The 55524-nt window shown below is 60.3% G+C and carries 56 protein-coding genes and 1 pseudogene (2 of these 57 cut by a window edge); 24 read left to right on the top strand and 33 right to left on the bottom strand.

Going from position 1 to position 55524, the window contains the following annotated elements; genetic code table 11:
• Together M5G18_RS15835 and M5G18_RS15830 are read right to left on the bottom strand one after the other, a co-directional pair.
• Positions 1 to 273, bottom strand: the 5' portion of a protein-coding gene (locus tag M5G18_RS15835) for a nucleobase:cation symporter-2 family protein (RefSeq protein WP_273900207.1). 1194 nt of this gene lie to the left of the window's left edge; only the first 273 of its 1467 coding nucleotides appear in the window; it begins with the start codon at positions 271 to 273; the stop codon falls past the left edge of the window.
• Between the two features lie 99 nt (positions 274 to 372).
• A complete protein-coding gene (locus M5G18_RS15830; RefSeq protein WP_273900208.1) occupies positions 373 to 1272 on the bottom strand; it encodes a LysR family transcriptional regulator in 900 nt (299 codons plus the stop codon).
• A gap of 99 nt (positions 1273 to 1371) precedes the next feature.
• Between M5G18_RS15830 and M5G18_RS15825 the strand changes: the two genes are divergently transcribed.
• The 6 genes from M5G18_RS15825 to M5G18_RS15800 all read left to right on the top strand — a co-directional run bounded on the left by M5G18_RS15825 (position 1372) and on the right by M5G18_RS15800 (position 6387).
• Positions 1372 to 2463, top strand: a complete 1092-nt coding sequence (locus M5G18_RS15825) for a polyamine ABC transporter substrate-binding protein (protein ID WP_273900209.1) — start codon at positions 1372 to 1374, stop codon at positions 2461 to 2463.
• Between the two features lie 26 nt (positions 2464 to 2489).
• Complete coding sequence (speB, locus tag M5G18_RS15820) at positions 2490 to 3449, top strand: agmatinase (protein WP_273900210.1); 960 nt, start codon at positions 2490 to 2492, stop codon at positions 3447 to 3449.
• Between the two features lie 88 nt (positions 3450 to 3537).
• On the top strand, positions 3538 to 4254 hold the full coding sequence (locus M5G18_RS15815; RefSeq protein ID WP_085603962.1) for a helix-turn-helix transcriptional regulator: 717 nt from the start codon (positions 3538 to 3540) through the stop codon (positions 4252 to 4254).
• Positions 4255 to 4305: 51 nt separating this feature from the next.
• Entirely contained in the window at positions 4306 to 4647 is a 342-nt protein-coding gene (locus tag M5G18_RS15810; RefSeq protein WP_007957516.1) for a nuclear transport factor 2 family protein, read from the top strand.
• A gap of 22 nt (positions 4648 to 4669) precedes the next feature.
• Positions 4670 to 5788, top strand: coding sequence for a cell division protein ZapE (gene zapE, locus M5G18_RS15805; protein ID WP_273900211.1), 1119 nt, complete (start codon positions 4670 to 4672; stop codon positions 5786 to 5788).
• A gap of 17 nt (positions 5789 to 5805) precedes the next feature.
• Complete coding sequence (locus M5G18_RS15800; RefSeq protein ID WP_085745792.1) at positions 5806 to 6387, top strand: DinB family protein; 582 nt, start codon at positions 5806 to 5808, stop codon at positions 6385 to 6387.
• A 122-nt stretch (positions 6388 to 6509) separates the two neighbouring features.
• Here M5G18_RS15800 and M5G18_RS15795 read toward each other — a convergent pair whose 3' ends face one another.
• The 4 genes from M5G18_RS15795 to M5G18_RS15780 all read right to left on the bottom strand — a co-directional run bounded on the left by M5G18_RS15795 (position 6510) and on the right by M5G18_RS15780 (position 11437).
• A complete protein-coding gene (locus tag M5G18_RS15795) occupies positions 6510 to 6716 on the bottom strand; it encodes a hypothetical protein (protein WP_273900212.1) in 207 nt (68 codons plus the stop codon).
• Between the two features lie 185 nt (positions 6717 to 6901).
• Positions 6902 to 9148, bottom strand: coding sequence for a TonB-dependent siderophore receptor (locus M5G18_RS15790; RefSeq protein ID WP_273900213.1), 2247 nt, complete (start codon positions 9146 to 9148; stop codon positions 6902 to 6904).
• 143 nt (positions 9149 to 9291) lie between these two features.
• Positions 9292 to 11043, bottom strand: coding sequence for a phosphoethanolamine transferase CptA (locus M5G18_RS15785; RefSeq protein ID WP_273900214.1), 1752 nt, complete (start codon positions 11041 to 11043; stop codon positions 9292 to 9294).
• 211 nt (positions 11044 to 11254) lie between these two features.
• Complete coding sequence (locus M5G18_RS15780) at positions 11255 to 11437, bottom strand: DUF6026 family protein (protein WP_273900215.1); 183 nt, start codon at positions 11435 to 11437, stop codon at positions 11255 to 11257.
• Positions 11438 to 11709: 272 nt separating this feature from the next.
• On the opposite strand from M5G18_RS15780, the gene gnd reads away from it, so the two are divergent.
• Genes gnd through M5G18_RS15765 form a run of 3 tightly spaced genes read left to right on the top strand, consistent with a single transcriptional unit; the run spans position 11710 to position 15016 of the window.
• Positions 11710 to 12690, top strand: coding sequence for a phosphogluconate dehydrogenase (NAD(+)-dependent, decarboxylating) (gnd, locus tag M5G18_RS15775; protein WP_273900216.1), 981 nt, complete (start codon positions 11710 to 11712; stop codon positions 12688 to 12690).
• Complete coding sequence (gene zwf, locus M5G18_RS15770; protein WP_273900217.1) at positions 12687 to 14210, top strand: glucose-6-phosphate dehydrogenase; 1524 nt, start codon at positions 12687 to 12689, stop codon at positions 14208 to 14210. Before gnd ends, zwf begins: the two co-directional genes overlap by 4 nt.
• A complete protein-coding gene (locus tag M5G18_RS15765; RefSeq protein ID WP_273900218.1) occupies positions 14207 to 15016 on the top strand; it encodes an HAD family hydrolase in 810 nt (269 codons plus the stop codon). Before zwf ends, M5G18_RS15765 begins: the two co-directional genes overlap by 4 nt.
• 45 nt (positions 15017 to 15061) lie before the next feature.
• On the opposite strand, the gene nhaB is transcribed toward M5G18_RS15765, so the two are convergent.
• The 3 genes from nhaB to M5G18_RS15750 form a co-directional block, all read right to left on the bottom strand.
• Positions 15062 to 16564 carry a sodium/proton antiporter NhaB gene (gene nhaB / locus M5G18_RS15760; RefSeq protein WP_273900219.1) on the bottom strand — a complete coding sequence of 501 codons (1503 nt, stop codon included), beginning with the start codon at positions 16562 to 16564 and terminating at the stop codon, positions 15062 to 15064.
• 74 nt (positions 16565 to 16638) lie between these two features.
• Positions 16639 to 17928: an NHL repeat-containing protein gene (locus tag M5G18_RS15755; protein ID WP_273900220.1), complete on the bottom strand. Its 1290-nt coding sequence runs from the start codon at positions 17926 to 17928 to the stop codon at positions 16639 to 16641.
• 283 nt (positions 17929 to 18211) lie between these two features.
• On the bottom strand, positions 18212 to 18478 hold the full coding sequence (locus M5G18_RS15750) for a hypothetical protein (protein WP_230730800.1): 267 nt from the start codon (positions 18476 to 18478) through the stop codon (positions 18212 to 18214).
• Between the two features lie 344 nt (positions 18479 to 18822).
• Here M5G18_RS15750 and M5G18_RS15745 point away from each other — a divergent pair, with 344 nt between their 5' ends.
• The gene (locus tag M5G18_RS15745; RefSeq protein WP_007957480.1) at positions 18823 to 20148 is read left to right on the top strand and encodes a sigma-54 dependent transcriptional regulator; all 1326 of its coding nucleotides are present in this window, start codon (positions 18823 to 18825) and stop codon (positions 20146 to 20148) included.
• A gap of 82 nt (positions 20149 to 20230) precedes the next feature.
• Here M5G18_RS15745 and M5G18_RS15740 read toward each other — a convergent pair whose 3' ends face one another.
• From M5G18_RS15740 to M5G18_RS15700, 9 genes are all read right to left on the bottom strand, one after another.
• Positions 20231 to 21535 carry a hypothetical protein gene (locus tag M5G18_RS15740; protein ID WP_273900222.1) on the bottom strand — a complete coding sequence of 435 codons (1305 nt, stop codon included), beginning with the start codon at positions 21533 to 21535 and terminating at the stop codon, positions 20231 to 20233.
• Positions 21536 to 21580: 45 nt separating this feature from the next.
• Positions 21581 to 22327, bottom strand: a complete 747-nt coding sequence (locus tag M5G18_RS15735; RefSeq protein ID WP_085603925.1) for a hypothetical protein — start codon at positions 22325 to 22327, stop codon at positions 21581 to 21583.
• 43 nt (positions 22328 to 22370) lie between these two features.
• Positions 22371 to 23051 (bottom strand): C39 family peptidase, encoded by a 681-nt coding sequence (locus tag M5G18_RS15730; protein ID WP_007957477.1) that lies wholly within the window; start codon positions 23049 to 23051, stop codon positions 22371 to 22373.
• Between the two features lie 63 nt (positions 23052 to 23114).
• Positions 23115 to 24131, bottom strand: coding sequence for a heme utilization protein (locus tag M5G18_RS15725; RefSeq protein WP_273900223.1), 1017 nt, complete (start codon positions 24129 to 24131; stop codon positions 23115 to 23117).
• 68 nt (positions 24132 to 24199) lie between these two features.
• A complete protein-coding gene (locus M5G18_RS15720; RefSeq protein WP_273900224.1) occupies positions 24200 to 24772 on the bottom strand; it encodes an adhesin in 573 nt (190 codons plus the stop codon).
• Position 24773: 1 nt separating this feature from the next.
• A complete protein-coding gene (locus M5G18_RS15715; RefSeq protein WP_273900225.1) occupies positions 24774 to 25223 on the bottom strand; it encodes a hypothetical protein in 450 nt (149 codons plus the stop codon).
• A gap of 357 nt (positions 25224 to 25580) precedes the next feature.
• Positions 25581 to 26105, bottom strand: coding sequence for an AAA family ATPase (locus tag M5G18_RS15710; RefSeq protein ID WP_273900226.1), 525 nt, complete (start codon positions 26103 to 26105; stop codon positions 25581 to 25583).
• Complete coding sequence (gene pnuC, locus M5G18_RS15705; RefSeq protein ID WP_273900227.1) at positions 26102 to 26665, bottom strand: nicotinamide riboside transporter PnuC; 564 nt, start codon at positions 26663 to 26665, stop codon at positions 26102 to 26104. The genes M5G18_RS15710 and pnuC overlap by 4 nt, the downstream gene beginning before the upstream one ends.
• Positions 26666 to 26746: 81 nt before the next feature.
• Entirely contained in the window at positions 26747 to 28381 is a 1635-nt protein-coding gene (locus M5G18_RS15700) for a methyl-accepting chemotaxis protein (protein WP_273900228.1), read from the bottom strand.
• A 304-nt stretch (positions 28382 to 28685) separates the two neighbouring features.
• Between M5G18_RS15700 and M5G18_RS15695 the strand changes: the two genes are divergently transcribed.
• Both M5G18_RS15695 and M5G18_RS15690 read left to right on the top strand, forming a co-directional pair.
• Positions 28686 to 29516 (top strand): undecaprenyl-diphosphate phosphatase, encoded by an 831-nt coding sequence (locus tag M5G18_RS15695; protein ID WP_273900229.1) that lies wholly within the window; start codon positions 28686 to 28688, stop codon positions 29514 to 29516.
• Positions 29513 to 29941: a DUF1294 domain-containing protein gene (locus M5G18_RS15690; protein ID WP_039768201.1), complete on the top strand. Its 429-nt coding sequence runs from the start codon at positions 29513 to 29515 to the stop codon at positions 29939 to 29941. Before M5G18_RS15695 ends, M5G18_RS15690 begins: the two co-directional genes overlap by 4 nt.
• Here the strand turns inward: M5G18_RS15690 and M5G18_RS15685 are convergent.
• The gene (locus M5G18_RS15685) at positions 29938 to 30297 is read right to left on the bottom strand and encodes an MmcQ/YjbR family DNA-binding protein (RefSeq protein WP_273900230.1); all 360 of its coding nucleotides are present in this window, start codon (positions 30295 to 30297) and stop codon (positions 29938 to 29940) included. The genes M5G18_RS15690 and M5G18_RS15685 overlap by 4 nt on opposite strands.
• A complete protein-coding gene (locus M5G18_RS15680; RefSeq protein WP_102686231.1) occupies positions 30294 to 31202 on the bottom strand; it encodes a LysR substrate-binding domain-containing protein in 909 nt (302 codons plus the stop codon). The genes M5G18_RS15685 and M5G18_RS15680 overlap by 4 nt, the downstream gene beginning before the upstream one ends.
• A 127-nt stretch (positions 31203 to 31329) precedes the next feature.
• Here M5G18_RS15680 and M5G18_RS15675 point away from each other — a divergent pair, with 127 nt between their 5' ends.
• A complete protein-coding gene (locus M5G18_RS15675) occupies positions 31330 to 31941 on the top strand; it encodes an FMN-dependent NADH-azoreductase (RefSeq protein ID WP_085745771.1) in 612 nt (203 codons plus the stop codon).
• Between the two features lie 235 nt (positions 31942 to 32176).
• Complete coding sequence (locus tag M5G18_RS15670) at positions 32177 to 33214, top strand: alpha/beta hydrolase family protein (RefSeq protein ID WP_007957461.1); 1038 nt, start codon at positions 32177 to 32179, stop codon at positions 33212 to 33214.
• A 4-nt stretch (positions 33215 to 33218) separates the two neighbouring features.
• On the opposite strand, the gene M5G18_RS15665 is transcribed toward M5G18_RS15670, so the two are convergent.
• Positions 33219 to 34406 (bottom strand): MFS transporter, encoded by a 1188-nt coding sequence (locus M5G18_RS15665; protein ID WP_230730819.1) that lies wholly within the window; start codon positions 34404 to 34406, stop codon positions 33219 to 33221.
• 144 nt (positions 34407 to 34550) lie between these two features.
• On the bottom strand, positions 34551 to 36137 hold the full coding sequence (locus tag M5G18_RS15660) for an ABC-F family ATPase (RefSeq protein WP_045121838.1): 1587 nt from the start codon (positions 36135 to 36137) through the stop codon (positions 34551 to 34553).
• 390 nt (positions 36138 to 36527) lie between these two features.
• Between M5G18_RS15660 and lpxO the strand changes: the two genes are divergently transcribed.
• On the top strand, positions 36528 to 37427 hold the full coding sequence (lpxO, locus tag M5G18_RS15655) for a lipid A hydroxylase LpxO (RefSeq protein WP_127798055.1): 900 nt from the start codon (positions 36528 to 36530) through the stop codon (positions 37425 to 37427).
• Between the two features lie 42 nt (positions 37428 to 37469).
• Here the strand turns inward: lpxO and ku are convergent, their stop codons facing one another.
• A complete protein-coding gene (gene ku, locus M5G18_RS15650) occupies positions 37470 to 38330 on the bottom strand; it encodes a non-homologous end joining protein Ku (protein WP_273900232.1) in 861 nt (286 codons plus the stop codon).
• 193 nt (positions 38331 to 38523) lie between these two features.
• On the opposite strand from ku, the gene M5G18_RS15645 reads away from it, so the two are divergent.
• Complete coding sequence (locus tag M5G18_RS15645; RefSeq protein WP_273900233.1) at positions 38524 to 38865, top strand: hypothetical protein; 342 nt, start codon at positions 38524 to 38526, stop codon at positions 38863 to 38865.
• 50 nt (positions 38866 to 38915) lie between these two features.
• Positions 38916 to 40061: a PQQ-dependent sugar dehydrogenase gene (locus tag M5G18_RS15640; RefSeq protein ID WP_258713553.1), complete on the top strand. Its 1146-nt coding sequence runs from the start codon at positions 38916 to 38918 to the stop codon at positions 40059 to 40061.
• Between the two features lie 4 nt (positions 40062 to 40065).
• Here M5G18_RS15640 and rimI read toward each other — a convergent pair whose 3' ends face one another.
• On the bottom strand, positions 40066 to 41169 hold the full coding sequence (gene rimI, locus M5G18_RS15635) for a ribosomal protein S18-alanine N-acetyltransferase (protein ID WP_273900234.1): 1104 nt from the start codon (positions 41167 to 41169) through the stop codon (positions 40066 to 40068).
• Positions 41170 to 41261: 92 nt separating this feature from the next.
• On the opposite strand from rimI, the gene M5G18_RS15630 reads away from it, so the two are divergent.
• The 3 genes and pseudogenes from M5G18_RS15630 to ilvA form a co-directional block, all read left to right on the top strand.
• Positions 41262 to 42836 (top strand): RimK family protein, encoded by a 1575-nt coding sequence (locus tag M5G18_RS15630; RefSeq protein ID WP_273900235.1) that lies wholly within the window; start codon positions 41262 to 41264, stop codon positions 42834 to 42836.
• Positions 42837 to 42843: 7 nt separating this feature from the next.
• Entirely contained in the window at positions 42844 to 43767 is a 924-nt protein-coding gene (locus tag M5G18_RS15625) for a magnesium transporter CorA family protein (RefSeq protein ID WP_273900236.1), read from the top strand.
• 204 nt (positions 43768 to 43971) lie between these two features.
• Positions 43972 to 44961: pseudogene (gene ilvA, locus M5G18_RS15620) on the top strand (threonine ammonia-lyase, biosynthetic); the annotation flags it as partial.
• Between the two features lie 26 nt (positions 44962 to 44987).
• Here the strand turns inward: ilvA and eco are convergent.
• On the bottom strand, positions 44988 to 45473 hold the full coding sequence (gene eco, locus M5G18_RS15615) for a serine protease inhibitor ecotin (RefSeq protein WP_273900237.1): 486 nt from the start codon (positions 45471 to 45473) through the stop codon (positions 44988 to 44990).
• 371 nt (positions 45474 to 45844) lie between these two features.
• Between eco and M5G18_RS15610 the strand changes: the two genes are divergently transcribed.
• Positions 45845 to 46111 (top strand): DUF1652 domain-containing protein, encoded by a 267-nt coding sequence (locus M5G18_RS15610; RefSeq protein ID WP_273900238.1) that lies wholly within the window; start codon positions 45845 to 45847, stop codon positions 46109 to 46111.
• On the opposite strand, the gene M5G18_RS15605 is transcribed toward M5G18_RS15610, so the two are convergent.
• Entirely contained in the window at positions 46108 to 46506 is a 399-nt protein-coding gene (locus M5G18_RS15605) for a hypothetical protein (protein WP_236192918.1), read from the bottom strand. The two genes, M5G18_RS15610 and M5G18_RS15605, sit on opposite strands and share 4 nt — an antisense overlap.
• Before the next feature lie 90 nt (positions 46507 to 46596).
• On the bottom strand, positions 46597 to 46866 hold the full coding sequence (locus M5G18_RS15600; protein ID WP_273900240.1) for a DUF2790 domain-containing protein: 270 nt from the start codon (positions 46864 to 46866) through the stop codon (positions 46597 to 46599).
• Here M5G18_RS15600 and M5G18_RS15595 point away from each other — a divergent pair.
• Together M5G18_RS15595 and M5G18_RS15590 are read left to right on the top strand one after the other, a co-directional pair.
• A complete protein-coding gene (locus M5G18_RS15595; RefSeq protein ID WP_273900241.1) occupies positions 46859 to 46996 on the top strand; it encodes a hypothetical protein in 138 nt (45 codons plus the stop codon). The genes M5G18_RS15600 and M5G18_RS15595 overlap by 8 nt on opposite strands.
• Positions 46997 to 47351: 355 nt before the next feature.
• A complete protein-coding gene (locus M5G18_RS15590) occupies positions 47352 to 47648 on the top strand; it encodes a hypothetical protein (RefSeq protein ID WP_085745757.1) in 297 nt (98 codons plus the stop codon).
• A gap of 61 nt (positions 47649 to 47709) precedes the next feature.
• On the opposite strand, the gene M5G18_RS15585 is transcribed toward M5G18_RS15590, so the two are convergent.
• Together M5G18_RS15585 and M5G18_RS15580 are read right to left on the bottom strand one after the other, a co-directional pair.
• Complete coding sequence (locus tag M5G18_RS15585; RefSeq protein WP_273900242.1) at positions 47710 to 48258, bottom strand: hypothetical protein; 549 nt, start codon at positions 48256 to 48258, stop codon at positions 47710 to 47712.
• The gene (locus tag M5G18_RS15580) at positions 48258 to 50243 is read right to left on the bottom strand and encodes a type VI secretion system Vgr family protein (RefSeq protein ID WP_273926141.1); all 1986 of its coding nucleotides are present in this window, start codon (positions 50241 to 50243) and stop codon (positions 48258 to 48260) included. The genes M5G18_RS15585 and M5G18_RS15580 overlap by 1 nt, the downstream gene beginning before the upstream one ends.
• Before the next feature lie 361 nt (positions 50244 to 50604).
• Here M5G18_RS15580 and M5G18_RS15575 point away from each other — a divergent pair, with 361 nt between their 5' ends.
• Positions 50605 to 51906 carry an OprD family porin gene (locus M5G18_RS15575; protein WP_064381736.1) on the top strand — a complete coding sequence of 434 codons (1302 nt, stop codon included), beginning with the start codon at positions 50605 to 50607 and terminating at the stop codon, positions 51904 to 51906.
• A gap of 152 nt (positions 51907 to 52058) precedes the next feature.
• On the opposite strand, the gene M5G18_RS15570 is transcribed toward M5G18_RS15575, so the two are convergent.
• From M5G18_RS15570 to M5G18_RS15555, 4 genes are all read right to left on the bottom strand, one after another.
• A complete protein-coding gene (locus M5G18_RS15570) occupies positions 52059 to 52679 on the bottom strand; it encodes a transglycosylase SLT domain-containing protein (RefSeq protein ID WP_039768240.1) in 621 nt (206 codons plus the stop codon).
• Positions 52680 to 52723: 44 nt separating this feature from the next.
• Positions 52724 to 53662, bottom strand: coding sequence for a carbohydrate kinase family protein (locus tag M5G18_RS15565; protein ID WP_273899419.1), 939 nt, complete (start codon positions 53660 to 53662; stop codon positions 52724 to 52726).
• A 13-nt stretch (positions 53663 to 53675) separates the two neighbouring features.
• Positions 53676 to 55172 carry a xylulokinase gene (gene xylB, locus M5G18_RS15560; RefSeq protein WP_273899422.1) on the bottom strand — a complete coding sequence of 499 codons (1497 nt, stop codon included), beginning with the start codon at positions 55170 to 55172 and terminating at the stop codon, positions 53676 to 53678.
• Positions 55173 to 55378: 206 nt separating this feature from the next.
• Positions 55379 to 55524: the end of a mannitol dehydrogenase family protein gene (locus M5G18_RS15555; RefSeq protein ID WP_273899423.1), read on the bottom strand. Its footprint extends 1327 nt past the window's final position; the window shows 146 of its 1473 coding nt (coding positions 1328–1473); its start codon lies off the right edge, out of view; it ends in the stop codon at positions 55379 to 55381.

Genomic DNA, 55524 nt, shown 5'->3' with positions numbered 1-55524 from the left:
TTGCAGGCACAGCAGCCCCGAACCGACCGGGCCGAAGCGCTTGGCCTGAACGAAGGTGCCGAGACCCGAGACGAACAGCGCCATGCTGATCAGGTACGGGATTTCACTTTGCAGGCCTAGGGCGCCGCCCATGATCAGGGTCGGGGTGATGATGCCGACGAAGCTGGCCAACACGTGTTGCAGGGCGGCAAACACCGTTGCGGTGAAGTGGGGACGGTCGTTGAGGCCGTAGATCAGATCGTTGTTGCGCGGGGCTTTTTCAGAGACGGTCATGGTGGTTTGCGTGCCGCAATGCGGGGCCGGGTCGGAAAATGGGTGCGCAGGATGCCGTAAGAGGGGAGCGAGGGCAACGCATTAAAACTGCCCAAAAGGTCAGGTTCGACCAAAGGCTGACAGCAGATCTTCTTCAAACGCCTTTTGCGCGTCTCCCGGTACTTGCGCCCGATGGCGAGCAAGATGGAACGCCACGTCAAAGCTCAACTCGCCTTCGCGCACCGGTCGCAGCAGGCCCTTGTCCTGCCATTGGCGCGCGTAATGGTTGGGCAGATAACCGACGTGTTTGCCGGACAGAATGAAGGCGAGGGTGCCTTCGACCTGTTCCGAGCGCGCCGAGCAGACCTTGCCCTGGAACGGCTCGTCACTGCGCAGGAACCGGTAGGGGTGATCGACCCGGTCGCAGGCCTGCAACGCGGCGTCATCGGGAGCATCGTTGGTGAACAGAGGATGGCCGGGCGCGCAGTACAAATGCTGGGTTTCGCTGAACAGTTCGCGGTAGTCGAACGCGCTCTGCACTTGGGAGAAGTAACCGATGGCCAGGTCCAGCCGTTGTTGCAGCAACAGACGCTCCATTTCGCCGGGCATGGCGCTGATCAGCTCGATACGCACCGATTCGTCCCGCTCGCGAAACCGCCGGATTGCATCCGCCACCCGTTGCAGCACCGACTGATCGACCGCTTCCGATAGACCCAAGCGCACTTCACCGATCAAGCGTCCGGCGACGCCGTTGGATTGATGGCGGAAGGTTTCGATCGAATCGAACAGCGCCCGCGCGGCAATCAACAGTTGCTCGCCCTTGGGCGTCAGGCTGAAACCGCCCTTGCCACGGTTGCACACCCGATAGCCGAGGCGCGTCTCAAGCTTGGCCATTTGCTGGCTGATGCTCGACTGGCTCAGGCCCAATTCACCCTGCGCAGCGCTGAAACCATTGGATTCGACCACGCCGAGAAACAGCCGCAGAAGCTGAAGATCGACATCGTGGAGCTGACCGAGCATCACATTACTCCGGGATAAAGTCAGGTTAACAAACTTGATATTTCTCGAATGTATCCGACGGCGCATCCTGCCACCACTTCCTTCGGTCAGGTGTTCGTCATGGCTCCCGTCTTCAAGCTGTGTTTGCCCGCTTTGTTGCTTACCGTCTCCATCGCTGCCCAGGCCGAAGAGAAAACCCTCAATCTCTACAGCTGGGCCGATTACGTGGCGCCTGAAACCTTGCAGCGCTTCGAAAAGGAAACCGGCATCCACGTGCGCTACGACACCTTCGATACGTCCGAGGTGCTGGAAACCAAACTGCTCACCGGCGGCAGCGGTTATGACGTGGTGGTGCCGTCGTCCAGCGTGCTGGCCCGTGGGTTGGCCGCCGGCGCGTTGAAGGAAATCCCTCACGAAGGGCTCAAGGGTTACGCCAATCTCGATCCGGATCTGCTGGAAAAACTGGCGGCGGTCGATCCCGGCAACCGCTACGGCGTGCCATACACCTGGGGCACGCTGGGGTTGGGCATGAACGTCGAGGCAGTCAAACAGCGGCTGCCGGACGTGCCGCTCAACAGCCTCGATCTGCTGTTCAAGCCTGAATACGCCAGCAAACTCAAGGATTGCGGGATTGCGATTCTCGACTCGCCGCAGGAAGTGATCGGCCTAGCGCTGCACTATCTCGGTAAAGATCCCTACAGCACCGACAAGACCGATCTGGCGGCCGCCGAAGCCTTGTTGCAGAAGTTGCAGCCTTCGGTGCTGTACGTCGCCACCGGCCGGCAGATCAGCGATCTGGCCAACGGCAGCGTCTGCCTGGCGCTGACCTACAACGGTGACGCGAGCATGGCCGCCGATCAGGCGCGCAAGGCCAACAAGCCGTTTGAGGTCGCTTACCGGATCCCGAAGGAAGGCACGCTGGTGTGGCAGGACAACCTCGCCATCCCCAAAGATGCGCCGCACCCCGAGGCCGCACGCACCTTCATCGAGTTCATGTTGCGCCCCGAATCCGTGGCGGCCCTGACCAATACGCTGTTCTTTGCCACCGCCAACCAGGCCGCCACGCCGCTGGTGGATGAGGCGGTACGCAACGACCCGGACATTTTCCCGAAACCCGACGTGCGCGAGCGGCTGTACGCCGACCACAGCATGAGCCTCAAGGACATGCGTCAGCGCACACGCCTGTGGACCACTTTCCGTAGCCGCCAATAGCCCTTCATAACAACAGGAACACACCGATGGACGTGCCCATGCAAAACGATCAGGCCCTGACCCGTGACAGCCTTTTCGGCACCGCCGCCGAAAGCACCTACGCCGGGATCACCAGTTTCATGCGCCGGCGCTACAGCCGTGACTTGCGCGGCGTGGACGTGGCGGTCAGCGGTGTGCCGTTCGACACCGCCACCAGCAACCGTCCGGGCGCGCGTTTCGGGCCGCGCGGGATTCGTGCGGCGTCTACCGGGATTGCCTGGGAACGGCACTGGCCATGGGCGTTCGACCCGTTCGATCATCTGGCGGTGATCGACTACGGCGATTGCGACTTCGATTACGGCTCGCCACACACCATCCCGGAAAGCATCGAGGCCCACGCCGAGCACATCCTCAGCTCCGGCAGCGCGATGCTCACCTTTGGCGGCGACCACTTCATCAGCTATCCGCTGCTCAAGGCCCATGCGCGCAAGCACGGCACGCTGTCGCTGATCCACTTCGATGCCCACAGCGACACCTGGCCGGACGAGGGTGGCAAGCGGGTCGATCACGGCACCATGTTCTGGCACGCGGCGCGGGAAGGACTGGTGGATCCGGCGCGTTCGGTGCAGATCGGCTTGCGCACCACCAACGACGATCATCAGGGCTTTCAGGTGCTGGACGCCCGGCAGGTGCATCGCCGTGGTTGCGAAGCGATCATCGAGGCCATTCGCGCGCGGGTCGGGGATAACCCGGTGTACCTGACGTTCGACATCGATTGCCTCGACCCGGCCTTCGCGCCGGGCACCGGCACCCCGGTGTGCGGCGGGTTGAGCACGGTGCAGGCGCTGGAGATCCTTGGCGGCCTGCGCGGGATCAATCTGGTGGGCATGGACGTGGTGGAAGTGGCGCCGGCCTATGACCATGCAGACGTGACGTCGCTGGCGGCGGCGACCCTGGCCATGGAGATGCTCTGCCTGTACGCGGCCCGGCACAAAGTCGACGCGTGATCCCCTCCGAGCCTGGTGAAAGCTCCTGACAATTTCTGACACCAGGCTCTGCTAAGCTCCGGCAAATTTTTGCCCGGAGCCGCACACCGTGTCGCGAACCACTCGACTGTTGACCCTGTTGCAAGTGCTGCGTGGCAAGAAACGCCCGGTCACAGCAGCGACGCTGGCCTCCGAGCTGGAAATCTCCGAACGCACGCTCTATCGCGACATCGCCGAACTGACCGCACTCGGCGCGCCGATCCATGGCGAGGCGGGCATCGGTTACGTGCTGCGCAGCGGTCTGTTTCTGCCGCCGCTGATGCTCAACGCCGACGAGACCGAAGCCATCGTGCTGGGTCTGCGTTATGTCGATCAGCGTGGCGACGAGGTCCTGAGCAAGGCCGCGGCGGATGCGCTGGCGAAAATCGCTGCGGTGCTGGACCCGCAGGCTCAGGAAGCATTGCGCAACCCGACCGTCATGCCCGGGCCTTCGGGTTACGGCTTCCCGCAAAACGCGGTGCCGTTGAACGTTTTCCGCCATGCGATCCGCGATCAGGCCAAACTGCACATCGATTACGCCGATGCGCAGCAGGTGCAGAGCCAGCGCTTGATCTGGCCGCTTGCGCTGGGTTTTCTCAACGAGGTGCGGATCATCGTCGCGTGGTGTGAATTGCGCGGCGCCTATCGCACGTTTCGCACCGACCGGATTGCCGCCGCCAGCCTGCAGGGCGAGCGCTATCCGGGGCGGCGCAGCGACCTGTTGCGCACCTGGCAACGGCAGATGCAACTGGACGAAAACGGCCGTTTCACTCCTGACAGGAACTGACGCAGGGCTGTTCTAGGATGGCGACAGAACCCGAAAAAAGGAGCTGTAACCATGTTCCATCCCACCTCGATCCTCGCCCCGGCCATCGTTGAGTACATCAACGCCGCCAATGCTCGCGATACGTCCCGGGTCGGCAGTTTTTTTGCCGAGGATGCCCATGTGTTCGATGAAGGCCATCATCAGGTCGGCCCGCAGGCCATCGCCAACTGGATGCAAGACACCGCCCAGCGCTATCAGCCGCGGGTCGAAGTGCTCGGCGTCCAGCAGCGCACCGGCAAGGTGCTGGTGCAAGGGCTGATTTCCGGAACGTTTCCCGGCAGCCCGCTGGAGCTGCGCTACACGTTCCGGCTCAACGAACAGGGCAAAATCGCTCGGCTGGATATTTCCCTGTAGCCATCGTGGCATACTGCCGCGCATGACTTTCGACTCCCCCCTGAGCGCCTGGCAATACGCCGTCGACCACAAGGGCTTCATCCAGGATGAAGCCCAGGAACACGCGGTCTGGGCCTTGCAAAAATGCCATGAAGCCCTGCACGCCGGTGCCCGTTCGGTCACCGGCGTTTACCTGTGGGGCCCGGTCGGGCGCGGCAAGACCTGGCTGATGGATCAATTCCACCAAAGCCTGCGGGTGCCGGCGCGGCGGCAACACTTTCATCACTTTATGGGCTGGGTGCACCAGCGTTCCTTTCAGTTGACCGGGATTGCCGATCCATTGCGGGCCCTGGCCCGTGAGTTGGCGGCCGAGGTGCGGGTGCTGTGTTTCGATGAGCTGTTCGTCAATGACATCGGTGACGCGATCATTCTCGGTCGGCTGTTTCAGGTGATGTTCGACGAAGGCGTGGTGGTGGTCTGCACCTCCAACCTGCCGCCGGATCAGCTGTATGCCGACGGCTTCAACCGCGATCGCTTCCTGCCGGCGATCACCGCGATCAAGCAGCACATGCAAGTGGTCGCGGTGAATGGCGCTGAAGATCACCGATTGCATCCCGGCGCCGTCGAGCAGCGTTACTGGGTCGCTCTGCCGGAGCAGCAGAGCGCGCTAAGTCAGGTGTTCGACGCATTGGCCGCCGGGCAGACCGTCAGTGCCGAACCGGTGCCGGTCGGTTATCGAGCCTTGAACGTGGTGCAGGCCAGCGATTCGGTGCTGTGGTGCCGTTACGCCGAACTGTGCGAGCAACCGTTCGCCGCCATGGATTTCATCGCGCTGTGCGACACCTACCGGGCTATCCTGTTGAGCGAGGTGCCGAACCTTAGCGCGAAAAAACGCGAAGGGCGGATTGCCCGTGGCACCGAGGACGGCGCGGAGCGGGTGGTGGCCGGCGACCGCGAATTGCCGCAACTGTCGGTGCACGATGACGGCGTGCGCCGCTTCATCGCGCTGGTCGACGAGTGCTACGACCGCAAGGTGCCGTTGTACATCGAGGCCGAAGTGCCGATGGACGCGCTGTACACCGAGGGCTACCTGGAATTCCCGTTCCGCCGGACCCTCAGCCGCTTGCAGGAGATGCAGCTGCAACGCTTCGCCGAAACCTGAAACACGGAGGGCGCGACATGACTCAGCCACTGTCCCACCATTTGCTGACCATGGCTTATCAGAATGCCTGGGCCAACCATCGACTGGCCAAGGCCTGGAGTCAGCTCGACGACGCGCAGCTGGCCGCGCCACGGGTCAGTTTCTTCCCGAGCATCCGCCTGACCCTCAATCACATCCTCACCTGCGACTGGTTCTACGTCGACGCGCTGGAACGCGAGTTGCGCGGTGACGAACCGCATCCCGATTGCTATGTGTTCTTCAACGCTGATGAACCTTTCACCGAGGCGCAGGCCTTGCGCCGTGAACAAGCCCATGTCGACCGCCGCTTGATTGCTTACTGCGAGCAACTGCGCGATGCCGATCTGGGGCGCATCGTCACCATCGCCCGTGACACGCCGCAACACGACAGTCGCCTGCGGATGATCTCGCACCTGTTCGAGCACCAGATCCATCATCGCGGCCAGGTCCACGCCATGCTCAGCGGCACTTCGGTGAAACCGCCGCAGCTGGACGAGTTTTTCTGTGCCGGCGAGTCCGGTTTGCGAGCCGAGGATTTCGCCGAACTGGGCTGGACCGAAGAACTCATCTGGGGCCACTGACGTCTTGCGTCCCGCCCGTTCAAGGATCTGCAGGCATAAAAAAAGGCGCCCGGTAAGGGCGCCCAACTGTCATCTGCGGGGCCAGAGCGGAGCCATCGCAGGTCCATCGGTAAAGCGTTCGCTCAAGGGCGATAGGACTCGGTGACCTGGGCGGTCTGGTCGTCCGGAACCTTGAGTTCGCTGGTCTTCGCGTCAGCCTGCTGACTTTGTACGGAATGAACCGGGAAATTGGCCCAGTAATGTCTCATGCGCTCGGCGCCGCCTTCGGCGAATGCGCTGGCGGATGCGAGGGTGAGTAGACCGGCAAGGATTGCAGTCGTGGTTTTCATGGTGCCTCCTACGAAAAATGTCGGAGCCGTTCGTCCATGAATCAGGGCCTCGGGGCGCAGTGTCCGCCGAGGGCATTAACAAGAGGTTAACGCTCGTTCAGTGTAGGTTTTGCCGGGTGTTCCCACGGCGTATCGGACGAACGCTGCACGCGTGAATGACGCGTGCAGGTCGTAAGGGAAGGGCGTCAGAGTTTCCAGTCGAGGCTCAGCGTCACGGTGCGAGGATCGCCCCAGAACACGCCGTTGTAGAAGCCAACGTTGTCGTAATACTTCTTGTCGAACAGGTTGTCGACGTTGAAGGATGCCGACAGGTGTTTGTCGAACTCATAACGCGACATCAACTTCACCACCGTGTAAGCGTCCTGACTGATTCGCGCCCGTTCGGTGATGATCCGGCCGTTGGCGTTGCGTCCGACCGGGCGGTTGGAATTGCCATAGACGTCGCTCTGCCAGTTCACCGCGCCGCCCACGGTCAGGGCGTTCCAGTTGCCCGGCAGGCGATAGGCCGTGGACAGACGGAACAGGTTCAGGGGCTGATTGGTATTGCTGCGCTCTTTCTCGCCATTGACCGAGTGGGTGTAGGTGTAGCCGGCGGTCATGTTCCAGCCGTCGAGGATCTCGCCCGAGACCTCGGCTTCGAAACCGTTGACCTTGTTGCCCTTGCCGCCGGACTTGTAGAACTCTTCCTGGGTCACCGGATCCGGTGGGACCGAATCATCCACTTCGGCGACGTTGTCCTGCTTGCTCCAGAAAATGGCGGTGGCCAGATTCAGGCGTTCGTCCAGCAGGCTGCCCTTGAGTCCGATTTCATAGTTGCTGCCGACGATCGGTTCGATGAACTTGCGGTTGGCGTCGCGGTAGGTCTGCGGTTTGAAGATGTCGGTGTAGCTGGCGTAAACGGTGTACTCCGGCGTCAGGTCATAGAGCAGGCCGGCGTAGGGCGTCCACATGTCGTTGTGCTGCTGGCGGCTGGCATCGACGCTTTCCAGTTGCAGGTTGTCGTCGAAGGTGTTGGCCGTTTTTGACGCCTTCCAGCTGCCGTAGCGGGCGCCGAGCACGGCGTGCAAGTCGTCCGTCAGGCTCAGGCGGGTCGCCAGGTAACCGGCTTTTTGTTCCGTGCTTTCCTTTGAACCGGTGAGGCCGGTCACCGTGTCCGGGAACTTGGCGATGTCGCCCATGTACTTCCAGTCGCGGATGGTGCTGTAGTCGCTCGCAACCGCTCCGTCGACGGTATAGGGCGAGCTGGAGCTGCGTTCGGCTTCGCCATAACCGATCATCAACTGATGCTCGCGACCGAGCAGCGAGTAGGGGCCGGACAGGTTGAAGTCGTACGCCTTCATGCGCTGCGGGCCGATCATGTGTGAGCTGTAAGCGGTCATGCCGCTGCGATCCGGTTCGGGGAAACCGGCACCGGCGTAGTAGACCTTGCCGTCGGTGTCGCTCTTGCGGTGGGTGTAGGCGGCTTTCAGGTGCCAGTCGCCCGCCAGGCTTTGATCGAGGGTGGCGAACGCTGTCTTGTCGCGCAGCGGCCAGGAGCTCCAGGAGGTCGCCATGTTGGTCGAGCGTCCGAGGCTGGCCTTGCTGCCGTCGGCGTTCCAGTACGGCAAGGTGCCCCACGAAGAGCCTTGCACCTGTTTGTCCTGATAGTCGTAACCGACGGCCAGTACGGTGGAGTCGGTCAGGTCGGCTTCGAGGATGCCGTAGCCGACTTCCCGTTGCAGGGCGTACTTGTCGCGAAACGATCCCTGGTCGCGGTAGGCCAGCACGCTGCGACCGCGCAGGCGCCCGTCGAACGCCAGTGGGCCGCCGACATCGACGTAACTGTAGTAATCGTCATAGCTGCCGCCGCTCGCACCGGCCTGAGCCTGCCATTGTGCGGTCGGGCGTTTGCGTACCATGTTGATGGTCGCCGACGGGTCGCCTGCACCCGTGGTCAGGCCGGTGGCACCACGCACGACTTCGATGCGGTCGTAGATGATGGTGTCCGAATCGGACTTCATGTACTGGAAGGTGTTGAGCATCCCGTCGATCTGGAAATTGTTGATCGAGTAGCCGCGGGACGAATAGCTGACCCGGTCCGAGTCGTTGTGCTGCACCACGATGCCGGTGGTCTGGCTCATGGCTTCGGACAATGTACCGAGCTTGAAATCATCCATCTGCTGGCGGGTGACCACGGACACCGACTGCGGGGTTTCCTTGATCGAGAGGTTCAACCGGGTCGCCGTGCTCATGGCGCCGGTGGTGTAGGCGTGGGTGTTTTCAGTGGTGCTGCCCAGGCCTTGGGCGGTGACGCTGGTGGAGGCAAGCTCCAGTGCCGGCGCAGCGGGCGTCGACTGCTTTTCGGTGTCGGTTTCAGCCAGCAGATCCGGGCTCAGTGCAACACTGCACAGGCCGAGGGTGAGGGTCATGGAACGGGTGATGGGCGCGAACATCGCAGCCGACTCCTTGTCTTCGAGGGAAAAATTCCGTTTGCTCAAAGACGAAGGCGAGCGGTGCGATTTAGTATCAAACGAGAAATATTGTTATTTGAAGATGTTTCAGTTTCATGAAAAAGGGCCGTTTCCGGCCCTTTTTGTTACTCCTGCAGCACCACTTCTGTGGTCGTGCCTGCGGGTTTTTTCGGCTTCATCAGGCTGAAGTCGATCAGGGCCCGCTGTTCACGTTCGTAAGGGTTGCCGATCAACAGCGGACGCGGCTTGAAGCTGTCGCTGACCAGGCTCTTGCTGCGGTCGAGTTCATCGAAACTCAAACCGGCCAGATCCGCCCAGGTGTGGATCAGGTGCGAGCTGCTGTAAGGGCGGCTCAGATCCCCGGCAAAACTCCAGTCGTGGTTTTCACGCCACTTTGGCGACGCCCAGGCCATGAACGGAATGGTGTACATCGGCGCCGTCGGCTTGTTTTCGTTGCGGCCCAGCGTGCTGTGTCCCACCGAGTCGAATACGTCTTCACCGTGATCGGAGAGGTACAGCAAAAAGCCGTTCGGATCGGATTTGGCGTAGTCCTTGATCAGGCTCGAGACCACGAAATCGTTGTACAGCACCGCGTTGTCGTAGCTGTTGTAGGTCGGCACCTGATCGTCACGCACGCCGGCCGGAACGCCGTTGCGATCCTGGAACTTGTCGAAGCTCGGCGGATAACGGTACTGGTAGCTCATGTGCGTGCCGAGCAGATGCACGACGATCAACTTGCGCGGTGCCGCGTCGGCCAGGGCCTTGTTGAACGGCTCGATCACGTCGCCGTCGTACTGGGCGGCGTTCTGGTTGCGGTTGTTGTTCAGGTACACCTGCTCGTCGGCCTGTTCGGAGAACGTCGTGAGCATGGTGTTGCGCTTGGTCATGGTCTGCTGGTTGGTGATCCAGAAGGTCTTGTAGCCGGCCTGTTTCATCATGCTGACCAGCGACGGCGTGGACAGGTACAGGTCCGGGTTTTCTTCGTCGGCGAAGGTCAGCACCTGTTGCAGCGCCTCGATGGTGTAAGGGCGCGGGGTGATGACGTTGTCGAACACCGACAGCTGATCCTTGAGCTTGTCCAGTTCCGGCGTGGTTTTACGCGGGTAACCGTAAAGGCTCATGCGCTGGCGGTTGGTGGATTCGCCGATGACCAGCACCAGGGTCGCCGGCTGGTTGGCGCCCGAGTCCTTGAGGTTTTTCAGCGGCGGGATCTTGCTCGCGCTGTGCAGCATGCCCTGCATGTCGGCCAGGGTTTCCTGATAGCGGTGATAAGCCACGGCCATCTGCCAGGGCACGGCCGGCTCGATGCGGGTTTCGAATTTCTCGAAGCCTTGCTCAAAACTGCCGGTGCGCATTGTCTGCTTGACCAGCGGATAACCGATCACGGCCACCAGAATCGCCATGGCGGCGACGAACGCGCGGCCACGGGGCAGGTAAACAGGACGCAGGCGGGTCCACAGGAAATACGCGAACGCGGTGTGCGCGAGGAACGCCGGGACCATCCACCAGGCGAAGTACTGGGTCATGTACTCGCCGGCTTCGGACACGTTCGACTCGAACATGATGAAGATCACGCTCTGGGAGAATTCCTGCTGGTAGATGAAGAAGTAACCCAGGCTGGCCATCGAGCAGGCCCACAACACCACACCGATCAGCGCGGCGAGCAAACGGGTGCGTTTGGGGAACAGCAGCATTGGCGCGAGCCACACGGCGCTCATCACGAAGGCCTGGCGAAAGCCTGTGAACCCTGAAGTGCCCGTCAACTGGATCAGCAGTTGGGTGATACCGGAGAAGTACCAGAAGAACACGAACAGCCAGAGAAAACCGGCCCAGTCGAAACCTGTCGCAGTCGTATTGCTGCGTTTGAACACCGCCATTCAGCACTCCAGCTCAGTCGTCACATCCACCGCCGGGCGCTTCATGTAACCGCGCATGAACCCGACGAACGGAAGCCATGCGCAGACACGCACGGCCAGAATGCGCCGGAGTATCAACAAGCGAATGTGAAAACTTTGTTAGTTGCCGGAAGCGGCTGGAGGTGCAGCATGTCGGGAACGGCAATGGCCGCTCCCGAAGCGGGCGGGGCGATCAGGCGTGTGGCGAGCGCTGCACGCGTGGCAAGGGCTGCGGCTCGGCGCCCTGGGTCAGCAGGCGCAATTGCGCGAGTTCCTGCTTGAGCTGATCGCGTTCATCTTTCAACTGACGCAATTCATCGCGACGGATGGTGACGTACAGGGTTTGTGCCGGCATTGCTGTGTGTACTGTGCCCATTGCTCACCTCGCAAATGGCGTGTCTCAACTGCAGATCAGCTCCAGTTTCGGGCCTTGACCTGCTATCGGCGCCGATTTTGATTTCTTTTGCTCGTGAATGGAACTTTTTTATTTTTCATGGTCGTTGTGTCTTCGGCACGTTTCCAGACGTTATCAGTCTGGATCGGGCACAATGCACGGAAACTTCAACCCGACGCTCTGGACTAACCTCCATTAGTCGCGTTGGGCTATACCTTTGACACACTTTTATTTGTAGTAAGGAGCATCAGCACATGCAACTCGGGATTATTGGACTGGGCCGCATGGGCGGCAATATTGCGCGACGTCTGATGCTCAACGGTCACACCACCGTTGTTTACGACCGCAATACCGCCTTTGTCGACACCCTGGCCGCCGAGGGCTCTACCGGCGTCGCCGACCTGCCTGCACTGGTCGCAGGCCTGGCCAAGCCGCGTGCGGTGTGGGTCATGCTGCCGGCCGGCGCACCGACTGAAGACACCATCGAAACCCTGAGCACGCTGCTTGAGGCGGGCGACACCATCATCGATGGCGGCAACACCAACTACAAGGACGACATCCGCCGGGCCAGGACCCTGGCCGAGAAAGGCCTGCACTACATCGACGTCGGCACCTCCGGCGGCGTCTGGGGCCTGGAGCGCGGCTACTGCATGATGATCGGCGGCGATGCCGAGACCGTTAAGCGTCTGGATCCGCTGTTCGCCGCGCTGGCGCCGGGCATGGGCGACATCCCGCGCACCAAGGACCGCAAGTCCGATGACCACCGCGCCGAGCACGGCTACATCCACGCAGGTCCCGCCGGTGCCGGTCACTTCGTCAAGATGATCCACAACGGGATCGAGTACGGCATGATGGCGGCCTTCGCCGAAGGCTTCGACATCCTCAAGACCAAGTCCAGCGAGCGCCTGCCGGAAGATCAGCGTTTCGACCTGAACGTGGCCGACATCGCCGAAGTCTGGCGTCGTGGCAGCGTGGTGTCGTCCTGGCTGCTCGACCTGACTGCCGATGCTTTGGCCAGCGATCCGAAACTCGACGGTTTCTCGGGCTCCGTGGCGGACAGCGGCGAAGGCCAATGGACCATCGAAGCGGCCATGGAACAAGCAGTGCCGGTACCGGTGCTGTCCAACTCGCTGTTCTCGCGCTACCGCTCGCGCGGCCAGGGCACTTTCGGCGACAAGATTCTTTCGGCCCAGCGCTTCGGCTTCGGCGGCCATGTGGAGACGCCTAAGAAATGACCCATACGATCCGCAGGAAATCCAAGGCAGAACCCGCGCCACCGACCACGCTGTTTCTGTTCGGCGCCCACGGTGATCTGGTCAAGCGCCTGCTCATGCCGGCGCTGTACAACCTGAGTCGCGACGGCCTGCTGGATGATGGCCTGCGGATCGTCGGCGTTGACCACAACGCCATCACCGATGAAGCCTTCGCGCAAAAGCTCGAAGACTTCATCCGCACCGAAGTGGCAGCGAAGGTCGGCAAGGGCGATCAGATGCTTGATCCGGCCTTGTGGGCCAAGCTCGCCAAAGGCATCAGCTACGTCCAGGGCGATTTCCTGGACGACAGCACTTATTCAGCCCTGGCGGCGAAAATCGCCGACAGCGGCACTGGCAATGCGGTGTTCTACCTGGCCACCGCGCCACGTTTTTTCAGCGAAGTGGTGCGCCGTCTCGGCAGCGCCGGGTTGCTCGAAGAAACCCCGGAAGCTTTCAGAAGGGTGGTGATCGAAAAACCGTTCGGCTCCGACCTGCAAACCGCAGAGGCGTTGAACGCCTGCCTGCTCAAGGTCATGTCGGAAAAGCAGATCTACCGGATCGATCACTATCTGGGCAAGGAAACCGTGCAGAACATTCTGGTCAGCCGGTTCTCCAACAGCCTGTTCGAAGCGTTTTGGAACAATCACTACATCGACCACGTGCAGATCACCGCCGCCGAAACCGTCGGTGTCGAAACCCGTGGCAGTTTCTACGAACACACCGGCGCCCTGCGGGACATGGTGCCCAATCACCTGTTCCAGTTGCTGGCCATGGTGGCAATGGAACCACCGGCCGCGTTCGGCGCCGATGCGGTGCGGGGCGAGAAGGCCAAGGTAGTCGGCGCGATCCGCCCCTGGACCATCGAAGAAGCACGGGAAAATTCGGTGCGCGGCCAATACAGCGCCGGTGAAGTCGCTGGCAAACCGGTGGCCGGTTATCGCGACGAGAACAACGTCTCGCCCGAAAGCACCACGGAAACCTACGTGGCGCTCAAAGTGATGATCGACAACTGGCGCTGGGTCGGCGTGCCGTTCTACCTGCGTACCGGCAAACGCATGAGCGTGCGCGACACCGAGATCGTCATCTGCTTCAAACCGGCGCCGTATGCGCAGTTCCGGGACACCGAGGTCGACGAATTGCAGCCGACCTACCTGCGTATCCAGATCCAGCCCAACGAAGGCATGTGGTTCGACCTGCTGGCCAAACGGCCGGGGCCGGCGCTGAACATGGCCAATATCGAGCTGGGTTTCGCCTACAAGGATTTCTTCGAAATGCAGCCGTCCACCGGCTACGAAACCCTGATCTACGACTGCCTGACCGGTGACCAGACGCTGTTCCAGCGTGCTGACAACATCGAGAACGGCTGGCGCGCGGTGCAGCCGTTCCTTGACGCCTGGCAACAGGACGCGAGCGTGCAGAGTTACGCTGCGGGCGAAGACGGGCCGAAAGCCGCCGATGATCTGCTGACTCGCGATGGTCGCGTCTGGCATGGTCTCGGATGAGCGAGCCGATCCGTTTTCTGTTGAGTGACATGGACGGCACGCTGTTGCTGCCCGATCACAGCCTGAGCCAGCGCACCATCGATGCCGTTCGTGCGCTGCGCGAGGCAGGCGTGTTGTTTAGCCTCGCCACCGGGCGCCCGCCCAAAGCCATGCTGCAGCAGATCGAGGCCCTGGGCGTCGATCTGCCGACGGCGGCGTTCAATGGCGGCACGATCGTCAACCCGGATGGCAGCATTCTGGTTGCGCATTACCTTCCCGTAACGGCGGCACTGACTGCACTGGCGTTGTTCGCCGATCAGCCGGATGTCGAAATCTGGGTGTTCAGCGGTGGCGACTGGCTGCTTAAGGATCCGCACGGGCCGATGGTGCCGCGCGAGCAGCATGGGCTCGGTTATCCGCCGGTGGTGGTGGATAGCTTCGAGCCGTATCTGGAGCGTATCGACAAGATCGTCGCGACCAGCAACAACACTGATCTGCTGATCGAGTTGGAGGCGCGGTTGCTGCCGAAGGTCGAGGGCATGGCGCAGGTGTCGCGCTCGCAACCGGTTTTCCTGGATGTGACCGCGATGGACGCCAACAAGGGTGCTGCACTGGCAACCCTGGCCGCCCATCTGGGCGTGCCGCTGGCGCAAACGGCTGCGATTGGCGATGGCGGCAATGATCCGGCGATGTTCCATGTTGCCGGGTTGTCGATAGCCATGGGGCAGGCCGAGGACGCGGTGAAGCGTCAGGCCGACGTGGTGACCGGGCCGAACACTGAGGATGGCGTGGCACAAGCCATCGAAAAGTACCTCTTGCCGCGTTGATCGAGGCATAAAAAAACGGGAGCCCCAGGGCTCCCGTTGTTGTTGCTATAGCCAGTAACTCACGGCGTACCAGCCGAGCAATCCCATCGCCACGGTGTAGGGCAACGCCATCCACACCATCCGCCCGTAGGACAAGCGCACCAGCGGTGCAATCGCCGACGTCAGCAGAAACAGAAACGCCGCCTGACCATTGGGTGTCGCCACGCTCGGCAGGTTGGTGCCGGTGTTGATCGCAATCGCCAGCGTCTCGAAGTGATCGCGGCTCATGTGCCCGGCCAGGAACGCCTGTTTCACTTCGGTGATGTAGATCGTCGCCACGAACACGTTGTCACTGATCGCCGACAGCAGGCCGTTGGCGATGAACAGCATCCCCGGCTGCTGATCGGCCGGCAATGCCAGCACCCACTGAATCAGCGGCGCGAACAGTTGCTGGTCGTGAATCACCGCCACCACGGCAAAGAACACCACCAGCAGCGCGGTGAAGGGCATGGCGTCCTTGAAGGCACTGCCCAGACGATGCTCGTCGGTGATGCCGGTGAACGCCGTGATCAGCACAATCACCATCAGACCGATCAAGCCGACTTCCGCAATATGGAACGCCAGCCCGGCAATCAGAATCAGCGCAGCGAAGCCTTGCACCAGCAGGGCGGCGCGTTGGCGTGGGGTGCGTTCGGCATTGTCTTCGGCGGCGTAGTTGGCCAGCACGGCGCGTACGTTGTCCGGCAGCAGCGTGCCGTAGCCGAACCAGCGCAGTTTCTCCAGCAGCAGGCAGGTCACCAGCCCTGCGACCAAAACGGGAAGGGAAACCGGTGCGACTTTTTGGAAGAATTCGGCGAAGTGCCAACCCATTTCATGGCCGATCAAAAGGTTCTGCGGTTCGCCAACCAGGGTGCAGACGCCGCCCAGCGCAGTACCGACGGCACCGTGCATCAACAAGCTGCGCAGGAAGGCGCGAAACTGTTCCAGATCCTCATGATGCAACCGGGGCAGATGCTGGTCATCGCTGAATTCGCTGTCCTGGCGCGGATCGTTGCCGGAGGCCACCCGGTGGTAAACCGAATAGAAGCCCACGGCAGCGCTGATGATCACTGCGGTCACGGTCAGTGCATCGAGAAACGCCGAGAGAAACGCCGACAGAAAGCAGAACATCAGGGCCAGCAGCGCCTTCGAACGCACGCCCAGCAACAGGCGCGAGAACAGAAACAGCAGCAGGTCTTTCATGAAGTAGATGCCGGCGACCATGAACATCAGCAGCAGAATCACCGGGAAATTGTGCTGCAGCTCTTCGTACAGCGCCTGGGGTGTGGTCATTTTCAGCAGCAGCGCTTCGATCAGCAGCAAGCCGCCGGGCATCAGCGGGTAGCACTTGAGCGCCATGGCCAGGGTGAAAATGAACTCGATCACCAGCAACCAGCCGGCCGCGACCGGGCCGACGGTCCACAGCACCAGTGCGTTGAGCATCAGAAACCCGACGATGCACGCCTTGTACCAGCGGGGCGAATGCCCGAGAAAATTGTGCGCGAACGCCTGGGCCATCGAACCGAACATCGGTTGCTCCTTGTTTTAAGAAGCGCGCAAGTTGCCGTAAGCGATGGGCAAGATCAAGTGTAGGAAGGTTCGCATCATTGATTCAGATAACGCGCGACCACTGCGCGGTAGTTGCCATCCAGCGAATAACCGCCCACCAGTACTTTGCCACCCGGCTGGATTGCCAGTGAAGTGGCGGTATCGAGGCTGCGGCCCAGCCGCGTACGCAACCAGCCATTACCGGCACCGAAGCTTCGATCAAGGCTGCCGTTGGCCAGATAGCGGGCAACGATGAAGTCGGCTTCAACCCCGCCGATTGTCGCGCCGACCGCGAGGGTGCGACCGTCCGGCATCGCTTGCGCTGCGCTCCACTGGCAGCCGCTGGGGCCGATTTCCAGCAAATGCGGCTGACCTCCGTTGCAGTACAGGTCGGGGCGACCGTTGCCATGAACAGAATGCGCCAAGCACCGAATCGGATCGCGACTGCTGCCAAAACAATGCAGATGCTCTGCCGATTCGATGACCTGATTGACCAGCGCGCTGCGCCCCTGAGCCTTGAAGGCCATGAAACCATCCACCGCAAAGCGTTCGTCGAGCCTTCCATCGGGAAGGTAGCGTGCGAGCAGGCCTTCCTGAGGAAAGTCGATGGAGCCGGCCACCACGATTCGTCCGTCTTCTTGCAGCAGCAAGCTGCCGAGCCAGGTATTGAGCAGCAAGTGGCGAACCATGACGAAACCCCGACCGTTGAAGGAGGGATCCAGGCGTCCGTCGGGTTTGAGGCGGATCAGCATGCCGACATGATCGGCGAGGGCGCGGTGGTGATTGGCAATCAGCAGGATATGCCCGTCTGGCTGGACGGCGAAATCGCAGGCTTCGGCGCCCGGTACGCCCGGTGGCAGCCAGGCGTCGCGGGTGCCCATGGACAGATCGCCGGGCAGATGGACGATTTTGTATCCGTTGTCGCCAAAATCCGGGTCAGCTCGGCCTTGGGTATCGAACAAGGCCAGGGCGGGCAGGGAGCGATGTTCCGATTCATAGTGCAGACCCGCCAGCAGAATCCTCCCGTCAGGCAAGACCTGAACCTTGCTGCCCGTGGCTTCGAAACCAGCGGCGAACCGCCCGATCACACTGCCCTGAAAACCGAAACCCAGATCCGCCGAGCCGTCCTCGAGCAGGCGGGCCAGACCGAAACGGCTGCCTTGAGCAGTGCCCACCTTGGCGGCGACCAGGATCCGACCTTGCGCATCGAGCGCCACGCTCTGGGTCAGGCTGGACGTGCTGCCGGCGAAGTAGACCTGCGCCACACCGTTGCTGGAAAAGGTCTTGTCGAGTTGTCCGGCGTTATTCGCAAGCGTCGGCAGCGCTATGGCGATCTGGGATGACATGCATGCTTCTCCTTGCAAGTTGACCATGTCCGGGAGCCGGGCAGGCCACTGCATGAGCGGAACATTCAATCCCTGAATACGCGCAAGTACAACTGACAGAACTAACAGGTGGAGGGTCGCACTGTGCCAGAACAGTGTCTTTTTGAACCAGTCGCAAGCCTGCCAAGCATTCAGGCGCGAAAGTGTTGAGGGAAGTTGTACAAAGAAACTTAAGTTGGAAAAGGATTCGCAACTAACAGAAGAGGGCGGATGACTGGAGCGTCATCCGCATTACCCGCAAATATCAGTGTGGCATCGACCACGATTGCAACGCGTAACCTTCTTCGCTCAGTTCGGCGCGGGCCTGTTGCAGCAGGTGTTCAAGTTGCGCCGGATCGGAGTAGGCGCTGCTTGGGATCTGGGTGCGACCGATGTGGGAGTTGGTGCGGTCAATCACGGTGAGGCAGAGTTCGCCATTGCCGTCTTGTGGGGCCCAGGCGACGCATTGAAAAGGTTTAAATGCGCGGTTGGCAATCAAAAGAGCTTCGTTGATACGGAGCGGGGCGGTCATGGGGTCTTCTCTCTTTAGTGCCCAATCAAGTGATGTGCCGTCGGTTGGGCTTACCGTTCGGCGAGTTACTTGTACTGATGCACGCAACCCGCTGGCGGGTCACACAGAATCTGAAGAAATTTCGACTTTCTTTCATACACTCAATATTCAGACAGGTTTTGAAAGCCTGGCGAAAGAATCAAGTCGATAGCTAACTAATAAAACGCGTTCTTATAACTGCTTCACTTGTACACCTATAAGCAATCGATACAAGACGCCGTCAAATTCTTGCTAATGTAACAGTCAGGTTTGCCAAATGACTGTTTTTACGATCATTTCCTAAAATTTGGCGCCAAGGAACAGTCATGAGCGAAGCGCCTGCATTAAGACGTTTATTGGTCGTCGACCCGTGCGACGACTGTCACCGATTGCTTCCGGGTTTACGTGCCGTGGGTTGGGACGTCGACAGTTGTAGCCTGGAAAATGCCGCCGACCGAAGCTGCGATGTCGGCCTGTTGCGGTTACAGCCTTTTCACCTGGAACGTCCCGAAGCCGTCAAAGAGCTGATCAGCCGCAGCGGCACCGAGTGGATCGCCGTGCTGAATCAGGAAGTGCTGCGCTTGCAGAACGTCGGCGACTTCGTCTGCGAATGGTTTTTCGATTTCCACACCTTGCCGTTCGACGTGTCGCGGGTGCAGGTCACCCTCGGCCGGGCGTTCGGCATGGCGCGTCTGCGCGGTCAGGGCACGATTCACGTTGACCAGCCGGAACACGAGCTGCTGGGCGACAGCAAACCGATCCGCGAGCTGCGCAAGCTGCTGAGCAAACTGGCACCCACCGAGTCGCCAGTGCTTATTCGCGGCGAAAGCGGGACCGGTAAAGAACTCGTCGCCCGTACCCTGCACCGGCAGTCGCAACGCCACAGCAAACCGTTTGTGGCGATCAACTGCGGGGCGATTCCCGAGCATTTGATCCAGTCCGAGCTGTTCGGTCACGAGAAGGGGGCTTTCACCGGCGCCCATCAGCGCAAGGTCGGGCGTATTGAAGCGGCCAATGGCGGCACCTTGTTTCTCGATGAAATCGGCGATCTGCCGCTGGAACTGCAAGCCAATCTGTTGCGCTTCCTTCAGGAAAAACACATTGAACGGGTCGGCGGCAGTCAACCGATCCCGGTGGATGTGCGGGTGTTGGCGGCGACTCACGTCGACCTCGAAGCCGCCATCGAGAAGAAGCGCTTTCGTGAGGACTTGTACTACCGGCTCAATGTGCTGCAGGTGGTGACCGCGCCGTTACGCGAGCGCCACGGCGACCTATCGATGCTGGCCAACCATTTTTCCCACTTCTACAGCCACGAAACCGGCCGGCGTCCGCGCAGTTTCAGCGAAGACGCGTTGATCGCCATGGGCAAGCACGACTGGCCGGGCAATGTCCGCGAGCTGGCCAACCGCGTGCGTCGGGGGCTGGTGTTGGCAGAGGGGCGGCAGATCGAGGCCCGTGACCTGGGGCTGATCAGCCAGCAGTCGATCGCGGCACCCATGGGTACGCTTGAAGACTACAAGACCCGCGCCGAGCGCCAGGCGTTGTGCGATGTGTTGAACCGGCACAGCGACAATCTCAGCGTTGCCGCCAAAGTGCTGGGGGTTTCCCGGCCGACTTTCTACCGTTTGCTGCACAAACACCAGATCCGCTAGGGCGCGGTGCTTCCTGAAGACCGGAAGCTGAAAAGGCCCGCTGCGATGCAAGTCGCAGCGGGCCTTTTTATTGTGTCGCGGTTTAGAAGTAATAAGGGAATTTCAGGCTAAAGGAGAAGTCCGGGGCATCGTCCGTCATGCCGATGGACAGGTTGGGCACGATGGTCAGGTTGTCGGTGGCCGCGATGGTCATGCCGACGTTGAAGTAACCGGCGTTGGCGTCGCTGGACACCACCGATTCCCAATCCCCGCCATCCTGTTTCAGCTTGCTCTTGCGTTGCACCAGATCCGAGACGGAGAACGACATGCTCATCTTCTCGTTCAGTGCGAAGGCAACACCCGCGCCGATCTGGAAGCTGTCGCCGATGCGTACCTTGCCCGGGTTTTTCTGGTTGACGGTCGAACTGATGTCGTCGAACGATTCCTCGAAGTTATGGGTGTAGGACAGGCTGCCGAACAGCACGGCCGGGTCAAACGTCTTGACCAGCGAGATGCCCGGGGTGATCGACCAGACGCCGTTGCCGGTGGGCAGGGTGTCAGGCACGAACAGGTTCGAGTTGGCATCGGTCTGGCGCAGCTTGATACCGAACGGATCCTTGCCCGTAGGCGCCTTGACCCGCAAGGACACCACGGCGTCCGGGGTGTTGACCGACTCGTCCAGGAACTTGTAAGCAATGCCGAAGTTGACGTCGCCGATGGTCGGATCGCGGCTTACGTCCTGTTCGGTGGTGACGTTGGAGGCGCCTCCGTTGCCGCCGCCGGACTGATAGGTCGATTCACGGTAGACCACCGGCACGTTCAGGTCGAACTGCCAGCGGTTGTCGAAGTTGTAGCGTCCCGTCAGGTCGAGGGTCCAGGTGTCGGCCTTGATCCGGTCGAGGTTGATGTTGCCCAGAAAAATCGAATCCAGGGCGAGGAAGCCGTTGAGGATCAGCTGGCGGGTGTCGTAGCGTGAATAGGTCACGCCGGTTTCAAAGCTGAACTTGCCGCCGCCAAAGAAGCCGCTGGCTTCGTCGTACAGGTTGGACACGCTCTGTGCCGGTTGCGAATCATCGGCCAGCGACTGGCCATAGGATGCGCCGCTGCCCCCGGCGGCGCCCCCCGACGCTGCCGCAGCCCCGGTGCCGGTGGCTACCCGGTTGCCTTTCATGTCCGAAGGCGATTTGGCCAGGCGTTTTGGGGGTGGGGAGGCGGGTTGCTCTTCGACCTGGCGGACCCGTTGTTCGAGCACCGCCAGGGCTTTCTGTTGTACTTCGTATCGTTGCTTCAGCTCCAGAAGTTCCTGTTTCAGGGTCTCCACATCCGCATCGGGTGCTGCTTGCAGCATCGCCGCGGGTAGAAGAGTACTCAAACATACAGCGGCACGCAGTGATACTGATCGATACATGAATAAGCCGTCCCTTTAAGCCCAATGATCGAGACTCAGCGTAGTTCAATATCCGATGTTGCGTAGTGCCCTGAGTTGAGTCAGGTTGCAGTCCAGTGCGCCGGCACTCATGCCGTTATTGTTCAGGACAACGTTGAGTTGTGTCAGGTTGTTGACTACGTTCGCGTTACCCAGCAAGCGGGTGTTTTGCAGCAATCCGCCCTGGGCGACCTGTTGCAAGGCTGTACCCTGATTGCCGGAGGCCTGAATGGCCATTTGCACACCGCCATTTGTGGCTGAAACCGCGACGCTGCCGGCGCCGTTGCTGCCGGAGATGGTCTGGCCGGCCATCAAGGCCTGGCCCTGGGCGGGCATCAGGGCAGGTGCCTGACTTGCTTCTTTGACGTTGATCGCAACGTTGTTGTAGGCGGAGTTGCCGTCGCCAGCGGCGCGCACACTCTGCGTCACGCCTTGGCTTGAGTTGAGTCCCGCGCCACCCACGACCGAGCCAGTCCCCAGTTCCGGGGTACTGCCATTGCCGTGTTCCTTGATGGTCGAGACGTAGAATTCAGGTTTTACCGAAGCGGCCTGCAATTGCATCGTGGCCGAGGCCCCGATCAGATCTCCACTGGCGTTGCGCCAGGTGCTGCTCATGACGACACCGAAGCTGATGATCCGGCCCGGCATCACATAACGACCACGTAGCTCTGAAAGCTCCTGGTCCTTGATTTCGATGGGTTTGAATCCTGCATTGGCATAGCCTGACGCACTCGCTGCCAGGCAGGCGGCGGCCAGCCAGTATGAGGTTTTCATCTGCTGCTCCCGGGACATCCAGCCCCACTCTTGTAATCGGCGATTAAAAGAAGTCGCTCTGTATGAACCCGAAGTCCATCAATTCAGCATCTTTGACCGGGTTGAAGGCATCCAGCTTGTTTTTGGCCGTCACCGGTACCGGAGGGCTGCGCAAGGCATTGGCCTTGTCATATCCGGGGCCGACGATGGCAAAGACAATGCCGTTCCAACCTTTGACAAAGTCATCATGGGAGTAGCGTTTGTGTCCTAAAACCGGGTCTCCGATGTAGACCCAATCCTTGTCCGCACGCTGCATCACCACGAAATGCTTGTAGCCGCGAATTTCCATCAGTACCACCACCGGGATCGTGACTGCGTCGAGTTTTTCCGGTGGAATCTTGTAGCCCCTGGCGCGCATGCCGATGCTTTCTATGTAGCGCTTCATGTCCAGCATGGAAAAACCCTGAGTACGAACAAGGTCCTGGTCAGCGTTGACCAGCATGCCTTTGATGATGTGCTCCTCATCGACGTCGAGCCAATAAGCCTGGCGCAATACCGTCGCCAGTGCGGCAGCGCCGCAGCTGAAGTCGGTTTTCTGTTCGACGATGTCGGCAAACTTGCGCTCACGGATGCTTTGCACGTTCTTGTAGACGAGCGTGCCGCCAGGCAAGGCAGCAACGGGCATCTGGGCGGCCTGGGTCAGGCCACAGAAGCAAAGCAGAGCGAGGAGGGCAGTCTTACGCATGATCGATACGCCTTTGCGGACTGAGGAAAAGCCCCGTTTCCGGGGCTTTCGTTTCGATCGCGATTACAGGCAGGCTTTGCAACCTGCAGCGATGGACAGCGAGTTGCTTTGTTGGTTACCGATACCGGCAGAGTTGTTGAAGCCAGCGTTGCCGTTGAAGTTGTTACCTACGTTGCTGACGTTAGCAGTGTTGGTAACTGGGTTTTTCCAGCCGTCTGGGGTCAGCACTTGTTGAGTGGTCACACCAGCCAGACCGAATACACCCACGGCTACGAAGTCAGATTTCTGATCTTTGCCGCCGCCGTTACCGCCATGGCCCCGGTCGTTGTTGCCATAGCCGCCACCGCCGTGACCGTGATCGTCATCTTTGGTGGTTGCAGTGCCTGCGGCCACGAACGCGCCGACGGCGTTGACAGTGCCAGTGAGGGTGTCTTTTTTGTAGGTTTGAGTGCCATAGTTCGAAACACTCAAGCCAGTGGAGCTTTGGTTGGCAGCGGCTGCTGCGTTAGCTACACGACCACCGGACACAGCAATTGCCAGGTTGTTTTTCTGTTGGTTGAAGTTACCGGCAGTGTTGTTCACGCCGATGTTGCCGGATCCGCCGTTGCCCACATTGTTCATGTTGGCGTTGGCAGTGCTTGAGTAGTTATAGACGGTGTTGGCGTTGTTGACCTGAGTTGCGCTGGAAACCGCAACGGCGCTGCCGAAGATGAAGCTTTCGTCAGCGGTGGCCAGAGCAGCCGCGTTGTCTTGTTGGTTGCCATCGCCTGCGGCGTTGTTCATGCCCAGGTTGCCGTTGCCGCCGTTAGCCGAGTTTTCGACCTTGGCATCGTTTTTGGTGCCCTGGTTCAGGACGCCGTTGCCTTGGCTGTTTTGGACATCGAGCACTGCAGCCCCGGCGCCAGCGCCGATTTGCAGCAGTTGTTCCAGGGTAGGGCCTTTTGGTTCATGGTTGCCATGACCGTTGCCGTGCCCGTTACCATGACCGTGATCATCATCACGACCGCCTGCCTGTGCTGCGATTGCCATCACTGCTGCGAGTGCGAAAACCAGTGGTTTGAGGGCCATTGTAGGTTTCATGGTGTTTCTCCGTGCTTATTAGTTGGTTAAGTGTTGGTACTTTCTAATTGCACTGCTTTTTATTTGGGTCAGTCTGCGACCCGGATGCTCAGGGTGTTAGCCATTCGGTTCCCCACCCCGGCACTCTGGTTCACCTGGATTACCCCTCGGCTGCCGGTGAAGGCCTGATCACTTGTCGTGACCTGGCGACTGCCGGGTGAGGTACCAGTTGCTCCTGAGCTCGGTAACAACGCCACGTTCTGTTGGGAAAGGGCGCTATCGTCAACGCTCTGCGGGCCGGCACTGATGCTGACGCGCGTAACGTTGGCCATCTGGTTGTTGGCCCCGGCGCCCTGGTTCACGCCCAGGATCCCGTTGCCATTACTGAAGGAGTTGCCGCCGATGGTTGCACTGGCGTCGCCGGTGCGGGCAGCGGGTGTGTTGATTCGCTGGATGACGCTGGTGGTCGCAGTGGCTTCGGTGCCAATGGCGATCGCCTTGGTGTTGGTCTGTTGCATCTGATCGCCGGCCGCCTGGTTGACGTTGAAGTTGCCGTGATACTGGATGCCGGAGTTCTGAATGTTCGCGTTGTCCACGGAGCTGGGATCGGCCATGGCACTGGCGCAGCCGAAGAGGGCAATCAGGAGCAGGGAACGATTCATGTCATTGGCCTCCGGCCATGCGGGTCAACGGAGCAAGGCCGGTGCTCATGGCACGGTTGACGGTATTGGAAATCGCACCACCGGAACCGCCACCGTGACCGGCGCTCATGCCCGGCATACCGTTGGGGTTGGTCAGTGAGTTCAAGCCAGGCACACTCGAATTCGGAGTCACAATGCCGTTGCGAATCGAAGACCCGCTGGCGACACCGGCAAATTCACCGTCACTGAGTTCGGTACTGGCCATCGCGTTATTGATACGCCCGGCAGGGTTGGCATTGACGGTGGTCGGGTAGGGGTCTTTGCCGCCGCTGCGGCCGATATGGACCGGCTGGACGTCACGATTGAGCACGATCACGCCATTGCCTTCGGCCTGAACGTTGAAACTGAGAAAAGGGCTGGCAGCTGATCCGATCAGCAGAAGGCAGGTAAAGGCTTTTTTGATATTTCCCACGGCGGCAATTCCTTCTTCAGTGGGCTGGGCCTGGTCAGCGTTGTGAAGGAGAGAGCGAAAGCTGTGCCGCTTTTGAAATGTCTTTTAATTTCAATGAGTTGGGGTTGCCGAGCGCAGGCCTGATACAAAAGCTGTTTCATCGTTGAAACAAGTCACTGCCTTCGTAACCCCCCAAAGCCATTGCAAAGCTCTGGAACAAGGGTTTGCGCGCAGGTGTTTCAGCTGTGTAACAAGTCGCGTGACAAAAGGATGAAGGGCGCTGAGACGGGCACTTTGCACCCGCAGGACTGTTTCAGGAACGGACACTTTGGCCCCAAAACAGGGGAAGGCGGCGGGGCAAACACCCCGCAAACCGGGTCAGTCCGCGAGCAGGGCGCGCACCGCATCGAAGGCTTGCTGCTGGCGTTCGGCCCAGTTGCCCTGAATGATCTGCAAGGGCTGGCGATGTTTTTCCAGCCAGGTACGGGTGGCCTGATAGAACGCGAGCCGTTCGTTCAGGTCGGGCTGGCAGCGCTGACCATCGTCCGTCCACTCGATCTGCTCGGGGGAGAGCAGCAGGTGCAGGTCGTATTCACGCGCCAGCAATTCGGTTTCCAGCCAGGGCGGGCAGTCGCCGAACAAGGTCTGGCTCCACAGGATGTTGCTCAACAGATGGGTATCGAGCATCAGCAGTCGTGGGTGTTGCGCGCGTGCCTCGTCTTCCCATTGCAACTGGCCACGAGCGATCTCGGGGATGTCGGCGAGGCAGGTATCGCGAGGGTTCTGCTCGATGAACCAGCGCACATACTCGTCCACCCGCAAACCGCCGAACTGCTGTTGGATTCCGGCCGCCAGCCAGCTCTTGCCCGTGGACTCGGGACCGGTCAGAACAATCACTTTCATCGTTGCAACGCCGGATCGGCGCGCCATTCGCGCCAGCCTTGCACCGCGATCAGGGTGAACAGGGCATACAGCGCCGCCGTGAGGTACAGCCCTTTATAGAGAAACAGCCCGACGAAGATCACATCCAGCACGAACCACAACTCCCAGCATTGCAGGCGTTTGTGGGCCATCCAGAATTGCGCGACAAGACTGAAACCGGTCAGCCCCGCGTCGAGCCACGGTTGTGCAGCGTCGGTCCAATGGGCCATGGCCGCGCCCAGCAACAGACTGCCCACTGCGCCGATGGCCAGCCCTTGCGCAATCGAGCGATTGTCGAGCCGGCTGACCTCGCGCCCGTCATGCATCGTCCCGGCCCGCGTCCATTGCCACCAGCCATAGATTTGCAGGCCGGCATAAACCACCTGCAGCAGCATGTCCGAATACAGCTTTACCTCGAAGAACACCCAGGTGTAGAGCGACACCATGACCAGCCCGATCGGCCAGCACCACGGATTCTGTTTGACCGTGAGCCACACGGCGATCACACCGAGGGCGGCCGCAAACAGTTCAAGCCCGGACATGCAGGTTCCTTGGGGGAATAAAAGAGGGAGCGGATTGTACCGAAAAACAGGTGGGAAACGAGTTCCCACCTGCAAGGGCGATCAGACGCGGAACTGACGCAGCAAACCGTTCAACTGCTCACTGAGTTGGCCCAGTCGCACGCTGGCCACGCTCGACTGTTCGGCCGCCAGCGCGGTGCTGTGGGACAACCCCGCCGCCTGGGTGACGTTCTGATTGATGTCTTCGACCACGTGCGCCTGTTGCAGCGTTGCGCTGGCAATCGACGCGTTCAGGCCATTGAGGTTGCGAAGGGCCTGGCCGATCGCGTTCAGACTGGCGCTGGCCAGCCCCGCCTGTTCGATGGTCAGTTGCGAGGCCTTGCTGCTGTCGCCGATGACCTTCACGGCGGCTTCGGAATGGTTTTGCAGGCGTTCGATCATGGTCTGGATTTCCGCCGTGGACTTCTGCGTGCGCTGAGCCAGCAAACGCACTTCGTCGGCCACCACCGCAAACCCGCGCCCCTGTTCACCGGCGCGAGCCGCTTCAATCGCAGCGTTGAGGGCCAGCAGGTTGGTCTGCTCGGCAATCGAGCGGATCACTTCCAGCACGCTGCCGATCTGCGTGCTTTCGGTCGCCAGCGTGCGGATGACTTCGACGGCCTGATCGATGGTGCCGGACAACTTGTCGATCTGTTGCAGGCTGCCGTCGATGTTGATCTGGCCTCGCTGCGCCTGAGCCTCCGCGTCACGCATTTCGCTGGCCGCGTGTTCGGCGTTCTTCGCCACGTCCTGCACGCCGTAGGTCACTTCGTTCACGGCGGTGGCCACCAGTTCCATCTGCTGCGATTGCTGCTGGCTGCGTTGCTGGGCTTGCGCCGCGTCGTTGCCCAGATCGCTGGACGACTGGCCCAATGCGCTGGCGGACACCTGCAAGTCACCGATCACCCGGCGCAGCTTGGCGGTAAAGGCATTGAAGTGATGGGCCAGCTGCGTGACTTCGTCCTGGCCGTGAGTATCGAGGCTGCGGGTCAGATCGCTTTCGCCGCTGGCGATGTTGGCCATGGCGTTCACGGTTTCCTGCAACGGACGGACGATGCTGCGGGCAATCAGGATCACCAGCAGCGCCATGATCACCGCAATGACCAGACCCACGACAGACGCCTTGATCACCTGGCCCTGGAACTCGGCCTGCACGTCATCGACGTACACGCCCGAACCGATGACCCAGCCCCACGGCTCGAACAGTTTCACGAAGGAAGTCTTGGCCACCGGCTCACTGGCGCCGGGTTTGGGCCAGCGATAGTCGACCATGCCGGCGCCCTTGGCCTTGGCGATGGCGACCATTTCGTTGAACACCGCAAAGCCGTCCGGGTCGCGGATTGCCGAGAGGTTCTGGCCCTCAAGCTTGGGATTGGTCGGGTGCATGACCATCACGGGCGTGAGGTCATTGATCCAGAAGTAATCGTTCTGGTCATAGCGCAGGCCACGGATCGCGGTCAGCGCCTGTTTCTGCGCCACATCGCGGGTCAGGGTGCCTGCCGCTTCGAGGCCTTGGTAGTAAGTCAGCAAACCGCTGGCGGTCTGCACCACATGCTGGGTTTTCTGGGCCTTGGCGTGGTAAAGGTCATCGTGGATCTGCTTGAGCATCAACACGCCCAATGTCAGCAGCATGACCACTGCCACAATCAAGATGAGCCACAAGCGTCGGCTGATCGACACACTGCGCAAGCTGTTCATAACGCTGTCACTCCGGATTCTTTTTCTTGTAATAAACCACCGCCAGCATCCAACCACGTTTCGGTGACCGGGCATACGCGACCCAAGTCGTATAACGCGGCAGCGCTATTACGGCTTGTCTGTTAGGATTTCGGCGCCGCGCGTGAAAACCTGAATCCAAATTGATTTTTCACGGAATTTTGACTGTTTCGTGTGGATCCTGTGCGTGCGGAATCGGTACAGCTTTAACCAGCTACGCTGAACGCAGTGAACGTAAAAAAATACTATCGGGGCATGCCGCCGGGCATCGCTCTTTGGGGGATTGATGGATCTTTGGACCGCCTTGCAGGCATTGATTCTAGGAGTTGTAGAGGGGCTGACGGAGTTTTTGCCCATTTCCAGTACAGGACACCAGATCATTGTTGCCGACTTGCTCGATTTCGGAGGCGAGCGGGCCATGGCGTTCAACATCATCATCCAGCTCGGCGCGATTCTGGCGGTGGTCTGGGAGTTTCGGCGCAAGATTCTCGACGTGGTCATCGGTTTGCCGACCCAGCCGAGTGCGCGGCGTTTCACCGCCAACCTGCTGATCGCCTTCCTGCCCGCCGTGGTGTTGGGCGTGATCTTCGCCGATCTGATTCACCATTACCTGTTCAACCCGATCACCGTGGCCGCCGCACTGGTGGTGGGTGGCATCGTGATGTTGTGGGCCGAGCAGCGTCAGCATGAAGTGCACGCCGAAACAGTCGACGAAATTCGCTGGACGGATGCGCTGAAGATCGGCTTCGCCCAGTGCCTGGCGATGATCCCCGGCACTTCGCGTTCCGGCTCGACCATCATCGGCGGCCTGTTGTTCGGTCTGTCGCGCAAGACTGCCACCGAGTTCTCGTTCTTCCTGGCAATGCCGACCATGGTCGGTGCGGCGGTGTATTCGGGCTACAAGTATCGCGACCTGTTCGTTCCGGCAGACTTCCCGGTGTTCGCCATCGGGTTCGTCACGGCGTTCATCTTCGCCATGATCGCGGTGCGCGGCCTGCTCAAGTTCATCGGCAGCCACAGCTATGCGGCGTTCGCCTGGTACCGGATCGTCTTCGGTCTGGTGATTCTGGCAACCTGGCAGTTCGGCTGGGTCGACTGGACGGCGGCCACGCCATGAGTGATTCCCGCGCACGCCGCCCGGATCGCGGGCCATCCGGTGGCAATATCCAGCATCTGAAGTTGAAGCTGGTGGTGCTGCTGATCGTCTGCGCGTTGCCGCTGTTCGGCTCGCTGTCGATGTGGCTGCGCGGGATTTCCCTGGTACCGCTGACGGCTTACGGGCTGGTCAGCGTGCTGGCGTTTTTCCTGTACTGGGCGGACAAGCGCAAGGCCCGTGCTGACGCCTGGCGTACGCCGGAGAACATCCTGCACGCGGTGGAACTGGCTGGTGGCTGGCCGGGCGCATTGATCGCCCAGCAGGTCTTCCGGCACAAGACGCGCAAGGTGTCGTTTCAGGTGCTGTTCTGGATGATCGTGGCGTTGCACCAGGTGTTCTGGATCGATCAGCTGTTCCTCGGTTCGAATCTGCTGGCGCTGTTCTAGAGCAGCAGTCCGACCTGCACGCGCTTGGGCAGCTTGCTCACCACCAGTTGATGGGAGCGCTGCAGCAATCCTTGCAGTTCCTCGGCGCCCAGCGGGTAGGGTGGGTGCATGATGATCCATTGCGCCCGGGCCAGATACGGCGCCGGGTGAATGCCCGGCCGGTCGCAATGACCCAGAAACAGATCCTTGTCGACCTTGAACGCCAGCGAATCACCGCGCAATCCCTGCAAGGCAAACATCTTGTTGCCGGCAATCGAAAACACCCGCACGCCACCCCACTTGTAGTCTTCCCGCGCCCCGGGCAAGGCCAGACAAAACTGGGCAACATCCTTCTCGCTCATCTTTCCTTGTTTCATAACAGCCGTTCTCCACAGGCATTGAACGATTCGACCAGATGATCGATCCACGCACGCACCGCCGGCATCACCCCGCGCCGGTGGGGATATACCGCTTGCAGCCAGCCGCCGGGCAGTGACCAGTCCGGCAGCAACTGCACCAGCGTGCCGTTGTTGAGCTCCGCTTCGCAATACATCATCGGCAACAGGGTGAACCCCTGGCCGGCCAGCACACATGCCTTGCGCACAATGAAATCGTCGATGCCCAACCGGGCTTCCAGCGCCAGGTCGCAACTCTTGCCGTGCTGATCGAGCAAGCGCACATGCACCATGCGATCCGCTTCCAGAGCGCCCAGCACCGGCAGATTCTTCAAGTCCTGCGGATGATTGATTTCCACGCCCTGTATAAAGGAAGGGCTCGCCACCACCACCATTTGCGCTTGCCGCAGGCGGCGAGTCACCAGCATCGGTTCCTCATCGCCGTGTTCGCGCACCCGCAGGGCCACGTCGATGCCTTCGGTGATGAGGTCGACCCGGCGATTGATCAGGGTGACTTCCAGCTGGACCTGAGGGTATTTGCCGAGGAAATTGCTGATCACCACCGGCAGCATTTCATGGGCCAGCCCCGTCGGGCTCGACACCCGCAGGCGTCCGCGAGGCTCGCTGGACATGCTGGCGACCGTCTCGTCGGCCATTTCCGCTTCCAGCAGCATTGCCTGACAGTGACGCAGATAGCGTTCGCCGACCGCCGTCAGCTTCAATTGGCGAGTGGTGCGTTGCAGCAAGCGTGCGCCGAGGCGTTCTTCCAGCTCGGCGATGCGCCGTGAAAGGCGTGACTTGGGAATGCCCAGCAAGCGGCCGGCGGCGGCGAATCCGCCAGCCTCGACCACTTTGGCGAAATAGTAGAGATCGTTGAGGTCTTGCATGGGAAAATCCGACTGTTCTATCAGTGGGACAAACTATCGCATTGTTGCCGTCTAATCAGCTATTGGTTTCGTCGGTAGGATTGTCTCCATTCCGTCGCCACCGGCGATTCATTCCAGGAGATTCCACATGAAACTGCTGCACATCGATTCGAGCATTCTGGGCGACAACTCCGCTTCCCGTCAGTTGAGCAGTCAAGTGACTCAAGCCTGGCAAGCCGCCGAGCCAAGCGCTGTCGTGACCTACCGCGACCTGGCCGCCGACGCCATCAGCCACTTCTCGTCGACCACTCTGGTGGCCGCCGGCACCACCGCTGAACTGCGCAACGCCGCACAACAGCACGAAGCCGAACTGAGCGCCACCACCCTGGCCGAATTCATCGCCGCCGACGCCATCGTCGTTGCTGCACCGATGTACAACTTCACCGTGCCGACCCAGCTCAAAGCGTGGATCGACCGCATCGCCGTTGCCGGCCAGACCTTCCGCTACACCGAAGCCGGCCCTGAAGGCCTGTGCGGTGGCAAGAAAGTGGTGATCGTGTCCACCGCTGGCGGCATCCACGCCGGTCAAGCTTCGGGCGTGGCGCACGAAGACTACCTGAAACTGGTCTTCGGCTTCCTCGGCATCACCGACATCGAAGTCGTGCGTGCTGAAGGCCTGGCCTACGGCGAAGAAGTGCGCAACAACGCCATGAGCGCCGCTCAGGCGAAGATCAGCGAGCAACTGTTCGCCGCCGCGTAAGGCTTGCGTAAAGAACAGCTCCTGTTCAGGCAAACCCAAAAAAACTCTGTATTCTGGTTCCGCAAGGGCCAGATACGGAGTTTTTTGTTTCTGACTGTTACATAATCTGGCCCGGGTTATGCAGTCTGATGATCAACGTCTGAGTGCAACGTCGCGCCGGATTACCGAACCTCGGAATTTCGGGCGTCGAACACAACGGATCTTTCGATTGAGTAACAACAGGGTGGGGCATCCCATGATGCGTCTTTGTGCAGCGTTACTGATTTGCCTGCTCGGCAGCCTGAATTCAGTGCACGCTGCGCCCGGGCAGCACCCGCGCTGGAGCGTCGGCTATCACGAGATGACGTTCCTCGACCCGCTCGACCTGCAACCGATGCGCGCCATCGCGTTCTATCCCTCCAGCGATCGCGAACACATGAGCCTGCTCGAAGGCTATTCGGTCGAGGCCGGCGAAGACACCAAAGTCGCCATCGGCCGCTTTCCGATGTTGATGCTGTCTCACGGCAACACCGGCACGCCACTGGCGCTGCACGACCTGGCCACGTCACTGGCACGCAAGGGCTTTGTGGTGGTGGCGGTGATTCACCCCGGCGACAACTCCAAGGATCACAGCCGCCTCGGTACGTTGAGCAATCTCTATGGCCGGCCGATCCAGATTTCCGAAGCCATTACCGCGACGTTGGGCGATCGCATGCTCGCGCCGTACGTGAACGCCGAACAGGTTGGCGTGATCGGCTATTCGGCGGGCGGCGAAACGGCGTTGATTCTGTCCGGCGCGCAGCCGGATCTGGATCGTCTGCGCCGTTACTGCCAGGAGCGCCCGGACGACCGCGACGCCTGCAACACTCAGGGTGAGTTGATTGTCGACCGCGACGATCTGCAACCGGTGGCCGATCCGCGCGTGCATGCGTTGCTGCTGATGGCCCCGCTGAGCCTCAAGTTTGGTCGTCACACCCTGGCCGATGTGCATGTGCCGGTGCTGCTTTACAGCGGCGACGGCGACAAACTGGTGGCTTTCGACAAAAACGCTGCGGCCCTGGCGCGCAAACTGCCGACTGCGCCGGACTTCAAACTACTGGCCGGGGCAGGGCACTTCGTGTTCATGGCACCGTGCACCGAAGAGCAGATCCTCGCCATGCCGGCGCTGTGCACCGATGCCGATGGCGTCGACCGCGAAGACATCCACCGCAACCTGATTTCCGAGGCCGGGCGGTTCTTCTCCCATGCCTTGGGCCGGCCGACCCGCGCGGGGATGCAGACGGCGGATCAGTGAGCGTTTACGCCATGGCCCGGCGCTTGAGCAGCAAGGTCAATCCCAGTCCGGTCACGGACAGCACGGCTGCACTGAAGAAAATCCACGAATAGCCCAAGTTCAACGCCACCGCGCCCATCAACGGCCCGGCAATCGCCAGCGCCAGATCGAAAAACACCGCATAAGCACTCAACCCGGCACCGCGACTGGAGTTGGGCACTTGCTTGATCGCCTCGACGCCCAGCGCCGGGTACACCAGCGACAACCCGAACCCGGCCAGACCTGCACCGATCAAGGCATACGCGGTCGAAGGCGCCAGCCACAGCATGACCAGGCCGACGGTTTCGATGGTCATGCAGGCAATCGCCGAGGTGAACCCGCCGAAACGCCCGATGGCCGAAATGAACAGCAGCCGCGACAGAATGAAACACACGCCGAACACGGTCAGGCAGTACGCCGCACCGGTCCAGCCGCGATTGAGGTAATACAGAGTAATGAAGGTGGTCAGCGTGCCGTAGCCAATTGACGCCAGACTCAGACTGGCGCCGAACGGTGCAATCCGCCCGAACACCGCCCAGAACGGCAGGCGTTCGCCACGCACCACCGGCACCGACGGCTTGTTGCGGATCAGCAGCAAGGCGCCGGCCGCGAGCAGCGACAAGGCAATGCCAAGGCTCTCGAAACCGTAATCGGCGACCATCACCACGCCCAACGGCGCGCCGATGGCAATCGCACCGTAGGATGCGATGCCGTTCCACGAAATCGAGCGCGCAGTGTGTTCGGCACCGACCTGGCCCATGCACCAACTGATGGTGCCGACGCCAATCAGGCCTTGGGCGATCCCCAGCAGCAGGCGACCGACGATCAGGATCGACAGGCTCAGCAGCGGCAAGCTCTGAAGCAGCGTCGAAACCAGCGTCAGCACACCGCTGAGCACAATCCCTGACAAGCCATACACAATCGCCCGTTTGGTGCCGATGGTGTCCGACATGCGCCCGGCCATCGGCCGGCTGAGCAGGGTGGCCAGGTATTGCGAACCGATCACCAGCCCGGCGATCACGGCACTGAAACCCAACTGTTCGTGCACATAGCCGGGCAGCACCGCAATCGGCAGGCCGATGCAGAGAAAGGCAATAAAGGTATAGAAAACGATGGAGACGATCTGCAGGGTGATCGCCATGGAGCTTTGCGGTGGCTGTTGCTGCGCAGACATGAGGACTCGTTCGCGGGCGGCGGTGGGAGAGTCCGCATCATGGCGTGGCGCTGGATTAAAAGGAAGCAGGCTAACGATCTTTTCCTCGACGCAAAAAAAGCCCCGTCACAAGGACAGGGCTTTCTGTTTACCGCTCGATTCGACTCAGAACACTACGCCTTGGCTGCGCAGGTAATCGTCGTAGGTGCCGCTGAAGTCGGTCACGCCGTTCGGGCTCAGCTCGATGATGCGGGTGGCCAGAGACGATACGAACTCACGGTCGTGGCTGACGAAGATCAGCGTGCCCGGGTAGTTTTCCAGCGCCAGGTTCAGCGCCTCGATCGATTCCATGTCCAGGTGGTTGGTCGGTTCGTCCATCACCAGTACGTTCGGCTTTTGCAGGATCAGCTTGCCGAACAGCATGCGACCTTGCTCACCACCGGAAATCACCTTCACCGACTTGAGGATCTCGTCGTTGGAGAACAGCATGCGACCGAGGGTGCCACGGATCACTTGCTCGCCCTGAGTCCACTGACCCATCCAGTCGAACAGGCTGACGTCGTCTTCGAAGTCGTGGGCGTGGTCCTGAGCGTAGTAGCCCAGCTCCGCGCTTTCAGTCCACTTCACCGTGCCTGCGTCCGGGGTCAGTTCGCCCATCAGCGTGCGCAGCAGGGTGGTCTTGCCGATACCGTTCGGGCCGATGATCGCTACGCGCTCGCCGGCTTCAACGGTGAAGCTGAAGTTCTTGAACAGGGTCTTGCCGTCGAAGCCCTTGGACATCTGCTCGATGGTCACGGCCTGGCGGTGCAGCTTCTTGGTCTGTTCGAAACGGATGAACGGGCTCACGCGGCTCGATGGCTTGACCTCGGCCAGCTGGATCTTGTCGATCTGCTTGGCACGGGAAGTGGCCTGCTTGGCTTTCGAGGCGTTCGCCGAGAAGCGGCTGACGAACGTTTGCAGTTCGGCGATCTGGGCTTTCTTCTTGGCGTTGTCCGACAGCAGTTGCTCGCGGGACTGGGTCGCCGCGGTCATGTACTCGTCGTAGTTGCCCGGGAACAGACGCAGCTCGCCGTAGTCCAGGTCGGCCATGTGGGTGCAGACGCTGTTCAGGAAGTGACGGTCGTGGGAAATGATGATCATGGTGCTGTTACGCGCCGTCAAAATCGTTTCCAGCCAGCGGATGGTGTTGATGTCCAGGTGGTTGGTCGGTTCGTCGAGCAACAGCACTTCCGGATCGGAGAACAATGCCTGAGCCAACAGAACACGCAGTTTCCAGCCCGGCGCAACTTCGGTCATCGGGCCGAAATGCTGTTCCAGCGGAATGCCCAGACCCAGCAGCAGTTCACCGGCGCGGGATTCGGCGGTGTAGCCGTCCATCTCGGCGAACTCGGTTTCCAGCTCGGCCACGGCCATGCCGTCTTCTTCGCTCATTTCCGGCAGCGAGTAGATGCGGTCGCGCTCGGCCTTGACCTTCCACAGCTCTTCGTGACCCATGATCACGGTGTCGATCACGGTGAATTCTTCGTAGGCGAACTGATCCTGGCGCAATTTACCCAGGCGAATGTTCGGCTCCAGCATGACCTGGCCACCGGACGGCTCGAGATCGCCGCCGAGGATTTTCATGAAGGTCGACTTGCCGCAACCGTTGGCGCCGATCAGGCCGTAGCGGTTGCCGCCGTTGAATTTGACCGAAACGTTTTCAAACAGCGGCTTGGCGCCGAACTGCATGGTGATGTTAGCTGTAGAAATCAAAGGTTTTTCCTGCGAAGCGTGCTGAGTAGCGAGGGTGCAGCCGGAGCGCTTGGCCCGAGTCGAAGTGCGCTGAGGCGGGACAATCCCGTCATCAACCAAGGGGGGCGCGTAAAGTTTGGCGGCGATTGTACTGGTCTGGCTCTCTAAACGATAGGGCAGTGACATCCCGATTGCCGTTTGGCGCGATCGCGGGACAGTTTTTCACAGATGAGTGTTCACTATTGGTTACAAACTGTGGCTAAAATGCCATCCATTCACCCAATGCCTTGTACGGCATGGGCTCAAGGATGCGCCACCGGGACGCTTTTTGATTTCAGACCACTGCCACAGACCTTGGGCCACAGCCCTAAAGGCGCGCAGTTTGTTCACTTCTGACGTGTGACGATTTCCGTGAAACTCATCATTGCCGCTGTATATGTCATTTCCATTGCATACGTTCACCTGCGCGGTCGCGTGCGCCACAAAATCGGTCGTCAACTGAGCGATCACTCTTCGTTTCTGGCACCGATCAACTGCTTCCTTTATCTGTTCTCGAAAAAGCCCAACACCCCGTACCTCGATCCGAAAGACTTTCCCGATCTGAGCCCGTTGCAGGCGCACTGGGAAGAAATCCGTGAAGAAGGCCGCAACCTGCTGCGCGCCGGCGAAATCAAGCGCTCCAACCAGTACGACGACGTCGGTTTCAACTCGTTCTTCAAGACCGGCTGGAAGCGTTTCTACCTGAAGTGGTACGGCGACAGCCACCCGTCGGCGCTGCAACTGTGCCCGCGCACCACTGAACTGGTGCAGAGCATCGGCTCGATCAAGGCTGCGATGTTTGCAGAATTGCCGCCGGGTTCGAAACTGGTGCGTCACCGCGACCCGTACGCCGGTTCCTACCGTTATCACCTGGGTCTGGAAACGCCGAACGATGCCGGTTGCTACATCAACGTCGATGGCGAGAACTATCACTGGCGTGATGGCGAAGCGGTGATGTTCGATGAGACCTTCATTCATTACGCGGAAAACACCACCGACCAGAACCGCATCATCCTGTTCTGTGACGTTGAACGTCCGATGAAGTATCGCTGGGCAGCGGCGTTCAACGGCTGGTTCAGCCGCACCGTGATGTCGGCGGCCGGTGCGCCGAACGACGCGGGTGACCGCACCGGTGGCATCAACCGTTTGTTTACCAAAATCTACAAGATCCGCCTGCGCGGCAAAGAACTGAAAAAGCGCAATCGCAAACTTTACTACATGGAAAAGTGGGCGATCTTCGGCGGTCTGCTGGCGATCTTCATTCTGATCTGACAAATCGGGCGACTGTTGAAAGACAGTCGCCCGATTTCATTTTCACGATGCTTTTTTGGTCTTCTTCGCCGCTGTGGTCTTGTTGGCGGTCTTCTTCGCAGGCTTGGCCGGGGCTTTCCCGCCGAGGCTGCGTTTGAGCAGTTCGGTCAGGTCGATGACATCGGCCGATTTGCGCTCTTCTTCACCGGAAACCGTCTCAACGTCTTCGATCTTGCCTTCATGGGCCTTCTTGTCCACCAGCGCCATGATCTTGTTCTCGAACTCGTCGTTGTAGTCCTCGGGCGTCCAGTCCGCCGTCATGTCTTCCACCAGCCGTTTGGCCATGTCCAGTTCGCCTTTGGCCAGTTGCGGCTTGGTCACTTCGCTGCCCAGCGCCAGTTCATCGAGGCTGCGCACTTCCTGCGGCCAGCGCAGCTTCACCAGCACCAGCGCCGACTCCAGGGGCATCAACGCCGCCAGATACTGACGCGTGTGTAAAACCACGCGGGCGAGGGCGACCTTCTGGGTTTTGCTCAGGGTTTCACGCAGCAAGGCGTAGACCTTGCCGCCGCGCTTGTCCGGGGCCAGGTAATACGGCGTGTCGATGTTCTGCAGCGGGATCTGCTCGCTGTCAACGAAGGCGAAGATGTCGATGGTCTGGGTCGAAACCGGGTGCGCCGAACGGATTTCTTCCTCGCTGAGCACCACATAGCGGCCTTTTTCGAACTGCACGCCTTTGACGATGTGCTCCTTGGTGACTTCCTTGCCGGTGACCTTGTTGACCCGTTTATAGCCGACCGGATCCATGCTGCGGCTGTCGAGCCAGTCGAAATCGACGCCCTGGGACGAGGTCGCCGAAACCAGCGCGACGGGGATGTGCACCAGACCGAAACTGATTGCGCCTTTCCAGATTGCCCGAGCCATGGTGCTGTTCTCCGAGTGATGTTCGGGTGACCCGTGGCCCGGCGCAAAAGTTTCCGTTGTTTGCGAGGTCGGCGGTAAACGGCAGGTCAAGCCGTGTTACATCTTGTTTGGTGGAGACGGGTTAACAAATCCGAACCCTGGGCGTAGCGTGGACTCGAAGGCTCTAGTCCCTGCGCACTGAAAGAGGCTGCTCATGAACCGTTTCCTGCTTGGCATTGCGTTGCTCGCCCTCAGTGGCGGGCTGGTTCACGCCAATGGCGCAATAACCCATTTGTCGCTGCTGCTGGCACAAAGTCCGACCGGCAACAGCAACAACCCCTACAACAGCCCGATCCGCCGGGCGAACCCCAACAGCATGCAAGGCACCCAGCCCAGCGCTCCGCCTGTTCGCGGGCCGAACACGGTGCCCGTGCCACGGCCACCGACCCTGGAAAACCGCGGCATCGGTAATGGCCAGCCGCTGCGCTCCGTCCCGAGCACGCCACCCACCTTCATTCCCAATCCTCCAGCCCGTGACAGCGGAAGCAACCGTTGAATGGCAGAACCGCTTCTGTCAGCCCTTCAAACGAACAAAAGGAATCGTGCATGTTGCGTAAAACCCTTCTGGCCGGCCTGTGTGCCAGTGCACTGATCGCCGCCCCGGCGTTCGCTGCCGCCCCCAAAGAGCTGCAAAGCGAGCAGGGCACCCTTGAAGTCACGACGATTACCCAAGGGCTCGAACACCCATGGGCCTTGGCGTTCCTGCCGGATCGTCAGGGCATGCTGGTGACCGAGCGGCCGGGCAACCTGCGTGTGGTAGGCGCTGACGGCAAACTGTCTGCGCCGATCACCGGTGTACCGGATGTCTGGGCCAAGGGGCAGGGCGGATTGCTCGATGTGGTGCTGTCACCGGACTTCAAACAGGATCGCCTCGTGTACCTGTCCTACGCCGAGGGCGGCGGTGCAGGTGACAAGGCCGGAACGGCGGTCGGGCGCGGGCGCCTGTCGGATGACCTGAAAACCCTGAAGGACTTCAACGTGATTTTCCGTCAGGAGCCGAAACTGTCGGTCGGCAACCACTTCGGCTCGCGGCTGGTGTTCGACCGGGACGGTTATCTGTTCATTACCCTGGGCGAAAACAACGACCGCCCGACCGCGCAGGATCTGGACAAGCTGCAAGGCAAGGTCGTGCGGATCTACCCTGACGGCAAAGTGCCCGATGACAATCCCTTTGTCGGCCAGTCCGGCGTACGCCCGGAGATCTGGTCCTACGGCCACCGCAATCCCCAGGGCGCAGCACTCAATCCCTGGACCGGAACCGTGTGGGAAAACGAGCACGGCCCGCGCGGCGGCGACGAGGTGAACATCATCGAACGCGGCAAGAACTACGGCTGGCCGCTGGCGACCCACGGCATCAACTACTCCATGCAACCGATCCCGGAAGCCAAGGGCAAAACCGCGGAAGGCACGGTCGGGCCGCACCATGTCTGGGAAAAATCCCCGGGCGTCACCGGCATGGCGTTCTACGATGCCGATCGCTTCAAACCCTGGCAGCACAACGTGTTCATCGGAGCACTGGTGACGCAGGAGTTGATTCGCTTGCAGTTCGACGGCGACAAGGTGGTGCATGAAGAACGCTTGCTGGGCGAACTGAAACAGCGGATCCGTGATGTGCGCCAAGGGCCGGATGGTTACCTGTATGTGCTGACCGATGAGTCCGACGGTTCGCTGTACAAGATCGGACTCAAATGAACCTTCACGCGGGTGAGCGGGTGTAGAGCACCACCGCCGCCCGCAACTTGCCACGACCGAAGCGGCACATCTTCTCGAACTCCCCATGGCTGACCGGCACGTGCTGGCAGTCCATGGGCTGGCGATGCTGGCTGTGATCGACATCCGGGTCGTGCAGGTAGACGAAGTCTTCGTCGCAGTCGGTGACGATCACCCAATGCGGCGACTTGGAGCGTGTCAGGCGATAGCTGCTGATCAGCACCAGAGGCTGTCCACCGTTGGCCAGCAACGTGGGTAAATCCAGCGCTACGCCGATGACCTGATCGACATCGGTGTCGTTCAGTTGCGCCATGAACGCGTCATGCACCAGGCGCATGACGTCTTTTTTATGCGCATCGCGCACGCCGTCGAGAAACAGCGGCCCGCTCATGCTCAGTTGCAAACGCACTTTGAAACCCCGGCGCCACGCCGCCAGCGCCAGGCCCTGCGGGCTGCAACCGCCATGACCGGCTGTCATGAACACCGTGGTTGCCTCGCGCCAAAACTGCAATTCTTCGCGCCGCTCCAGCAAACGATCGGTCTGCAACGCACCCATGGCCATCAGCAGGCAGGCTGGGCCGCAGGTGAAATCGGTGGTTTGTCGGTAGTAGGGGACCTTGATGTTGCGTGAGTCGCGGTGCTGGAGAATGCGTTTCTCCAGACGCAGTGCGTCGGCGTGATCCTCGTAATAGTCATGGATCAGCGCAAAGCGCCGGTAACCGTTGCGCTCGTAAAGGGCGATGGCGGTGGGGTTGTCGGTGCGCACTTCCAGCCGCAGGTAGGCGCAGTCGTTCTCGAGCGCGCAGGCCTCGATTCGTTGCAGCAATTGCTTGCCCAGACCAGTGCCGCGCGCCTCGGGAGCAATCGCAATTGAATACAACCGGGCCAACGAGGTGCCGCGATGAAACAGCACCAGCGCATAACCCGCCAGTTGACCCTCGCGCTCGGCCACCCACAATTGCCCGTGGGCCCGGGTGATCATCCATTGGAAACTGCGGCGGGTGAGCCGGTCCGTTGTGAAGCAGTGCATCTCCAGCGTGAGCAACGCTGGCAAATCATCAACGACCGCCAGGCGAAAAACAGCATTCATATGACCACCGTAAAAGTTGCGTAACGAAACGGGACTTTCGAAAAACTTCGTGCTTAATAGAAAAGGTCTTGTTCTCCAACGGATCAATTTCTATGTCAGCGGTACAGGGTCATTGGCGCGAAGTATCCAGTCAAAGTTTGCCACCGGCAACTTATTTAAAACCGCAGATCAGAACTTCCAGTCAAGTGTTGATCATCGTCGAACGCAAGGAAGACTGGGCCTCGTACTTTCCCAGCGAAGACATCCTGACGGCCCAGGAATACCTCGAACAACCTCCCGACAGCGAGCCGGGAAAACGGGTGCAGGTGATCAACCTGTGCCGCAGCTACAAGTACCTGGGCCACGGCTATTACTGCTCGCTGCTGGCCGAAGCCCGGGGACACAAGGTGATTCCGTCGGTACGCACCATCAGCGAACTGACCCGAAAATCCCTTTACGGCTTGGCGCTGGACGACCTGGATAAAACCCTGGAAAAAGCCCTCAGCCATCATCTTTACAGCGACACCGAAGGTTTTACGCTGACACTTTATTTCGGCAGAACACATATCGAGCCGTTGCAGGATCTGGCCCGGCAATTGTTTGAAGTGTTTCCGTGTCCGATTCTGTTAGTTGAATTCCGTCGAACTAACGGCTGGCACATCGAAGGTATAAAGTCCGGCGCCTTGCACAAGTTGCGTGACGATCAGGAAGATCAGTTCGCCAATGCGCTGGACGGCTTCAGTCGCAAGATCTGGCGTGTTCCGCGTTCGCCACAAGTAGCGCGTTATGACCTGGCGATCCTGCATGATCCGCAGGAGGCGTTACCGCCATCCAACGCCAAGGCATTGGAAAACTTTGTCCGGGTCGGCAAGGGCATGGGCATCGATGTCGAACTGATCGAGCGCAAGGATTACGCAAGGCTGGCCGAGTACGACGGCTTGCTGATCCGCGAGACCACCAGCGTCGACAACCACACTTACCGCTTCGCCAAGAAGGCTGAAAGCGAAGGGCTGGTGGTGATGGACGACCCGACGTCGATCCTGCGATGCACCAACAAGGTCTACCTCACCGACCTGCTCAACAGCCATCAACTGGGCATGCCTGCTACGGAAATTCTCTACAAGGAGCGACCCGAAGACTTCGAACGTGTCGGCGAACGCCTCGGTTTTCCGCTGGTACTGAAGATCCCCGACGGCTGTTTCTCCCGTGGCGTGATCAAGGTCGAGAGCCAGCAGGCCTTGCTCGAAGCCACCGCCGAACTGTTCGAACACTCGGTGCTGTTGCTGGCCCAGGAATTCTTCTACACCGAGTACGACTGGCGCATCGGCGTGCTCAACCGCAAACCGATCTTTGCCTGCCAGTACTTCATGTCCAAGGGCCATTGGCAGATCTACAACCACAAGGCCAAGGGCCAGGACGTCAACGGCGAATGCCGTACGCTGGCAATTCACGAGGCACCGCGCGCGGTGGTGGAACTGGCGGTGAAGACCGCCAACCTGATCGGCGACGGCTTGTACGGTGTTGACCTGAAACAGGCCGGCGACAAGGTGGTGGTAATCGAGGTCAACGACAACCCGAACCTCGACGCCGGCATCGAAGACGCCTACCTGCAGGACGATTTGTATTCGCTGGTACTGGAAGAGTTCGTGCGGCGTCTCGAACTCAAACGCCGCGGCCAGGCCTGGTGACCGGCCGATGATCAACAGCTTTGCACTGAATCACGGCGGTTTGCAGCGGGTCGAGCGGCTGGACGCCGAGGTGATGCTGTTCAGCGACCCCGACGCTGGCGAGCGCGACTTGCTGCACAGTCATTTCAAACTCGATGAGCACGCGTTGGCCTCGGCGCTGGATCCGGACGAGGTGTCGCGGATCGAGTTTCACCCCGATCACTTGTTTCTGATCTGGAAACGCCCGGAAAACTATTCCGGCGGCGGCAGCCTGGCGTTCGAGGTGTCGTCCTGTGGTTTGCTGTTCTCACCGGGCCAGTTGCTGGTGATCGCCACGGACGACACGCCGCTGCACGGTGTCGGCACACGTCAGCCACTGAACACGCCGCTGGACGTGTTGCTGGATCTGCTGTTCAACAACATCCATCACTACCTCGGGCATCTGAAGGTGATCAAACTGGTCGCCCGGGAGTTGCAGCAGAAATTCAACGCCTCGATGCAAAACCAGCATCTGGTGCAGATGTTCAACCTCAGCGAAAGCCTGATCTATTACATCAACGCCCTGCACAGCAACGGCGCGGTGCTGACGCGGTTGCGCAATCACGCGGAAAAACAGCATTTCGGCAGCGAAGCGATCGGCCTGATCGACGACCTGATCATCGAAAACAACCAGTGCTACAAGCAGGCGGAAATCTACTCGACGGTGTTCTCCGGGCTGATCGACGCCCGGGGCAACCTGATGAACAACAGCATGAACAACCTGCTGCGCAAACTGACGCTGATCAACGTGGTGTTCCTGCCGCTCAACCTGATTGCCAGCATTGGCGGCATGTCGGAATTCAGCATGATGACCGCCGGCACGCCGTGGTGGGTGTCGTACCCGTTGTTCCTGGCGGCAATGCTGCTGGGGGCGGGCGGGATGCTGTTCGGGCTCAGGCGTCTGGCGAAATGAAAGCAAAATTCGCCATTGACTTGCCAACAGCGCCCGGGCTAATTTCGGGGCCATGACTTCCACCGTACTGCGCTGCCAGCCAAGCATTATTACCGCCATTCCTCATTTGGCGGGCTAGCTCACGACTGCAGCACCCAACCCGCCCTAGAGGCGGGTTTTCATTTTCTGTCTCCGGGGTTCTGAATCAAACGTCAGGAGACGACCATGCGCTACAGCCCCGCCCAGCAAGCCCTGCTTGAGCAGTACGTGAAAAAGATCCTCGCCGCTCCGGTGTATGAACTGGCGGTGCGCACGCCGCTGCAACCGGCGCCGGCGCTGTCCGAAGCGCTGGACAACCGGATCCTGCTCAAGCGCGAAGACCTGCAACCGACGTTCTCCTTCAAGATCCGTGGTGCGTACAACAAACTGGTGCAATTGAGCGACGAGCAGAAGGCGCGCGGAGTAATCACGGCGTCGGCGGGCAATCATGCACAAGGCGTAGCGCTGGCGGCGCGTGAGCTGGGCATTGCCGCGACCATTGTCATGCCGGCAACCACGCCTGAGTTGAAAGTGCTGGGCGTCAGTAGTCGCGGAGCTGAGGCGCTATTGCATGGCGAAAGCTTTCCGTTTGCCCTGGCCCACGCGTTGCAACTGGCTGAGCAGACCGGCCGAACTTTTGTCTCGCCTTTCGACGATCCCGATGTGATCGCCGGCCAAGGCACGGTCGCGATGGAAATCCTGCGCGAGCATCAGGGCGCACTGGATGCGATCTTCGTTCCGGTGGGCGGTGGCGGGCTGATCGCCGGCATCGCGGCGTATGTGAAATACCTGCGGTCGGAGGTGCGGATCATCGGCGTGGAGTCGGAGCACTCGGCCTGCCTGAAGGCTGCCATGCAAGCGGATGAGCGAGTGGTGCTGCCCAATGTGGGCACTTTCGCCGATGGCGTGGCGGTGGCGCAGATCGGCGCTTACGGGTTCGAGGTTTGCCGCTTCTGCGTGGATGAGGTCATTACCGTCAGCAACGATGAGCTCTGTGCAGCCATCAAGAATATCTACGACGATACCCGCTCGATCACCGAGCCTTCAGGTGCATTAGCGGTCGCGGGCATCAAACAGTACGTGGCGCAAACCGGCGCACGGAATCAGACGTTCATTGCCATCGATTCCGGCGCCAATATCAACTTCGACAGCTTGCGCCATGTCGCCGAACGAGCGGCGGCGTGCGGTGTTGTGGCTTGAGATTATTCGGGAATGGCCACGCCAATCTTGTCCGAGGCCGACCAGATGCGGAAGCGCACTTCGACGTCCTGCGGTGCGTAAATCACGATCGGCAGCTTGCTGTTGTAGCGCACGGTGAAGCCTTCGCCGATCACCGGTACGAACGCGCGTTTTTTCTGAGTGCCGGGTGGGCAGGCCATCAGCGTGCTCATCGGGCCGCTGACTTTCTCCAGGCGGTAGAACGGATAGCCCCAGCCTTCGAGGTTTTTCTCTTCGAGGGTGCCGCCCAGGCGCTGGCGATTGCAGTCGACTTCAAGGGTCTTGCCGGCGAGGATTTCGACTTTGAAGTTTTCTTCCTGGGCTTGTTGAGGCAGATGGATGACCTGGCGCGTGAAGCCCGCTTCGGCCTTCGGATAAGGTGCGGTGTCTTCGAGTTTGGCGGCGTGGGTGAGGGTGGACAGGCTGGCGAGCATTAGGCCGGCCGTCGCGTAAACAGTGAAATTTCCCATTGAAGCCTCCTGGCGGGTGTACGTTGGTTGACGGGCATTCTCACTGCCATGGCCGATGAATGCAAACCACCAGCCGCGTGCAAATTGCAGTGTCTGCACGATCGAATCTTGCATTTTGCAACTGGCCAGTGGCCTGCCTTTTTGCCAAGCCATTGATTTGCAAGGAGGTGAAAGCGACCCGATGAAAGGCACGTTTTATGCGTTCATTTGGTGCGGCGCACCGAGTTTGGGCGCCTACACTCCAATGGGCATTTCGCAGTACAGCCGCTTGTCACACCCAGGGATTCAGCGGGGATACACCCGTGGGAAGTCGTGGCAACGGTCAACGTGAATACTTGATTGGCAGTCTCACAGTAAGGAGAGGTTTCGCCATGTTTCTGTCTGCCTTGGAACTCCGCAACATCATAGAAAGCAGCTTTCTACCGAAACGCTGCCAGTGCACGCTGTCCCCGGATCTGTCGATGACCGTCAAGGTGTATGGCGATCACCAGACCGATCAGGTTGAGCTGCTGGTGAGTGGCATCGATGCCAGTCACTTGAACAGCTGTCGCGAAATCAACGGCCTGATCGCCGGGCTGCGCTCGGATCTTGCGCAACACGCAGCAACTCATTCAGTGCCGCGATCCCGAGTCGTCTAACCGACTGTTTCACCCAGTTCGACCGTCACGCGCCGGGCCTGCAAGAAGCCAAGGCCCAGCGCGAACTCGACCAGCACCGCGAGCAGAATCCCGGGGCCGGCGTGGCCGTTGAGCCATTCAGCAAACCCCAGCACCGCCAGGCCAAAACAGCCGACGATAAAGCCGTTGCTCAGTGCATTGCGCGCGATCGACACCGGCGCGTTGCGCACCAGATAAAACATTACCCCCAATGCTGCAAACAGCACCGCGCTGCGCCGTGCGACGAATCCAGCTGCCTCTGAATACTCAATGCTCCAGATCGCCAGCAACACCTGTGGCGCCAGACCCCATGCAAGAGAAAGCAGAAAACACAGGCAGAAGGTGATGGTCGAGAGCGTGCGAAACGACAACTGCATGGCGAATCCTTGCGGCAGTGAGGAGGGCCCCGAGCATACCCTTCGAGACCCGTACTCGCCTACCGCAAAGCCGCAAATCAGAGCTTTCTGTCAGTTCTGGAAGTTGCAGGCGTCAGACATTTTCCGGTAACTGATTTCCTCGGGTTTGCCGGCGTTGTCGAGGTACTTCATGTCGGCGGTAATGACCTTGCATTGTTGCGTCTGCGGTTCGGTCATCGAGATCACTTTGCTGACGTGCAGCGGCATGCCATATTCGTAGGGCACAGCCTTGGTGTTGGCGGACGTGTCATTGGCCTGGGCCAGCCCCGCAAACGCGGTGCAGGCGAGGGCGGTGGTGAGCAGGAACGGACGAATGTTCATGATGGACTCCGGTGCGACGGAAATTGAGTTCGGCATGTTGCAAGCCAAACCTGCCGCACTCGGCGTCAGCCAGGGGCTGAGGGTGTGCGGTTCAGTAGAGTTTTTGACCGCGGCGTTAAGCGATGGTTAACCGGGCTGAACGCCGGCTGTCTGAGCGGGGATTGTTTCGTGGGGGAGTCTCGGCGGATTCCTACAAGGGTGGATGCCTTGTCTGCTTTCGGGGGCTGGAGCGGGGCGGTTATGGTTTGGCGTCGCTGCAAAATCAGCGGCTTAGGTTTGGTCACCTGAAAAACTCGACACATCTGTGCCATGATTCGCGCCGCGGACACTCACGTCTTCGGAGTACATTGCTGTGGCGGCTGTGTGCAGGGGCGCCTTCGGGCGAGCTGATCGGGTTTCTCAGTTGACCAAGCCTTGCATACAGTCCGCCTCCCATCGTTTGGTCACGGTGTCGGCGGGTCATTGAAGCCTATCGAGTAATGACAATGCCAATCCTGAAACCAAGCTCCGCTCGCTATCTCCCGCTCAACAGCGGCGTCACCGACAGCGCACCGCTGGTCATCGACACCCAAGCCAACCCGAAAGACCTCTTCGAAGCCGCCGTACAACGCATCCGCGCCGCCAGCGACCTGCTCGAAACCCTGCACTGCCTGTGCTTCAAACACGCCGATGTCCAGGACATTCCCCACATCACCCATGCGCTGTATCTGCTGACGCAGGATGGCAGTGATTTGCTGCAGGTTGCGCAGCAGAAAATGTTGAACTGGACCGCACCGGTCTGACGTTTCACCAGCGTTCAACGGGGGACGCGATGGTCCCCTGTTGAAGAAAAAACCTCAGCGACTACGGGTAAGGTTTCAGCTCAATCAGCGATTCGCCGGTTGCAGGAACGGGCAGCTCATCCGTTTCGAGGTAAGCATCCGAAGGACCGTAAATCAGGTACTTGTGGACGCTTTCATGTCCGACGTTCTCGAATATCACTCGAGGGCTTTTCGAGCCGCTGAATACCCAGCTAGGACGGTTCCTTTCGGCAAACTCCACACGGTGTATCCGTCTGTCGCTTGTATCTCGAAAGAACAAGATACCTTGTTGGTAGTTGGAGCTGAACTCGCCGGTAATCAGCAAGACATTCACGTCGTTGCCTATAGAAACGCACTGCCAATCGACACGGCTGCCATTAGACGCGTCGGCATCCGCATACAAGAATCTGGTTTCGTGTTTCTGACTGATTTTGTAAACGTGAGAGTCGGAGAGGGGATGGCCCCGCAGCAAGGACAGTCTGCTGTCGGGGCCTGCCAGATCACACTCAGCCACCGTCGTGAACGGTGGCTGAGCGGCAATGACATGAAGGCTTGATGCGATGAGTCCAGCCGCGATGACTGCGTTGCGCATCAAGCCGACTTCACAACCTGTTTCGGCGAAACGACGGTGCCAGGCTTGTCGTTGGCGGCCGGTGTCGGAATGACGGGCGGCAGAATCGCGATCCCGGTGCCAGCGCCTGGCGCACCGCCGGTGTTGGCCTTCACCTCGGCACCGCTGATGGTCACACCACCGGCATCAACCTTGACGAAACTGCCGCCAGCCTTGGCCGTCAGTTCCATGCCGCCTTCGATCACCACCTTGTCACCGGCGTGGTAGTGAATCTCCGTACCAGCCTCAACGAACTGCCCGGTGCCGACTTTCACATGCTGGGTCACGCCCACGGTCAGGTGATCGTTGGCGCGCATTTCGCTCTTGCGGTCCAGGTGGGTGATGCGGTGTTCCTCGACCTTGAATTCACTTAAAACATTGGCTTCAACGGTGTCATGCCGTTCATTGCCGACGCGGATCTTCTGATCGTGCTCGATGTTCTCGTCCCAGTCGCGCTGGGCGTGGATGTAGATCTGCTCGACGCCTTTCTTGTCTTCGATGCGGAACTCGTTGTAGCCCTTGCCGCCCGGTGAACTCAGGGTCTTGAAGGTGCTGCGGGTCTTGTTCGCAGGCAGGTCGTAAGGAACGACGTTTTCCTTGTGGTACAGGCAACCGGTCACCAACGGCTGGTCGGGGTCACCTTCAAGGAAGGTCACCAGCACTTCCATGCCGATCCGTGGAATGGCGATGCCGCCGTAGGCCGCGCCGGCCCAGCCGCTGGCGACGCGCAGCCAGCAGGTGGTCTTGTCGTCTGCCTGGCCTTCGCGGTCCCAGTGGAATTGCACCTTCACGCGACCGTATTGGTCGCAGTGGATTTCTTCGCCGCCGGGGCCAGTGACGATGGCGGTCTGGCTGCCGAGGATTTTCGGTTTCGGATGTTCGAGGGCAGGGCGGAAGTGGGCGTCCCACGGGGTGGCCACGAAGCTGTTGCGGTAGCCCTGGTGGAAATCGCTCTTGTTGTCGGTGACGTCGCTGGTGACGTTTTCGCCCAGCACTTGCGGCTGCTTGCCTTCGTGGAAGATTTCCAGCAGCAGCCACATATCATTCCATTCGGCGCGCGGGTGTTCGGCCAGGGTCATGAAATGGCCGGTCGTCAGGGTCGGCTCGTCACCTTTGCCCTCGGCGAGTTTGTAGTCACTGCGATGGCGTTCCAGCGCGCGGGTCGACAGGAACTTACCGCGTTCGCGCGTGGTGAAACGGCCGGGGTAATCGTAGTCTTCCAGATCCGGCATGAACGCGGATTTGGCCGCGCCTTCGGGCAGAATCTTCGGTTTCTCGAAATCGTAGTCGCGGCGGCTGACGCGGCTGGTGCGGGTTTCCAGACGCAGGTTGAAGCGCTTGATCACTGGTTTGTCGGCGGTCATGCCGGAGTCTTGCTGGTAGTTGACCGGTTTCAGTTTGCGGAACACGGTCTGGTCGTCGCCGAACACCAGCTTGTGGCCGCTGCTGCTGTGCTGGAAGTGGAAGTGAATGCCTTCTTCTTCGCACAGGCGCTGGATGAAATGCAGGTCGGATTCGTCGTACTGCACGCAGTAGTCGCGTTCCGGGTACTCGGCGCTGAGCTGGAAGCTGTAGGCGTTGGCCAGAATGCCGCGATCTTCCAGTACCTGAGCAATGATCTTCGGCACCGTCAGTTGCTGAAAGATCTGCTGGTCATGGTTGTGCCGCAGGTAGGCCAGTTGCGGCACCAGACTGATGCTGTAACGGGTCAGGGTCTTGCCGGAATCGCCTTGCTCGATGCGGTACACAAGACCATGAATCTTGCCCTCGCCGGTGGCGCCGAAGGTCAGGCAGCCGGGCTTGTGCAGAAGTTCTTCAAGTTTGAGGTCGGGGCGGGCGCTGACCAGTTCGATGTCGAAACGGAACGGCTCGTTGAGGGCTTCGCGACCGGTGAAGCTGAGGACTTGCAGGTCGGCGGAGGCGCCTTCGAGCGTGAGGGTAATGTGGGTAGCGTTGGCGTCCAGCATGCCTTGTTTTCCGTCCTTTGGATTAGCGTGGGCGGATGGTGCAGGATTAAACGGCCTCGTTCAAGGCGCAAATGCCGTAGACGCACAGGCCTGACGGTATAGGGAAAACCCTTAGATCCACGGTTTTGCCCAGTAAAACCGGCACTTGCGGATGGACCGATCTGCCGCGAACGCCGCATCCGGCAACCGGGAACAATCAGTCAGTTTCAGACTAAAGTCGCCTGTAGCACGTCAAAGCCATCTGCCATCATTGCCGCTCACCCCGCGTGTTCACTGCCTCCCGGTTCTTTATTGACCTGGGACGGGAGCTATTTCTGGTTGTTTGCGCCTCTGCGCAATCGTTGTTCTGTTGGAGTTTTCAATGCGTCCCCCATTTCCCCTCATCACCCCGCGCCAGTCGCTTGGCTTCGGAGCCTTTGTGCTGTGCGCCGGTTTTACCGCGCAGGTCCAGGCCAGCGGTTTTTTCGAAGACACCACGGCGAAGATCGAGTCGCGCACGGTGTACTTCAACCGCGATTTCCGTGACGGGCACACCTCCAGTGATCAGGGCGCGTCCAAGCGCGAAGAGTCGGCGCAGGGCTTCATTCTCAATCTGCAATCGGGCTACACCGAAGGCACCGTCGGTTTTGGTATCGATGCACTGGGCATGGCGGGCTTCCAGCTCGATTCCAGCCCGGATCGCAGCAACAGCGGCCTGTTGCCGTCCAGCGGCGACAACCCGCGCGGCTCGAAAGGTCAGTACGCAAAAATGGGCCTGACCGCCAAGGTCAAAGTCTCGGACACGGTGCTGAAATACGGCGCGCTGCTGCCGGATCTGCCGTTGCTCAAGTACAACGACGGCCGCCTGCTGCCGACCATGTTTAACGGCGCGATGCTGACCTCCAAGGAGGTGAAGGACCTGACCTTCATGGCCGCGCGTCTGGACAAGTACACCGCCCGGGATTCGACCGATTCGCAGGACATCCGCGTGCACTGCAAGAACAAGCGCTATGCCTGCAACACCACCGCCGATCATTTCGACATGTACGGCTTCGACTACAAGATCAACGATCGCCTGACCGCGCAGTACCACTACGCCGAGCTGGAAGACATCTATCGCCAGCACTTCGTGGGTCTGCTGGCCAATCAGCCACTGGGTGACGGCGTGTTGAAAGCCGATCTGCGGTTGCTGAAAAGCGCCGACAGCGGTGATGCGAAAGCCGGTTCCATCGACAACCGCGCCTTGAGCGGCATGCTGTCCTACGGCATCAGCGGTCATACCTTCAGCGCAGGCTGGCAGCGCATGAACGGCGACAATTCGATGCCGTATCTGGATGGCAGCAACCCGTACCTGGTGAACTACGTGCAGGTCAACGATTTCGCCGCCGCGCAGGAACGTTCCTGGCAGCTGCGTTATGACTATGACTTCAAGGCGATCGGCATCAACGGCCTGAGTTTCCTGACCCGTTACGTGAACGGCGATCACATCAAGGTGCCGGGCAGCGATCAGGAAGGCAAAGAGTGGGAACGCGACAGCGAGTTGAAATACGTGATTCAGACCGGCACGTTCAAGGACGTCAGCCTGCGGTTGCGTAATGCGACTTACCGCACCAACTACGAGAAGTTCGCCCGGGACGTGGATGAGACCCGGTTGATCGTGAGTTACAACTTTTCGGTGTTGTAACCCTTAGGTTGGGGGTGTCTGAGCTGACGCCATCGCTGGCAAGCCAGCTCCCACAGGTTTCCTTGGTGCTCACGAAATCGTGGCCACCGCAGATCCCTGTGGGAGCGGGCTTGCCCGCGATGGCGATCTCAATGTCACTGAGATCCTGGCATTTATAGCCAATGCCAGAACCGGCTCCAGAACCCGCGATTCAGATCATCCTTGCACGCCGCGTATTGCTGACCGTACATGTCCGAGCGGTTCTGCACCTTGCGCGCCACCGGCGGCAGCCACGCCTTGCTGGCGTAGGTCTTCTGGCGAAAACCGCCCCAGCCTTCGTGGTAGTTGAGGTACTGGTTGTAGGCGTCGTACTTGTACACGCCGTTGATCGAGGTGGTCTTGTCCATGTACCAGCCAACGAAGTCGATGGCGTCGTCGAAGTCTTCGCGATCGGCGCCATATCGGCCGGTGCTTTTCTGGTAGTCGGACCAGACTTCATCCTTGGCCTGCGCATAACCCGATGCCGTCGAAACCCGGCCCCACGGGATCACCCACAACAGGTATTTGCGCGGCGTCTTGGCGTCGTAGCGGTAGCCGGACTCCTGATACATGATCGCGAACGGCACCTGGATCGGTACGCCCCAACGCTTTTGCGTGACTTGCGCCGCGTCGTACCAATCACTTTTTTCGCGGAAAATCTCGCAGAGGTTTTCCGGTGAACGCGGCGGCGATGTTCCGCAACCGGTCAACAGTGCCGCCAATACCAACAGACCAACCGTGCGCCCCGAATTCAAAAGCCGTCATCCCGTCGTGCAAAAAAGGGCGCCAGTCTACGCGGTCAGGTCAACTGGTGGCGATAAGGCAAATCCGGACCTGTTTTACTGCATGTAAGGGCGGCGGCCTGTACGGCAAACCCGAGCATGCCGTCGATCTGTTCGCGGCTCAGGCGCTGCACGCCTTCCACCGAATCCAGCTCATGCTCGGTCAGCCAGGTGATCAGCGCGGCCTGGAAGGTATCGCCGGCGCCGACGGTATCGGCGATCTTCACCGAGCTTGCCGGCACCGACCATGAACCGTGAGCGCGGCTGAATACGGTCGCGCCTTCACCGCCACGGGTCAGGAACACCACCTGGCAACGATGCTGCAACCAGCCTTCGATCACGCGCGCCGGGTCCTGCTCGGGATACAGCAGGCTCAAGTCTTCGTCGCTGACCTTGATCAGGTCCGCCAGTGGCACCAGCGTAGCGATTCGTTCGCGCCACAGGTCGATGTTCGGCTCGGGGTTGAGGCGCACGTTCGGGTCGAGGCTGATCAGGCGTTTGCCGCTTTCACGCTGCACCAGAGCAAGCAAGGTATCGGCAATCGGTTGAACCACCAGCGAGAAGGAACCGAAGTGCAAACCACGCACTTCAGGGCCCAACGTTGGCAGGTGCGCCAGACTCAACTGGCGGTCGGCGCAACCTTCGCCACGGAAGCTGTAATGCGGCGAGCCATTGGCGCCCACCGCGACCATCGCCAGGGTGGTCGGCGCAGCGAAATCCACCAGGTAATCCGGGCTTACGCCTTCATCCTGCAGCACTTGCTGCAAGCGCCGGCCGAGGTAGTCGGTGGACAACCCGCCGAACAGCGCCGAATCCACGCCCAGACGGCGCAAACCCACCGCCACGTTGAACGGCGAGCCACCGGCAATCGCCTTGAAATTGACTTTCGATGCCTGCCCGCCGGCATCGTCTTCGCTGAAGAAATCGAACAGCGCTTCGCCACACACCAGGTACATAGTTGTTTGCTCTTTATAAGGTTGCGACATGCAGTCGATAGCGTTCATAGGCCTGCTGGAACGCCGCGACATTCGCGGCAACCGGCAGGGTTTCACTGTTCAGGTCGAGCTTCACGCAGCGCTGGCACAGGTCGGCAAGGGTGTCTTCGTGGCCGTTCGACCACGACTTGCACCACGCCGCCTGAATCGCCGCGCCCAGCGCAGCGGCTTCGCTCTGCTCGGTGCAGATCACCGGGGTGTTCATGATGTCGGCGACGATCTGCCGCCACACCGCGCTTTTCGAACCGCCGCCGATCAGGCAAATGCTGCGGCTTTGTAAACCATTCTGGCGTAGCAGATCCAGTCCATAACGCAGGCCGAAGGTCGTGCCTTCGACGGCGGCGCGGCACAGATTGGCTTGCGTCAGGTTATCGATCGTCAGGCCATGCAGGCTGCCGCTGGCGTGGGGCAGGGGTGGCACGCGTTCGCCGTTGAGGAACGGCAACATGCTCACGCCCTCGGCGCCGATCGGGGCTTGGGCCACCAAGGCGTTGAAGGCGTCGAGATCGAGGTCGAACAATTCGCGGATCGCGCCGGTGGCGTTGGTCAGGTTCATGGTGCAGATCAACGGCAACCAGCCACCGCTGGACGAACAGAAGGTCGCGACCGACGCGTCCGGGCTGACCTTCGGCGCCTCCGCGTAGGCGTACACCGTGCCGGAAGAACCGAGGCTCATGGTGATCGCGCCCGGTTGAATATTGCCGGTGCCGATGGCGCCCATCATGTTGTCGCCGCCACCGCTGGATACCACTGCGTTGGGGTTGATGCCCAACTGGTCGGCAACCGCCGGCAGGATCGTGCCAACCGTTTGATGGGCGTCGATCAGCTCTGGCAGCGCGGATTGCAGGCGGCCACTGGCGTCGATGTCGCGCAGCAGCTGCAAATCCCATTGGCGGGTGCGCACGTTGAAATAGCCTGTGCCGGATGCGTCACCGTATTCGCTGCAAGCACGGCCGGTGAGCCAGAAATTCAGGTAGTCGTGGGGTAGCAGGATTCGTGCGATGCGCGAGAATACATCCGGATGCTGGTCCTTGGTCCACAGCAGTTTGGAGACGGTGTAGCCCGGCGCGATGACCACGCCGAGGCGCTCCAGCGAGCCTTGTTCACCGCCCAGGTGAGTCAGCAGGCGGTCGTTTTCAGGTGTGGTTTCAGTGTCGCACCAGAGCTTGGCCGGGCGCAGGGCCCGGCCTTGATCGTCGAGCAGCACCAGGCCGTGTTGCTGGCCGGAAACACCGATGCCTTGGATCGACTGGCCGTCGACATTTGCCGCCAATAAAGCGCGGCGTGTGGCGAGGGCGAAGGCTTCCAGCCATTGCGCGGTGTCTTGCTCGCGACGACCGTTGGCGCCGCTGATCATCGTGTGGGCGGCGGCGCCCTGGCCCAACACCTGACCGCTGGTGGCGTCGAGGATGATGGCTTTGGTGCCTTGGGTGCCGCAGTCGATGCCGAGGAAGAGTTGTTGGTTGTTCATGGTGTGAGCCTGTAGGTTTTTTGGCGACATCTAAAGCCACCCCTCACCCCAGCCCTCTCCCCAGAGGGGAGAGGGGGAAAGGGAGCAGATCGTGGGGCCTTTCAATTCCTGAGTTCGACTCCGGATTCTCAGGTCGATGTACCTCAAAAGAGCGCCTCGGTCAGTTCCCTCTCCCTCCGGGAGAGGGCTAGGGTGAGGGGGGCTTTTCAGGCGAGAACCCGTTCCAGAGTCCGAGTGACGCCTTCCTCTCGCAAGTTGTTCAGGCACCACTCAAACGCCGCCACAAACTCAGGCGAACGCGGTATCGCCGTACCGAAGATTTCTTCAACCCCCAACAACCGCTCAGTAATCA

Origin of the sequence: Pseudomonas aphyarum (assembly GCF_028657055.1) — a bacterium.
Classification (GTDB): domain Bacteria; phylum Pseudomonadota; class Gammaproteobacteria; order Pseudomonadales; family Pseudomonadaceae; genus Aquipseudomonas; species Aquipseudomonas aphyarum.
The sequence above is the reverse complement of the archived record's forward strand: the minus strand, read 5'-3'. Positions and strand labels throughout refer to the sequence as shown.

What these genes read in the sequence shown, in the direction of transcription:
- M5G18_RS15730 (WP_007957477.1), bottom strand. Translation starts at nt 23,051, where the DNA reads ATGCGTAAGACTGCCCTCCTCGCTCTGCTTTGCTTCTGTGGCCTGACC.
- M5G18_RS15720 (WP_273900224.1), bottom strand. Translation starts at nt 24,772, where the DNA reads ATGAATCGTTCCCTGCTCCTGATTGCCCTCTTCGGCTGCGCCAGTGCC.
- nhaB (WP_273900219.1), bottom strand. Translation starts at nt 16,564, where the DNA reads ATGTTCGGTTCGATGGCCCAGGCGTTCGCGCACAATTTTCTCGGGCAT.
- M5G18_RS15785 (WP_273900214.1), bottom strand. Translation starts at nt 11,043, where the DNA reads ATGGCGGTGTTCAAACGCAGCAATACGACTGCGACAGGTTTCGACTGG.
- M5G18_RS15740 (WP_273900222.1), bottom strand. Translation starts at nt 21,535, where the DNA reads ATGTATCGATCAGTATCACTGCGTGCCGCTGTATGTTTGAGTACTCTT.
- M5G18_RS15675 (WP_085745771.1), top strand. Translation starts at nt 31,330, where the DNA reads ATGAAACTGCTGCACATCGATTCGAGCATTCTGGGCGACAACTCCGCT.
- M5G18_RS15625 (WP_273900236.1), top strand. Translation starts at nt 42,844, where the DNA reads ATGATCAACAGCTTTGCACTGAATCACGGCGGTTTGCAGCGGGTCGAG.
- M5G18_RS15585 (WP_273900242.1), bottom strand. Translation starts at nt 48,258, where the DNA reads ATGCGCAACGCAGTCATCGCGGCTGGACTCATCGCATCAAGCCTTCAT.
- M5G18_RS15745 (WP_007957480.1), top strand. Translation starts at nt 18,823, where the DNA reads ATGAGCGAAGCGCCTGCATTAAGACGTTTATTGGTCGTCGACCCGTGC.
- rimI (WP_273900234.1), bottom strand. Translation starts at nt 41,169, where the DNA reads ATGAATGCTGTTTTTCGCCTGGCGGTCGTTGATGATTTGCCAGCGTTG.
- M5G18_RS15765 (WP_273900218.1), top strand. Translation starts at nt 14,207, where the DNA reads ATGAGCGAGCCGATCCGTTTTCTGTTGAGTGACATGGACGGCACGCTG.
- M5G18_RS15605 (WP_236192918.1), bottom strand. Translation starts at nt 46,506, where the DNA reads ATGCAGTTGTCGTTTCGCACGCTCTCGACCATCACCTTCTGCCTGTGT.
- zwf (WP_273900217.1), top strand. Translation starts at nt 12,687, where the DNA reads ATGACCCATACGATCCGCAGGAAATCCAAGGCAGAACCCGCGCCACCG.
- M5G18_RS15695 (WP_273900229.1), top strand. Translation starts at nt 28,686, where the DNA reads ATGGATCTTTGGACCGCCTTGCAGGCATTGATTCTAGGAGTTGTAGAG.
- M5G18_RS15580 (WP_273926141.1), bottom strand. Translation starts at nt 50,243, where the DNA reads ATGCTGGACGCCAACGCTACCCACATTACCCTCACGCTCGAAGGCGCC.
- M5G18_RS15630 (WP_273900235.1), top strand. Translation starts at nt 41,262, where the DNA reads ATGTCAGCGGTACAGGGTCATTGGCGCGAAGTATCCAGTCAAAGTTTG.
- M5G18_RS15610 (WP_273900238.1), top strand. Translation starts at nt 45,845, where the DNA reads ATGTTTCTGTCTGCCTTGGAACTCCGCAACATCATAGAAAGCAGCTTT.
- M5G18_RS15690 (WP_039768201.1), top strand. Translation starts at nt 29,513, where the DNA reads ATGAGTGATTCCCGCGCACGCCGCCCGGATCGCGGGCCATCCGGTGGC.
- M5G18_RS15665 (WP_230730819.1), bottom strand. Translation starts at nt 34,406, where the DNA reads ATGTCTGCGCAGCAACAGCCACCGCAAAGCTCCATGGCGATCACCCTG.
- pnuC (WP_273900227.1), bottom strand. Translation starts at nt 26,665, where the DNA reads ATGTCCGGGCTTGAACTGTTTGCGGCCGCCCTCGGTGTGATCGCCGTG.
- eco (WP_273900237.1), bottom strand. Translation starts at nt 45,473, where the DNA reads ATGGGAAATTTCACTGTTTACGCGACGGCCGGCCTAATGCTCGCCAGC.
- M5G18_RS15795 (WP_273900212.1), bottom strand. Translation starts at nt 6,716, where the DNA reads ATGAAAACCACGACTGCAATCCTTGCCGGTCTACTCACCCTCGCATCC.
- M5G18_RS15735 (WP_085603925.1), bottom strand. Translation starts at nt 22,327, where the DNA reads ATGAAAACCTCATACTGGCTGGCCGCCGCCTGCCTGGCAGCGAGTGCG.
- speB (WP_273900210.1), top strand. Translation starts at nt 2,490, where the DNA reads ATGGACGTGCCCATGCAAAACGATCAGGCCCTGACCCGTGACAGCCTT.
- M5G18_RS15600 (WP_273900240.1), bottom strand. Translation starts at nt 46,866, where the DNA reads ATGAACATTCGTCCGTTCCTGCTCACCACCGCCCTCGCCTGCACCGCG.
- M5G18_RS15790 (WP_273900213.1), bottom strand. Translation starts at nt 9,148, where the DNA reads ATGTTCGCGCCCATCACCCGTTCCATGACCCTCACCCTCGGCCTGTGC.
- M5G18_RS15645 (WP_273900233.1), top strand. Translation starts at nt 38,524, where the DNA reads ATGAACCGTTTCCTGCTTGGCATTGCGTTGCTCGCCCTCAGTGGCGGG.
- M5G18_RS15710 (WP_273900226.1), bottom strand. Translation starts at nt 26,105, where the DNA reads ATGAAAGTGATTGTTCTGACCGGTCCCGAGTCCACGGGCAAGAGCTGG.
- xylB (WP_273899422.1), bottom strand. Translation starts at nt 55,172, where the DNA reads ATGAACAACCAACAACTCTTCCTCGGCATCGACTGCGGCACCCAAGGC.
- M5G18_RS15830 (WP_273900208.1), bottom strand. Translation starts at nt 1,272, where the DNA reads ATGCTCGGTCAGCTCCACGATGTCGATCTTCAGCTTCTGCGGCTGTTT.
- M5G18_RS15575 (WP_064381736.1), top strand. Translation starts at nt 50,605, where the DNA reads ATGCGTCCCCCATTTCCCCTCATCACCCCGCGCCAGTCGCTTGGCTTC.
- M5G18_RS15685 (WP_273900230.1), bottom strand. Translation starts at nt 30,297, where the DNA reads ATGAAACAAGGAAAGATGAGCGAGAAGGATGTTGCCCAGTTTTGTCTG.
- M5G18_RS15700 (WP_273900228.1), bottom strand. Translation starts at nt 28,381, where the DNA reads ATGAACAGCTTGCGCAGTGTGTCGATCAGCCGACGCTTGTGGCTCATC.
- gnd (WP_273900216.1), top strand. Translation starts at nt 11,710, where the DNA reads ATGCAACTCGGGATTATTGGACTGGGCCGCATGGGCGGCAATATTGCG.
- M5G18_RS15670 (WP_007957461.1), top strand. Translation starts at nt 32,177, where the DNA reads ATGATGCGTCTTTGTGCAGCGTTACTGATTTGCCTGCTCGGCAGCCTG.
- ku (WP_273900232.1), bottom strand. Translation starts at nt 38,330, where the DNA reads ATGGCTCGGGCAATCTGGAAAGGCGCAATCAGTTTCGGTCTGGTGCAC.
- M5G18_RS15565 (WP_273899419.1), bottom strand. Translation starts at nt 53,662, where the DNA reads ATGTACCTGGTGTGTGGCGAAGCGCTGTTCGATTTCTTCAGCGAAGAC.
- M5G18_RS15825 (WP_273900209.1), top strand. Translation starts at nt 1,372, where the DNA reads ATGGCTCCCGTCTTCAAGCTGTGTTTGCCCGCTTTGTTGCTTACCGTC.
- M5G18_RS15800 (WP_085745792.1), top strand. Translation starts at nt 5,806, where the DNA reads ATGACTCAGCCACTGTCCCACCATTTGCTGACCATGGCTTATCAGAAT.
- M5G18_RS15595 (WP_273900241.1), top strand. Translation starts at nt 46,859, where the DNA reads ATGTTCATGATGGACTCCGGTGCGACGGAAATTGAGTTCGGCATGTTG.
- M5G18_RS15810 (WP_007957516.1), top strand. Translation starts at nt 4,306, where the DNA reads ATGTTCCATCCCACCTCGATCCTCGCCCCGGCCATCGTTGAGTACATC.
- M5G18_RS15750 (WP_230730800.1), bottom strand. Translation starts at nt 18,478, where the DNA reads ATGACCGCCCCGCTCCGTATCAACGAAGCTCTTTTGATTGCCAACCGC.
- M5G18_RS15680 (WP_102686231.1), bottom strand. Translation starts at nt 31,202, where the DNA reads ATGCAAGACCTCAACGATCTCTACTATTTCGCCAAAGTGGTCGAGGCT.
- M5G18_RS15780 (WP_273900215.1), bottom strand. Translation starts at nt 11,437, where the DNA reads ATGGGCACAGTACACACAGCAATGCCGGCACAAACCCTGTACGTCACC.
- M5G18_RS15640 (WP_258713553.1), top strand. Translation starts at nt 38,916, where the DNA reads ATGTTGCGTAAAACCCTTCTGGCCGGCCTGTGTGCCAGTGCACTGATC.
- M5G18_RS15755 (WP_273900220.1), bottom strand. Translation starts at nt 17,928, where the DNA reads ATGTCATCCCAGATCGCCATAGCGCTGCCGACGCTTGCGAATAACGCC.
- M5G18_RS15725 (WP_273900223.1), bottom strand. Translation starts at nt 24,131, where the DNA reads ATGAAACCTACAATGGCCCTCAAACCACTGGTTTTCGCACTCGCAGCA.
- zapE (WP_273900211.1), top strand. Translation starts at nt 4,670, where the DNA reads ATGACTTTCGACTCCCCCCTGAGCGCCTGGCAATACGCCGTCGACCAC.
- M5G18_RS15590 (WP_085745757.1), top strand. Translation starts at nt 47,352, where the DNA reads ATGCCAATCCTGAAACCAAGCTCCGCTCGCTATCTCCCGCTCAACAGC.